This is a genomic window from Sporosarcina luteola, assembly GCF_023715585.1.
Lineage (GTDB): Bacteria > Bacillota > Bacilli > Bacillales_A > Planococcaceae > Sporosarcina > Sporosarcina luteola_D.
The window spans coordinates 287,554-342,913 of record NZ_JAMBOK010000002.1 but is presented as its reverse complement, the minus strand read 5'-3'; the positions used below and the strand labels follow the sequence as shown (position 1 = coordinate 342,913).

General features: G+C 44.9%; 69 protein-coding genes, 5 tRNA genes and 1 riboswitch (2 of these 75 running past the window's edge). Of the genes, 13 read left to right on the top strand and 61 right to left on the bottom strand.

All coding sequences use genetic code 11. From position 1 onward, the window contains the following. The 4 genes from M3193_RS12125 to M3193_RS12110 form a co-directional block, all read right to left on the bottom strand. Positions 1–387, bottom strand: the 5' portion of a protein-coding gene (locus M3193_RS12125) for a hypothetical protein (RefSeq protein ID WP_251627990.1). Its footprint begins 210 nt before the window's first position; 387 of the gene's 597 nt are visible here — the first part of the coding sequence; it begins with the start codon at positions 385–387; the stop codon falls past the left edge of the window. 325 nt (positions 388–712) lie between these two features. Next, on the bottom strand, positions 713–1,894 hold the full coding sequence (locus tag M3193_RS12120; RefSeq protein WP_251627988.1) for a MalY/PatB family protein: 1,182 nt from the start codon (positions 1,892–1,894) through the stop codon (positions 713–715). Positions 1,895–2,085: 191 nt separating this feature from the next. Next, a complete protein-coding gene (locus tag M3193_RS12115; RefSeq protein ID WP_251627986.1) occupies positions 2,086–2,514 on the bottom strand; it encodes a HEAT repeat domain-containing protein in 429 nt (142 codons plus the stop codon). A 200-nt stretch (positions 2,515–2,714) separates the two neighbouring features. Then, a complete protein-coding gene (locus M3193_RS12110; RefSeq protein WP_251627985.1) occupies positions 2,715–3,437 on the bottom strand; it encodes a MerR family transcriptional regulator in 723 nt (240 codons plus the stop codon). 150 nt (positions 3,438–3,587) lie between these two features. On the opposite strand from M3193_RS12110, the gene M3193_RS12105 reads away from it, so the two are divergent. Beyond that, the gene (locus tag M3193_RS12105) at positions 3,588–4,562 is read left to right on the top strand and encodes an MraY family glycosyltransferase (RefSeq protein WP_251627983.1); all 975 of its coding nucleotides are present in this window, start codon (positions 3,588–3,590) and stop codon (positions 4,560–4,562) included. A 64-nt stretch (positions 4,563–4,626) separates the two neighbouring features. Here M3193_RS12105 and M3193_RS12100 read toward each other — a convergent pair whose 3' ends face one another. From M3193_RS12100 to M3193_RS12085, 4 genes are all read right to left on the bottom strand, one after another. Continuing rightward, the gene (locus tag M3193_RS12100) at positions 4,627–4,812 is read right to left on the bottom strand and encodes a hypothetical protein (protein ID WP_251627981.1); all 186 of its coding nucleotides are present in this window, start codon (positions 4,810–4,812) and stop codon (positions 4,627–4,629) included. Between the two features lie 112 nt (positions 4,813–4,924). Continuing rightward, positions 4,925–5,344, bottom strand: coding sequence for a GyrI-like domain-containing protein (locus tag M3193_RS12095; protein ID WP_251627980.1), 420 nt, complete (start codon positions 5,342–5,344; stop codon positions 4,925–4,927). Positions 5,345–5,349: 5 nt separating this feature from the next. Then, positions 5,350–6,132 carry an aminoglycoside 6-adenylyltransferase gene (locus M3193_RS12090; RefSeq protein WP_251627979.1) on the bottom strand — a complete coding sequence of 261 codons (783 nt, stop codon included), beginning with the start codon at positions 6,130–6,132 and terminating at the stop codon, positions 5,350–5,352. 23 nt (positions 6,133–6,155) lie between these two features. Next, positions 6,156–7,040, bottom strand: a complete 885-nt coding sequence (locus tag M3193_RS12085; RefSeq protein WP_251627978.1) for a DMT family transporter — start codon at positions 7,038–7,040, stop codon at positions 6,156–6,158. 148 nt (positions 7,041–7,188) lie between these two features. Here M3193_RS12085 and M3193_RS12080 point away from each other — a divergent pair, with 148 nt between their 5' ends. Continuing rightward, a complete protein-coding gene (locus M3193_RS12080) occupies positions 7,189–7,938 on the top strand; it encodes a DUF3888 domain-containing protein (protein ID WP_251627976.1) in 750 nt (249 codons plus the stop codon). Between the two features lie 39 nt (positions 7,939–7,977). On the opposite strand, the gene M3193_RS12075 is transcribed toward M3193_RS12080, so the two are convergent. From M3193_RS12075 to M3193_RS12050, 6 genes are all read right to left on the bottom strand, one after another. Next, a complete protein-coding gene (locus M3193_RS12075; protein ID WP_251627975.1) occupies positions 7,978–9,435 on the bottom strand; it encodes a carbon starvation CstA family protein in 1,458 nt (485 codons plus the stop codon). Between the two features lie 253 nt (positions 9,436–9,688). Beyond that, positions 9,689–10,693, bottom strand: coding sequence for an NAD(P)H-dependent flavin oxidoreductase (locus M3193_RS12070; protein ID WP_251627973.1), 1,005 nt, complete (start codon positions 10,691–10,693; stop codon positions 9,689–9,691). Continuing rightward, positions 10,690–10,923, bottom strand: a complete 234-nt coding sequence (locus M3193_RS12065) for a hypothetical protein (protein ID WP_251627971.1) — start codon at positions 10,921–10,923, stop codon at positions 10,690–10,692. The genes M3193_RS12070 and M3193_RS12065 overlap by 4 nt, the downstream gene beginning before the upstream one ends. A gap of 24 nt (positions 10,924–10,947) precedes the next feature. Then, complete coding sequence (locus M3193_RS12060; protein ID WP_251627969.1) at positions 10,948–12,096, bottom strand: PstS family phosphate ABC transporter substrate-binding protein; 1,149 nt, start codon at positions 12,094–12,096, stop codon at positions 10,948–10,950. A 152-nt stretch (positions 12,097–12,248) separates the two neighbouring features. Then, entirely contained in the window at positions 12,249–12,443 is a 195-nt protein-coding gene (locus M3193_RS12055; RefSeq protein ID WP_251627968.1) for a YwbE family protein, read from the bottom strand. Next, positions 12,443–13,051, bottom strand: a complete 609-nt coding sequence (locus M3193_RS12050) for a methyltransferase domain-containing protein (RefSeq protein WP_251627965.1) — start codon at positions 13,049–13,051, stop codon at positions 12,443–12,445. Before M3193_RS12050 ends, M3193_RS12055 begins: the two co-directional genes overlap by 1 nt. Before the next feature lie 309 nt (positions 13,052–13,360). On the opposite strand from M3193_RS12050, the gene M3193_RS12045 reads away from it, so the two are divergent. The 4 genes from M3193_RS12045 to lepB all read left to right on the top strand — a co-directional run bounded on the left by M3193_RS12045 (position 13,361) and on the right by lepB (position 17,264). Continuing rightward, positions 13,361–13,921 (top strand): RNA polymerase sigma factor, encoded by a 561-nt coding sequence (locus M3193_RS12045; RefSeq protein ID WP_251627963.1) that lies wholly within the window; start codon positions 13,361–13,363, stop codon positions 13,919–13,921. Continuing rightward, positions 13,899–15,491 carry a DUF4179 domain-containing protein gene (locus tag M3193_RS12040; protein WP_251627961.1) on the top strand — a complete coding sequence of 531 codons (1,593 nt, stop codon included), beginning with the start codon at positions 13,899–13,901 and terminating at the stop codon, positions 15,489–15,491. The genes M3193_RS12045 and M3193_RS12040 overlap by 23 nt, the downstream gene beginning before the upstream one ends. Before the next feature lie 134 nt (positions 15,492–15,625). Then, positions 15,626–16,141, top strand: coding sequence for an RNA polymerase sigma factor (locus tag M3193_RS12035; RefSeq protein ID WP_435372046.1), 516 nt, complete (start codon positions 15,626–15,628; stop codon positions 16,139–16,141). Next, the gene (lepB, locus tag M3193_RS12030) at positions 16,122–17,264 is read left to right on the top strand and encodes a signal peptidase I (RefSeq protein ID WP_251627957.1); all 1,143 of its coding nucleotides are present in this window, start codon (positions 16,122–16,124) and stop codon (positions 17,262–17,264) included. Before M3193_RS12035 ends, lepB begins: the two co-directional genes overlap by 20 nt. A gap of 71 nt (positions 17,265–17,335) precedes the next feature. Here lepB and M3193_RS12025 read toward each other — a convergent pair whose 3' ends face one another. The 3 genes from M3193_RS12025 to M3193_RS12015 form a co-directional block, all read right to left on the bottom strand. After that, positions 17,336–17,893, bottom strand: a complete 558-nt coding sequence (locus M3193_RS12025; protein ID WP_251627955.1) for a GNAT family N-acetyltransferase — start codon at positions 17,891–17,893, stop codon at positions 17,336–17,338. Positions 17,894–17,906: 13 nt separating this feature from the next. Continuing rightward, a complete protein-coding gene (locus M3193_RS12020) occupies positions 17,907–18,563 on the bottom strand; it encodes an HAD hydrolase-like protein (RefSeq protein ID WP_251627953.1) in 657 nt (218 codons plus the stop codon). A gap of 82 nt (positions 18,564–18,645) precedes the next feature. Further along, positions 18,646–20,214, bottom strand: a complete 1,569-nt coding sequence (locus M3193_RS12015) for an amidohydrolase (protein WP_251627951.1) — start codon at positions 20,212–20,214, stop codon at positions 18,646–18,648. Positions 20,215–20,321: 107 nt separating this feature from the next. On the opposite strand from M3193_RS12015, the gene M3193_RS12010 reads away from it, so the two are divergent. From M3193_RS12010 to pstA, 5 genes are all read left to right on the top strand, one after another. Continuing rightward, positions 20,322–20,762, top strand: a complete 441-nt coding sequence (locus tag M3193_RS12010) for a YtoQ family protein (RefSeq protein WP_060205541.1) — start codon at positions 20,322–20,324, stop codon at positions 20,760–20,762. A 241-nt stretch (positions 20,763–21,003) separates the two neighbouring features. Next, positions 21,004–21,822 carry a phosphate ABC transporter ATP-binding protein PstB gene (gene pstB, locus M3193_RS12005; RefSeq protein ID WP_251627949.1) on the top strand — a complete coding sequence of 273 codons (819 nt, stop codon included), beginning with the start codon at positions 21,004–21,006 and terminating at the stop codon, positions 21,820–21,822. Between the two features lie 291 nt (positions 21,823–22,113). Next, positions 22,114–23,085, top strand: a complete 972-nt coding sequence (locus M3193_RS12000) for a PstS family phosphate ABC transporter substrate-binding protein (protein WP_251627947.1) — start codon at positions 22,114–22,116, stop codon at positions 23,083–23,085. Between the two features lie 71 nt (positions 23,086–23,156). Then, complete coding sequence (pstC, locus tag M3193_RS11995; RefSeq protein ID WP_251627945.1) at positions 23,157–24,110, top strand: phosphate ABC transporter permease subunit PstC; 954 nt, start codon at positions 23,157–23,159, stop codon at positions 24,108–24,110. Positions 24,111–24,138: 28 nt separating this feature from the next. Further along, positions 24,139–24,996, top strand: a complete 858-nt coding sequence (gene pstA / locus M3193_RS11990; protein WP_435372048.1) for a phosphate ABC transporter permease PstA — start codon at positions 24,139–24,141, stop codon at positions 24,994–24,996. 155 nt (positions 24,997–25,151) lie between these two features. Here the strand turns inward: pstA and glmM are convergent, their stop codons facing one another. The 12 genes from glmM to M3193_RS11930 form a co-directional block, all read right to left on the bottom strand. After that, the gene (gene glmM, locus M3193_RS11985; RefSeq protein WP_251627941.1) at positions 25,152–26,504 is read right to left on the bottom strand and encodes a phosphoglucosamine mutase; all 1,353 of its coding nucleotides are present in this window, start codon (positions 26,502–26,504) and stop codon (positions 25,152–25,154) included. 40 nt (positions 26,505–26,544) lie between these two features. Continuing rightward, entirely contained in the window at positions 26,545–27,828 is a 1,284-nt protein-coding gene (locus M3193_RS11980; protein WP_251627939.1) for a CdaR family protein, read from the bottom strand. Further along, positions 27,821–28,657, bottom strand: a complete 837-nt coding sequence (gene cdaA / locus M3193_RS11975; RefSeq protein ID WP_251627937.1) for a diadenylate cyclase CdaA — start codon at positions 28,655–28,657, stop codon at positions 27,821–27,823. The genes M3193_RS11980 and cdaA overlap by 8 nt, the downstream gene beginning before the upstream one ends. A 208-nt stretch (positions 28,658–28,865) precedes the next feature. Then, complete coding sequence (locus M3193_RS11970; protein WP_251627934.1) at positions 28,866–29,498, bottom strand: zf-HC2 domain-containing protein; 633 nt, start codon at positions 29,496–29,498, stop codon at positions 28,866–28,868. Between the two features lie 13 nt (positions 29,499–29,511). Continuing rightward, positions 29,512–30,075, bottom strand: coding sequence for an RNA polymerase sigma factor SigW (gene sigW, locus M3193_RS11965; protein WP_251627932.1), 564 nt, complete (start codon positions 30,073–30,075; stop codon positions 29,512–29,514). A gap of 194 nt (positions 30,076–30,269) precedes the next feature. Next, the gene (gene rocF, locus M3193_RS11960; protein WP_251627930.1) at positions 30,270–31,175 is read right to left on the bottom strand and encodes an arginase; all 906 of its coding nucleotides are present in this window, start codon (positions 31,173–31,175) and stop codon (positions 30,270–30,272) included. A gap of 70 nt (positions 31,176–31,245) precedes the next feature. After that, positions 31,246–33,015: a putative bifunctional diguanylate cyclase/phosphodiesterase gene (locus M3193_RS11955; protein ID WP_251627929.1), complete on the bottom strand. Its 1,770-nt coding sequence runs from the start codon at positions 33,013–33,015 to the stop codon at positions 31,246–31,248. A 430-nt stretch (positions 33,016–33,445) separates the two neighbouring features. Continuing rightward, positions 33,446–33,520 (bottom strand) — tRNA-Gln (locus tag M3193_RS11950). A 42-nt stretch (positions 33,521–33,562) separates the two neighbouring features. Then, a tRNA-Tyr gene (locus tag M3193_RS11945) sits at positions 33,563–33,647 on the bottom strand. 34 nt (positions 33,648–33,681) lie between these two features. Then, positions 33,682–33,756, bottom strand: a tRNA-Glu gene (locus M3193_RS11940). Between the two features lie 155 nt (positions 33,757–33,911). Then, positions 33,912–33,987 (bottom strand) — tRNA-Thr (locus M3193_RS11935). A gap of 7 nt (positions 33,988–33,994) precedes the next feature. Further along, a tRNA-Asn gene (locus M3193_RS11930) sits at positions 33,995–34,069 on the bottom strand. 171 nt (positions 34,070–34,240) lie between these two features. Here M3193_RS11930 and M3193_RS11925 point away from each other — a divergent pair. Continuing rightward, positions 34,241–34,906: a hypothetical protein gene (locus M3193_RS11925; protein ID WP_251627928.1), complete on the top strand. Its 666-nt coding sequence runs from the start codon at positions 34,241–34,243 to the stop codon at positions 34,904–34,906. Positions 34,907–35,165: 259 nt separating this feature from the next. Here the strand turns inward: M3193_RS11925 and M3193_RS11920 are convergent, their stop codons facing one another. Beyond that, positions 35,166–35,843: a KinB-signaling pathway activation protein gene (locus M3193_RS11920; protein ID WP_251627926.1), complete on the bottom strand. Its 678-nt coding sequence runs from the start codon at positions 35,841–35,843 to the stop codon at positions 35,166–35,168. Positions 35,844–35,985: 142 nt separating this feature from the next. On the opposite strand from M3193_RS11920, the gene gerD reads away from it, so the two are divergent. Continuing rightward, positions 35,986–36,624 carry a spore germination lipoprotein GerD gene (gene gerD, locus M3193_RS11915; RefSeq protein WP_353056403.1) on the top strand — a complete coding sequence of 213 codons (639 nt, stop codon included), beginning with the start codon at positions 35,986–35,988 and terminating at the stop codon, positions 36,622–36,624. 107 nt (positions 36,625–36,731) lie between these two features. Here gerD and M3193_RS11910 read toward each other — a convergent pair whose 3' ends face one another. From M3193_RS11910 to rpmC, 31 genes are all read right to left on the bottom strand, one after another. Next, positions 36,732–37,790: an Mrp/NBP35 family ATP-binding protein gene (locus M3193_RS11910; RefSeq protein ID WP_251627924.1), complete on the bottom strand. Its 1,059-nt coding sequence runs from the start codon at positions 37,788–37,790 to the stop codon at positions 36,732–36,734. 78 nt (positions 37,791–37,868) lie between these two features. Beyond that, a complete protein-coding gene (locus tag M3193_RS11905; protein ID WP_251627922.1) occupies positions 37,869–38,582 on the bottom strand; it encodes an N-acetylmuramoyl-L-alanine amidase in 714 nt (237 codons plus the stop codon). Between the two features lie 408 nt (positions 38,583–38,990). Beyond that, positions 38,991–39,287, bottom strand: coding sequence for a rhodanese-like domain-containing protein (locus tag M3193_RS11900; protein ID WP_251627920.1), 297 nt, complete (start codon positions 39,285–39,287; stop codon positions 38,991–38,993). 158 nt (positions 39,288–39,445) lie between these two features. Further along, positions 39,446–40,660 carry a NupC/NupG family nucleoside CNT transporter gene (locus M3193_RS11895; protein ID WP_251627918.1) on the bottom strand — a complete coding sequence of 405 codons (1,215 nt, stop codon included), beginning with the start codon at positions 40,658–40,660 and terminating at the stop codon, positions 39,446–39,448. A 225-nt stretch (positions 40,661–40,885) separates the two neighbouring features. Next, positions 40,886–40,987, bottom strand: a riboswitch (purine riboswitch). A 228-nt stretch (positions 40,988–41,215) separates the two neighbouring features. Next, positions 41,216–41,608, bottom strand: coding sequence for a 30S ribosomal protein S9 (rpsI, locus tag M3193_RS11890; protein WP_251627916.1), 393 nt, complete (start codon positions 41,606–41,608; stop codon positions 41,216–41,218). A gap of 19 nt (positions 41,609–41,627) precedes the next feature. Continuing rightward, positions 41,628–42,065: a 50S ribosomal protein L13 gene (gene rplM, locus M3193_RS11885; RefSeq protein ID WP_251627914.1), complete on the bottom strand. Its 438-nt coding sequence runs from the start codon at positions 42,063–42,065 to the stop codon at positions 41,628–41,630. A 173-nt stretch (positions 42,066–42,238) separates the two neighbouring features. Next, the gene (gene truA / locus M3193_RS11880; protein WP_251627912.1) at positions 42,239–42,979 is read right to left on the bottom strand and encodes a tRNA pseudouridine(38-40) synthase TruA; all 741 of its coding nucleotides are present in this window, start codon (positions 42,977–42,979) and stop codon (positions 42,239–42,241) included. A gap of 1 nt (position 42,980) precedes the next feature. Next, positions 42,981–43,784: an energy-coupling factor transporter transmembrane component T family protein gene (locus tag M3193_RS11875; RefSeq protein WP_251627911.1), complete on the bottom strand. Its 804-nt coding sequence runs from the start codon at positions 43,782–43,784 to the stop codon at positions 42,981–42,983. Next, positions 43,784–44,653 (bottom strand): energy-coupling factor ABC transporter ATP-binding protein, encoded by an 870-nt coding sequence (locus M3193_RS11870; protein WP_251627909.1) that lies wholly within the window; start codon positions 44,651–44,653, stop codon positions 43,784–43,786. Before M3193_RS11870 ends, M3193_RS11875 begins: the two co-directional genes overlap by 1 nt. Further along, positions 44,629–45,474, bottom strand: coding sequence for an energy-coupling factor ABC transporter ATP-binding protein (locus tag M3193_RS11865; protein ID WP_251627907.1), 846 nt, complete (start codon positions 45,472–45,474; stop codon positions 44,629–44,631). The genes M3193_RS11870 and M3193_RS11865 overlap by 25 nt, the downstream gene beginning before the upstream one ends. A gap of 328 nt (positions 45,475–45,802) precedes the next feature. Beyond that, the gene (gene rplQ, locus M3193_RS11860; RefSeq protein WP_251627905.1) at positions 45,803–46,183 is read right to left on the bottom strand and encodes a 50S ribosomal protein L17; all 381 of its coding nucleotides are present in this window, start codon (positions 46,181–46,183) and stop codon (positions 45,803–45,805) included. Positions 46,184–46,211: 28 nt separating this feature from the next. Beyond that, positions 46,212–47,156, bottom strand: coding sequence for a DNA-directed RNA polymerase subunit alpha (locus M3193_RS11855; RefSeq protein ID WP_251627903.1), 945 nt, complete (start codon positions 47,154–47,156; stop codon positions 46,212–46,214). A gap of 136 nt (positions 47,157–47,292) precedes the next feature. Continuing rightward, positions 47,293–47,682, bottom strand: a complete 390-nt coding sequence (gene rpsK, locus M3193_RS11850) for a 30S ribosomal protein S11 (RefSeq protein WP_009499031.1) — start codon at positions 47,680–47,682, stop codon at positions 47,293–47,295. 25 nt (positions 47,683–47,707) lie between these two features. Continuing rightward, on the bottom strand, positions 47,708–48,073 hold the full coding sequence (rpsM, locus tag M3193_RS11845) for a 30S ribosomal protein S13 (RefSeq protein ID WP_251627901.1): 366 nt from the start codon (positions 48,071–48,073) through the stop codon (positions 47,708–47,710). A gap of 24 nt (positions 48,074–48,097) precedes the next feature. Beyond that, positions 48,098–48,211 (bottom strand): 50S ribosomal protein L36, encoded by a 114-nt coding sequence (gene rpmJ / locus M3193_RS11840; protein WP_076758849.1) that lies wholly within the window; start codon positions 48,209–48,211, stop codon positions 48,098–48,100. 39 nt (positions 48,212–48,250) lie between these two features. After that, positions 48,251–48,469, bottom strand: a complete 219-nt coding sequence (gene infA, locus M3193_RS11835; RefSeq protein ID WP_060203457.1) for a translation initiation factor IF-1 — start codon at positions 48,467–48,469, stop codon at positions 48,251–48,253. Beyond that, positions 48,469–48,900 carry a hypothetical protein gene (locus M3193_RS11830; RefSeq protein ID WP_251627899.1) on the bottom strand — a complete coding sequence of 144 codons (432 nt, stop codon included), beginning with the start codon at positions 48,898–48,900 and terminating at the stop codon, positions 48,469–48,471. The genes infA and M3193_RS11830 overlap by 1 nt, the downstream gene beginning before the upstream one ends. Continuing rightward, positions 48,897–49,550, bottom strand: coding sequence for an adenylate kinase (locus tag M3193_RS11825; RefSeq protein ID WP_251627897.1), 654 nt, complete (start codon positions 49,548–49,550; stop codon positions 48,897–48,899). The genes M3193_RS11830 and M3193_RS11825 overlap by 4 nt, the downstream gene beginning before the upstream one ends. Positions 49,551–49,613: 63 nt before the next feature. After that, entirely contained in the window at positions 49,614–50,906 is a 1,293-nt protein-coding gene (gene secY, locus M3193_RS11820) for a preprotein translocase subunit SecY (protein ID WP_251627896.1), read from the bottom strand. Further along, a complete protein-coding gene (gene rplO, locus M3193_RS11815; protein ID WP_251627893.1) occupies positions 50,906–51,346 on the bottom strand; it encodes a 50S ribosomal protein L15 in 441 nt (146 codons plus the stop codon). Before rplO ends, secY begins: the two co-directional genes overlap by 1 nt. A gap of 33 nt (positions 51,347–51,379) precedes the next feature. Next, positions 51,380–51,562 carry a 50S ribosomal protein L30 gene (gene rpmD / locus M3193_RS11810; protein WP_224654333.1) on the bottom strand — a complete coding sequence of 61 codons (183 nt, stop codon included), beginning with the start codon at positions 51,560–51,562 and terminating at the stop codon, positions 51,380–51,382. Positions 51,563–51,575: 13 nt separating this feature from the next. Then, on the bottom strand, positions 51,576–52,076 hold the full coding sequence (gene rpsE, locus M3193_RS11805; RefSeq protein WP_060203444.1) for a 30S ribosomal protein S5: 501 nt from the start codon (positions 52,074–52,076) through the stop codon (positions 51,576–51,578). Positions 52,077–52,098: 22 nt separating this feature from the next. Continuing rightward, on the bottom strand, positions 52,099–52,461 hold the full coding sequence (rplR, locus tag M3193_RS11800) for a 50S ribosomal protein L18 (RefSeq protein WP_251627892.1): 363 nt from the start codon (positions 52,459–52,461) through the stop codon (positions 52,099–52,101). A 34-nt stretch (positions 52,462–52,495) separates the two neighbouring features. Beyond that, on the bottom strand, positions 52,496–53,035 hold the full coding sequence (rplF, locus tag M3193_RS11795; protein ID WP_251627890.1) for a 50S ribosomal protein L6: 540 nt from the start codon (positions 53,033–53,035) through the stop codon (positions 52,496–52,498). A gap of 30 nt (positions 53,036–53,065) precedes the next feature. After that, a complete protein-coding gene (gene rpsH / locus M3193_RS11790) occupies positions 53,066–53,464 on the bottom strand; it encodes a 30S ribosomal protein S8 (RefSeq protein WP_060203437.1) in 399 nt (132 codons plus the stop codon). A gap of 29 nt (positions 53,465–53,493) precedes the next feature. Then, positions 53,494–53,679, bottom strand: a complete 186-nt coding sequence (locus tag M3193_RS11785) for a type Z 30S ribosomal protein S14 (RefSeq protein WP_230498276.1) — start codon at positions 53,677–53,679, stop codon at positions 53,494–53,496. A 19-nt stretch (positions 53,680–53,698) separates the two neighbouring features. After that, positions 53,699–54,238: a 50S ribosomal protein L5 gene (gene rplE / locus M3193_RS11780; protein ID WP_251627888.1), complete on the bottom strand. Its 540-nt coding sequence runs from the start codon at positions 54,236–54,238 to the stop codon at positions 53,699–53,701. 26 nt (positions 54,239–54,264) lie between these two features. Continuing rightward, positions 54,265–54,576 (bottom strand): 50S ribosomal protein L24, encoded by a 312-nt coding sequence (gene rplX / locus M3193_RS11775; protein WP_251627886.1) that lies wholly within the window; start codon positions 54,574–54,576, stop codon positions 54,265–54,267. Between the two features lie 35 nt (positions 54,577–54,611). After that, positions 54,612–54,980 (bottom strand): 50S ribosomal protein L14, encoded by a 369-nt coding sequence (gene rplN / locus M3193_RS11770; RefSeq protein ID WP_060203431.1) that lies wholly within the window; start codon positions 54,978–54,980, stop codon positions 54,612–54,614. 39 nt (positions 54,981–55,019) lie between these two features. Further along, positions 55,020–55,283 carry a 30S ribosomal protein S17 gene (gene rpsQ / locus M3193_RS11765; RefSeq protein ID WP_251627883.1) on the bottom strand — a complete coding sequence of 88 codons (264 nt, stop codon included), beginning with the start codon at positions 55,281–55,283 and terminating at the stop codon, positions 55,020–55,022. 17 nt (positions 55,284–55,300) lie between these two features. Then, on the bottom strand, positions 55,301–55,360 hold the 3' portion of the coding sequence (gene rpmC / locus M3193_RS11760) for a 50S ribosomal protein L29 (protein ID WP_009499049.1). It continues 141 nt past the right edge of the window; 60 of the gene's 201 nt are visible here — the last part of the coding sequence; the start codon falls outside the window, past its right edge; the stop codon is at positions 55,301–55,303.

The window sequence follows — 55,360 nt, the reverse complement described above, 5'->3', positions numbered from 1 at the left end:
GAATTGCGAACAGAAAAACGCCCTCTTCCGTCGAATTTCTTTATTCAGCGCCACGCCAAACAAACCGATAAAGTTGTATTTATAAGCCCTTTGATTCAACTCAAATTGAACGATTTTCTGACGGATCCGCATATACGCTTCCGTAGAAACTTCGCAACGGTATACAGCGCAGTCGGCCTCCTGAAAAATGCCTTCCGCAACATTTTCACGAACAAACCCACCGAGGAATGGATTGTATTGCTGCTTTCGACCGAAACTATAGATTTCGGTTAATTGCTCGTCGAATGCTATGGATGCATGATTCAAATCTTTACGTGTATACATGCCAATCGCCTTTGACAACAATGTTCCCGTGTCTGTAAGTACGATATAGATTGTTTTTCCCATTATCCCAACCCCTAACTCATCTCTCTACAAGTATGTACATTTTTTTGGGGAACCTAAACCGTCTGCAGGTGGAAACCTTCTAAGCCCTAAGTTGTAGACAAGAGTAGGGGTTCGGACAGCTCAAGCGTTTATCTATATATGATATTATACGTGTTACCTATACGTAGAGTTTCACTTTCCCAAGATTTTTCAATCCCGCAGGAAAGCAAGTGATGGCATGGTTGTCATGGAAGGAACAATTGCTCATCTATCGATGGTTGTCCTATTATACTATGAATCACTTGGAATTTCTTCCTTTTCTTAAAAATAAAATAGACAGCACCTTTCACTTCCCGAGATTCGACAAAATATTTTCAACGGCAAGCTCGACGAATCGTGGCTCAGTCGCCATATTCAATCGGATAAAACCTTTTCCTTCTGGGCCAAACCATTCCCCGAAATCGACAGCAATTCGACACCGGTCTTGGATAAATTCCTTTGTTTTCTCGGGATCTATTACATTCCGTAAATCAAGCCAGATCAAATAAGTGCCTTCTAATGGAGAGATGATAATATCCGGTGCGACTTCATGTAGATGTCGTTTCACATGTTCGTAATTATGCTTGATGACTGCTAATAATCCATCCAGCCACTCTTGTCCATGCCGATAAGCAGCTTCTGCAGCTGTCAATCCAAGGATGTTCACTTCAGTTTGATTTACCGTTTTCACATAGTTATCAAATTGGGTGCGCAGCTGTTCATCCTCGATAATGATTTGGGAAAATAAGAGCCCGGCCAGATTAAATGTTTTGGACGGGGCAGTTACGGTAATGAGCTGATCTGCGAATTCACCATTGCCTACAATTGCGGAAGGGATATGCTTATACCCTTCCATAGTAAGGTCTTGGTGAATTTCGTCCGAAACGACAAGAACGCCGTGTCTTTTGCAAATTGAGAGGACCTTCACTAATTCTTCTTCTGTCCATACACGTCCGACAGGATTATGCGGAGAGCATTGGATGAATAGTTTTACATCATTGGCGACGATGCTTTCCTCAAATGCATCAAAGTCAATATGATAAACTCCTTTATCATTCACAAGCTCGCATGTCACCAATTTACGGTCGGTGTCTTTCACGGCGTTATGGAATGGGTAGTAGACAGGCGTTAAAATCATGACAGCTTCGCGAGGTTTGGTATATGCATTGATAAACCAATAAAGTGCTGTGACGACTCCAGTAGAAAAGCGCAACCATTCCTTTTTCACTTCGTAGCCATGATGCTGTTTCTCCCAATTGATAAATGCTTCATAGAAAGAATCGGGTACGAATGAATAACCAAACACACCATGGGCAATCCGTTTTTGCAATGCATCCAATACTGCTTCGGGGGCCTTGAACTCCATATCTGCAACCCATGCGGCAATCAGATCAGGGTCACCGAAACGCTCATCCAATGCATCCCATTTCAATGAATTCGTTCCTTTTCGCTCGACGGCATACCGCTCGCAAAATTCCGCGACGTCCATTTGTCATCACTCCCGTTTTCTTATTTATTCAACAATACGCCAACTAGCTTAAGTCGTCTATATGGATTTTTATTTTAGTAACAAATAAATCAGGAAATTCTAACGAGATGAACCGTACGGTAGGATAAGAAAAAGCCATTCCCTCCACATGCGGAGAGAATGACTTTCCTTCTAAATCGCCAAACTACTGATTATAGTTTTGCCCAACGTTCCTCTATCCAGTTCATAAATTGTGCACCTTTATCGCCTTCATACGCATCAAAGACATCTAAACGCATACGTTTTAGCTTATCTGCAAAGTCTGCCACTGAATGGTCCTTCGGCAAGCTCTTTTTCACCCGTAGGAATATTTTGTCTGTGTCTTTGATAATATCAAAACGTGCCGGTAGTGGCTTCTCTACGTCCTCGCCAAACGCCACTAGTGCTTCATAGGCTGCTAATTGCACCTTGTAGACAGTATCATGCTGCATACGATTTTTTAATAAATCTATAATCTTGTCATGTTGATAAGCCGATAACAATTCGACTGCATTTAAACGCTCTCGCCAGCTCGACGTATAATTGGCCTGTTTTTTTACTGTTTCATACTGATCAGGTAATGCTGTATCAAACTGTTTCAAGTAATCGCACCTCTTTTTTCAACTAGAGGAAAAATGAATTCTTCTTCTGCTTCCTCATTATACGTTGTCTGGGTGAAAATAGCGATGAATCGTTGGTAAGGATATATATTTAAAAATGGAAACTAACTACATTACTGTGAACCATTGCGTTTTTCTCTCCTTCAACAGAACCTGTGGGAAAAATCCTCATATTATTATCATCAGTTTCTATCGGCAAAAATCTTCATCGCATCCCGCATATAAACAGCCAAACCGTCCCCGAATTTGTCAATGTTCTTTGTAAATCGTTCATCCGCGACATACATTTCACCAAGTCCGGCGAATGCTTCCAATGAGTAGTCACCAATTTTATTCAAAAACGTGTACCACTCGCCAATAGCTACTTGAGCTTCCGCTGAAGCCGGATCCGTATGGCGAAGTTCTGCGAGGTTGTAATAAATTCGGTTCATGTCCTCCTGAGTTTCCTTGCCGAATTTGGCGACATTCTTGTTCGCTTTATCGACCTCCTCATCCCCCCACCGATCCCTTGCTTCCTGCTCATACGGATTCGAACTGAAATCGAATCCTTTAAATTTCTCTTCGTTCGTCATCGTCATTTCTCCTCTCTCTGATCGGAGCGTCTTGTCGATCGTCTCAATCATCGTTCCCAGTTGCTTTCGCTTCGCCATTAACATGTCACGCTGCAGCTCGAATGCCTCCAACCGGTTGAACGATGGACTATCCAATAGCTCCTTGATCTTCTTCAAAGGGAAGCCGACTTCGCGAAAGAATAGGATCTGCTGGAGGGTCGTCAGATTTTCATCTGAATAAACCCGATAGCCCGCCTCCGTCACATTGTCCGGAACAAGCAAACCGATTTCATCGTAATGATGGAGCGTGCGCACACTCACGCCGGTCAAATCCGCCACTTCCTTCACTCTCATAACTCCGCCTCCCTTCACTATTGACTATAGAGTATGACGTAACGTGAGAGTCAACACATTCGAAAAAAAGATACATCGGAGAAGCTATTAAAATCGGTCACCAATCGACAAGATTAGTAAAATTCTGTATAATAATAGATAAATATTATTATGGTGGTGAGAAAAATCTTTTACATATTGGCGTTTATAGCATCATTCCTTATTGTATATGCTTTAATCCCTCCGTTACGGAGGCTCGCTTTCCATCTTGATTTTGTAGACAAGCCCCAGGAAAACGTCGAACGTAAATTACACCGTAAACCGATCCCATTGACGGCGAGTTATGCACTCTTTATTGGCTTTTTTTCCGTCTATCTTCTTTTTACTAGAGAGTTTACTTGGGAAACCGGGGCCCTTTTTGGAGCAGGAGTATTGCTGTTAACCATTGGAACGATTGACGACTGGTTCAAAACAAAGGGGAAGGACTTCCCGGCCTTACCGAAATTCGTCGTGCAAGTATCCGCCGCGATTCTAGTTTTTGCGTCGGGTATAACATTCAATGGTTTTGTAAACCCGCTATCGGGTGAATATGTCACCCTTCCATTAATTCTACAGTTCATACTAACAATTTTATGGATATTCGGGGTGACGACGGTAATCAATTTCTCGGATGGCATGGATGGCCTTGCGGGAGGGCTTGTCGCGATATCTGCTGTCACGCTTTTTATTGTTGCGGTTGCCAAAGGTCAGCCGAATTCCGCGATGATGGCCATTGTTCTAGTAGGCATTACAGCCTCCTATTTACGCTTTAATAAGCCCCCGGCCAAGATTTTCATGGGGGATGCGGGTGCAAGCTTCCTTGGTTTTTTGCTTGCGGTTATCGCCTTGGATGGGGCCTTTAAACAAGCGACCGTTCTCTCATTGTTCATTCCAATTTTGGCTTTGGGAGTTCCAATCTTTGATAATCTCTTTGTCATAGCCAAACGTTATATGCAAGGCAAGTCGATTTACCAAGCAGACGCTAGCCAAATACACTATCGGCTGCTGCGTGCTGGACTGAAACCAAAACAGGTGCTAGCCTTTTTGTTTTTAGCTAGTGCATGTCTATGCCTTTCTTCAATTATTTTGTTACTTATACAAATTTAATTATCTATTCCCCCCACCATAACCTGGTGGTTTTTTATTTGTTCACCTTGTATACATTCAGTATTTATTTCTTCATGAATCCGCCTTGCAATTCCTTTTCAATCTCTTCGTCGCTAATTGTAACAACTTCTTTTTCTTTCACATTGAAATGCTCTGTAATCAATTTTAATTGATTACTAATCTTTAATAGACAATAAACCACGTTCACCAATAGCAAGATGATGACAATTAGAAATATCGTGATCAACATGTAATCACCCTCTCTCCTTTAACTGCTTACTTCTATTTACGTTACGCAAACCATTTAGATTCACAATTTGAGATGTGAATAAAAAAAGACCCGGCAAAAGCCAGATCCTGCCTTACTCAATCGCCACCCAAACTTCCGTCTCAAATCCCGTAGAACTTATAGGATGGATATAGCGCTCAAACCCATAACTATGTCTACGTTTCACATCTGGATTGCGCAACAACGCATTAAAAGCGGCCGGAATTGCCTCCACACCCCCATCGACCTTTGCGACAATAAATTTACCGCTTGGAATCAACAATTCCTTCGTATCCGTAAACCCTTCTGCCAACTCCGAGTTAATACCCGCCAAATAATGAAACTTGCCGTTGCCCATTCCTAATGTAATCCCGAAGGACTCTTCAGGCTGAGCACCCTTTTCTTTAATAATACGGTTTAACTCATCCCACAGCTTTGGAATATCCGCTACAGGCCCATTCATTTCATATCCTCTTACTGTGAACTCCTCCACTTGTTCAATACGTGTCTCCATTTTCTTCACCCCTTTGGTAAATGTAAAAGCTGATGTAATTCATTATCCATCGTGATACTGGAGCTTTGATCAACTACTTCAGTAAATAGTTCCTTCAGCTTCTTTGATGAAGACTTCAATTTTTCAACTGTGATTTCATCTTGGTAAGTTGAAAGATACTCCTCAATAAACGAAGGGTCCAACGTGTCATACGCTTTAAATTGGTGTAGCTTCTTGTTTTCGTTCATGGCTTGTACCAGTAAGACATAATCTCTCATATTTTCAAGCATCTTCAGAGCATAAATGAGATTATTTCTCTTCAACTCTTTGTCCAAACTTAAAGCACAATAAGCGAATTCAAAAACTATATCGATATTCACATTGTATTTGATTGGCTTATTTTGAAAGACTTCATTTTCAGCATTCATCTTTTCGGATACGAATCCGGTTTTATCTACAATCACTTTCCACAAAGGCGACTTCACATTCAATAATTCACTCGGAAGAATGGACACATTAAACTCCAATGAATTTTCCATGAATGCGATAAGCAAATAAATATCCCTGCTAAACTGCTTCTCTTTTATATAGATGGGATTAAACTCTCTGAGTATCTGATGCACAACACTTTTTGTGCTTTCAACATCTTCAGCTTTAGAAGTCGAAACCATTACATCAATATCGGAATATTCATCCTTATATCCGATCGTCCCGGAGCCTAACTGAATAACTCCTTCGACTAAATTGGAGGACTCTAATTTCTCAACCGTTTTTATAAAAAACTCGTTTCTTTCATCAGAACTATACATACCTCCACCCCTTCATTTTTGTTTTACTCCACTCGTGCCGGGTTACTTCTTTTCACCAAAAAGTTTAACTTTGTTTCCGATAATATAATCGCAGCTAGTATCAAAATCGCACCGATTCCCATCTTAAGCGTAAGGATTTCACTTAATAGAATGACGGAAAAGACCATTCCCCATAATGATTCCGTCGAAAGGATAATTGCAGCCTTCGTTTCTGTAATGAATTTCTGCGATACGGTCTGCAATAAAAACGCAATTGTCGTCGAGAAAATGCCTAAATAGAGTAAAGACGTTAACCCTTCAGGCTGCGTGGTGAATTCCGTTTCACCTCTTAGAAGTACAACAACCAAACCTATAAAAGTCGCTGTCGCCATTTGGACAATCGTCAACGCAATCGGATCTTCCTTTTTTACAAACTGGGACGTGTAGAAAATGTGGAACGCAAAACCGATTGCACAGCAAAACGAGAGAAAATCTCCGATGTTGAGCCCTGCTGACCATTGGAGTGACAGAACCGCCACGCCGAACATCGCGAGAAAAGCTCCGATGAGTTCAAATACATCCAATTTCCTTCTATAAATCGCCAGCCCGATAAACGGCACAATGACTACATTAACCGCTGTCAAAAACGCATTTTTAGAAGGGGTTGTAAATTGTAAGCCGACCGTTTGCAGTGCGAATGCAATGTACAAGAAAATTCCTAAAATAGACCCTTTAATCAAAGCGCTTTTAGAAATGAACTTCAATTTTTTATAAAAAACAGCACATAATAGAACAGCGCCAATCAGGAATCTTCCCGCCAAAATCTGATAAGGTGTGTAAGAATCCAATGCAACTGCACTCCCGACAAACCCACTTCCCCAAATGATCGCTGTCAAAAGCAATCCGATTTCACCATAATATTTCCGCATAACATCCTCCGGTATCCACGTAATCAAATAATTTATTTCATTATAACGCAACAACCCTCGTTCCAAGGCACTTTTTTCAAAGTTCATACATGTATTGATTCATCGACACAGGCAAACCTAAGGACAAAACGGTTAGGAGGTTTCCTTATTGAAAATTCCACATATACTAGTTCCGTTTCTCCTGATTTCGATGCTGCTTCAACCTCTTATGACCAAAGCCGAACAGCCCGGCATTGACCAACAATCCGTCCAAGACGCCTTGCTTGCAACCCTTCAGCCCTATATCTCGGAAGGGATCATTCAATATTACGGCTACGATAAATCATACGGATTGTACGACGCTAAAATATCGGACATCAAGCGAGAGGAGAATGGAGGATTTTCATTTACAGTCGTAGTTCAGGTAAGTACGTTTGAGACAGCAGAAAACCCGCCTTACGGAAAAGAGACATTACAGTTTGGAATCAGTCCGAAAGGCGTAAAATTGCTCGATTTTGCACATGAAGGCGATGAAGAGGAAAAAAAATTGCACCAGTTTTACAAGGAAGCGCTCATCGACATTAAAAAGTCTTTTCATTTAAATTTACTTCCGTATGAAAGGTATGATTACAACCAATTACGGTATAAGGCTGAAAAACATAACGATTTCAACTCCCTCGCACATATCGCAGAAGAAATTGTCATCAACATTCTCAGCACGGAAATTCAACCGCCTTACAAAAATGTGATCAACCCGGTAACTTTCGTTAAAGGCAATGAAGGCTTCATTTTGTTTAAGACAGCCGATGGAACCAATTTCTATTATAAGGTCCTGAAGGAGAATGGCATTTGGAAAGTCGTCGACCAGGACAGTGAAAAAGGCAAGAAGATGGAGTACGACTTGCTTTGGTATATGTAAAAAGAGGCAGCCTTGGCCGCCTCTTTTTCAGAGTTACAATCAGTTTGTTGTTGCACTATTCCAATGCGAAATGTCTTCTTCCAGTGGAATTTGTGCAGCTCTTGCCCGAACCGCCGCGAAGAAGAATAGCACGACGAGGAAGATGGAAATGACTGTTGCCCCGATATATGCCACATTCATCGGCAACCCGAAGCCGATTGTCGCGTTCAAAATATACGTCATTGTCGCCATCAGCATGAACGTTCCCGGAATGAGTGCAACCCAGTAGTTCTTCCGCGCAATGAACAGATACATCGCACCTACGAATAACGCGATGACAGCTGTCGATTGGTTCGCCCATGAGAAGTAGCGCCAAAGGATATTAAAGTCGACTTGCGTCAAGGCAATAGAAATGATGAACATCGGTGCAGCAATCCAAAGACGGCTCGCAATCTTCACTTGCGGCAATTTGAAATAGTCCGCAATGATCATACGGGCACTACGGAATGCCGTATCGCCGGATGTGATCGGAAGGATGATGACGCCTAGGATTGCAAGCGTTCCACCTACTGCGCCCAACATCATCGTCGAAGCTTCGCTGACAATCAATGCAGGACCGCCTGCAGCCAACATCTCATTCAAGCCGCCATACCCATTGAACAGCGCCATTCCTGCTGCTGCCCAGATCATCGCGATAATCGCTTCTGCAATCATCATACCGTAGAAAATCTTACGGCCTTGACCTTCTTTTTGCGTCGTACGTGAGATGATCGGTGATTGTGTTGCATGGAAACCAGACAATGCACCACATGAAATTGTTAAGAATAATAGCGGGAAAATCGCTAATTTGTCTGGATGCATATTCGCGAATGTCAGCTCGGGAATTTGTACTCCTTTGATGAGCATCATTCCGCCAACCCCGACAGCACTGATGATTAAAAGTGCTCCGAAAACCGGATAGAAACGGCCGATGATCTTATCAATCGGCAATAGTGTCGCAAGAATATAATAGGCGAAAATAAGCGCAACGATGATACCCATCGCCATCCAACCGTTCATCAAGTTGTACAGCAATCCAGCCGGCGCGGAAACGAATACCGTTCCAACAAGCACCAATAAGAGAATCGCAAAAGCATTTACGATATGTTTCATGAATTTCCCCAAAAACTTACCTGCAAGCTCAGGCAAATGCGCCCCGCGGTTACGGATGGAGATCATCCCCGTCAAATAGTCATGGACAGCACCTGCAAAAATTGCGCCAATTACAATCCAAATGAATGCAATCGGACCATAAAGCGCCCCCATGATCGGACCGAATATCGGACCAACCCCCGCAATGTTCAACAGCTGGATCAATGAGTTTTTCTTTGTGCTCATCGGCACATAGTCCACGCCATCACCGCTCGTATACGCAGGTGTCGCACGGTCTTCCTTCACCCCAAACATCTTCTCGATGAATTTGCCATACGTGAAATAACCGACAATCAATAAGACGATACCAAATAAGAACGTAATCATTTCTTTTCCCCTTTCTCCCATTTGGGAGTGATCTCTTTTAGCCCGTTAGTGAAGCCTTTAGTAAATAGACTATTCAAAAGACGGTTGCAACATGAGTAACGTGGGCCTTCCCTATCGGCCTGCAAGGTTTGTACATTAGTATACTTCATTTCAAGATAAATTTAAATATTATTTTCAGTTTCTTTCAAATATTGCAGAGAAAACACAAAAAATCACGCCACGCCCCTAGACACTTCTTTTCACCCTTCTCTATTCAAATGAACTTCCCTATGATCTCCTCTACCGTTCCCTCCGTTGTTTCATGGACGCTCTCCCCTGCCCAAAGTGACATGAACTCCGGTTTCCCAAGCTTTGCCGCTTCGCTTCGGATTTTCTTCGTCAAGTCGTTTTGGTATGGATAAGGAGCAATCGGGACGCTTGCCGTCAATTCTATGAACTCGTTTCGGATGCCTCTTGCCTGTTTTCCAGAGAACGCTTTTGTAAGCACTGTACGATTGTCGACGGCCGCCAAAACGGCTTCTTTGTAGAGCGGATGAGCACCGCTTTCATCTGCTGCTAACAATGCGGTGCCGATTTGGACGGCTGCTGCTCCGCGGGAGAGTTGAAGTTCGAGATGCTCCTTGTTAGCGATTCCACCAGCTGCAATGACTGGAATGCTGACAGCCTTCACAATTGAAGGAAGTAGCTCTTCTAGGGGTACAAGCTGTTCGCCGATGAATGAACCGCGATGTCCTCCCGCTTCCGCGCCTTGTGCCACAACTGCGTCCATTCCGATTTGTTCTGCTAGGACGGCTTCTTCGACTGTCGTTGCCGTTCCAATCAGGTAGATGTCATGCTCCTTCAATTTCCGGACAACTGTTTTTTCGGGCAAACCGAAAGTAAAGGAGCATACAGCGACCCTCTCATCGATCAGGACATCTACCTGCTCGTCAAATGAAGGCTCGGAAAGCGGCGCCTCCCCATAAGGTATGCCGAGCTTTTTGCAGATCGGCTCCAATGCCAAATACGCTTGGCGCAGCTGCTCTTGGTCCATGTCCACATGTTCCGGTATGAATAGGTTGACTGCGAACGGCTTATCGGTGAGCTTTTTGACTTCGCGAATGAAATCCCGGGTAGCTTCCGCGGATAAATAGCCTGCACCGATGGATCCCAATACTCCCGCTTTCGCCGCAGCCGCCACGAATTTGGGCGTCGTGACACCTGCCATTGGGGCTTGGGTGATTGGATGTTTAATCTCAAACGTTTCTGTAAAGGTCATGAGTGCACTCTCCTTCTTTCATGCCGATAAAACAAATACTTGATCACTAAGGGAACAACTGAGAACAGCGCCACTAGTTTCAATGCATTGTTTGCGCCGAAAAAATAATATGCAATCGGTAAAGAAGTGAAAAAGCTAATGAGCAATGACGTTTTAGACTTGGTTAATAGGCCGAATAAGAATGAAAGAACCGATATGATCAATGAAGCTTGCCAAAGGGCGACGATCATATCATGCACCCCCTTCCTGTTTAGTCACTTCCCGACTGGAACATATCCCGTCTTCTCGATAATTTCCTGCCCTTCATCCGACAGAACCCACTCTATGAACGCTTCTACATTCGGGTTTTCGCTTCCTGCCGTCACTGCGTAAAATTCATTCGTAATCGGATACTCCCCGGACCTGATTGTATCTATGGTCGGTTCAACGCCGTTCACACCAAGAAGCCGGATTCTATTGTTTTTCACCATCTTCGTCGAGTAGTACCTGAATGTGTAGCCGATTGCGTTTTTATGATTTTTATAGTCGGACACTTCGCCGATAACCGTGCCCATGAGTGACATGACATCCTCTGTCGGCGGCTTCATAATTGGCGTAAGACCCATGAAGTTTCGCAGCGCAGTTTGACTGCCACTATTTTCGGGTCGTTGGAATGCACGGATTTCATTGTCTTTCCCACCGACATCTTTCCAATTCGTAATCTTCCCTGAGTAAATCCCTTTGATTTCATCCTCAGTCAAGCTTTCCACCGGGTTCTTGGAATTGACGAAAAAGACGAATGCCTCCTTCCCGATCGGCGTCAGCTTCAGCTCCTTGCCAGCATTTTCCGCTTGGTTCAGCTGCGTTGTAGACGGCCCCAACACGAAAATGATATCCACTTTTCCGTCAATCAAGTTCGTATAGGCAGCTTCAGTCCGATTCGACATTACTTCGCTGTTATAAGGCTGGTACTCTTTTTCAGGATAAATGGCTTGTGCGAATGCCGCGTAAATTGGATAAAGCGCTGTAGCCCCATCGATGATCGGCAAGTCGTCCTCGATGTGCAAAGTTGCAGGCTCATCTAAAGATACAGCCTTTGTTCTCTTTTCAAACGGCTGGTATGCAGCTAATTCAACTTGTCCATCGGTAATAACTGGCCGTGTTTTATCATAGACGGCCGGTATCGTGAACAGAAGCGACACAGCGATGAGAGCCCCCGCGCCGAGCCAGAACTGTTTCTTATATTTGAACAATTCAAAGCGCGCCATGACAAGCATTGCACCGAATGATATGTAAGCTGCAATGACGAGCGGCACAAAAAAACCTTTATTTGAAATATATAATAAAAACGCTGCGAATCCCGCAAATGGAAATACTAACGCCCATATGAATAAAACTGATAACATGCTCCAGACAGTTTGCATGATGTCTCCCCCTTTTGGCAACTCTTCCTTTCAAACAGTATACAATATTTTGTCAATAATTGGTTGAAGTAAGGGAATAAAAAAATACCGAATGGAGTAATCCATCCGGCCAATGTTAGATGTATTCAATTTCGCACTGAATTTTTACGCATTCACCCTAATATATCGCTCACCCTGCCGACTTGTCCGTCCTCGAGCCGTACTTTGATGCCATGCGGATGGAAGCTCGAGTTTGTCAATAAATCCTTGACGACCCCTTCCGTTTTCACGCCTGTGCGCTGGTCCTTTTTCAGGATGACTGCGACCTTAATTCCTGGCTTCACATCACTTCGATTACGTCCGTCCATTAGTTCGCTTCCTCCCTCTTTTGAAAAATGCTTTGTACAACATGGGCCGTTCCTGTATGAAGCTGCCCTTCTTCACGGTTTACTTCCCCGACGTGGAAATGTTTGATGAAATATCCATCGAACTTTTGCAAAATGCCCGCTGGATCCGCAAGCATCGCCGCATCTCGCGGTCCGCCTGTACCGTACCGAAGTTGCTCTTTCGTATATAATTCGCTGACATAAAAGCCACCTACTTTCAGCGCTTTCTGAACGCCTGCTGCCGTCCGATTCATGACATCCGCGGGGAAATGGCCGAAAATGTGGACGATCGCATCCCACTGCTCCTCTTCCCAAACAACTTCCGCCAAGTCACGAAGCTCCGTCTTAACGGCAACCCCTTTTTCATTCGCCAATTGGTTTGTCTTATCGAGCCCGGCCTGCGCATAGTCCCATGCAGTCACATCAAATCCGAGGGATGCTAAGTAGACAGCATTGCGCCCCTCACCTTCTGCGATGCAAAGCACTTTTCCTTTCGGCAACATGCGCGCAGCTTCCACGACAAACTGATTCGGCTCTTTTCCGTATATATACTCTTCTGTAGAAAATCGCTCATGCCAAAAATTCGTCATCAGCTATCCGTTCCTTTCACGATGATTTCCCTAAGTTTATCATATTGTGTCGTCTGTATATCTGTCTGCATCCCCCCACGCACTCGTTATCACCGACTTTTGCGGGTTTATCACCGACTCTCTAAATTTTATCACCGATTCTCGGCACTTTATCACCGATTCTATGGTGTTTACCACCGACTTTCCCCACTTTACCACCGACTCGCGTTGAAAGTTTTGGAAAAAATGAAATTTTCCAGTGAGTAAACCCGTTATACTATATGAAACACCAAACGACATGCGCATGTCCGTTTCAGTTAGGAGGTCACTATGGAACAAGAGCAGCTGTGGATACAGCAAGTGTTGGCAGGCGATAAACAAGCCTACGCACACATTATTAACAAATATAAAAACCAATTATATGCGACCATTCTGCGGATGACGAAAAACCCGCAAGATGCCCAGGACCTCGTTCAAGATGCATTTATCAAAGTGTATCGGAATCTTGATAAATACAATACGGACGGGTCTTTCTCCAGCTGGCTATACCGGGTGGCGATCAATCATTGCATGGATGAATTCCGTAAAAAACGGTACTCCACCGTTGAAATCGACGAAACAAAAGTGGTCAATAGAGAGCATCCAGAAGTTGTGTTCTTGAAAAAAGAGAAAAGCCGGCAGTTGGAACGTCTGATTTCCACATTGCCTGAAGATGAGCGACTGATCATTCTTCTCCGTTATATAAATGAAGTTAGTTATAAAGAAATTAGTGAATTGATGGACGTCCCTCTATCAACAGTGCGTAATAAACTGCATCGTGCAAAGAAAAAGATGAGGGAAACCGTAAAACAAGGAGGAGGAATTTTTCATGAACTGTCCAACGGCGGATAAACTTTCGCAATTCGTAGATCAGCTGCTACCTGAACACGAAATGGCTGAAATTAAAACGCACTTACAGTCATGCACTTCTTGTGGAGTAGTTGTGAATGCCTTTCAAGAGGAACAGCGCTTCATTGAGGAAACGTTGCAAACTCCGACCTTGCCTGATAATTTTACTGATCTCGTCTTAGATCAGCTAGAGCCATATGAAAAACCGGAAAAACAGCGTCGGACGAAGATTTGGAAACAAGCCGCCTTAACTGCTGCAGGCATCGTTTTAGCTGTTGGGATCGGCGCGACTGTAAATCCGGCCTTTGCTCAATTTATCGGTGGTCTGTTCTCTTCCGACCAAGTCGATATAGGGTTGAATAAAGCTGCAGAGGCTGGGCTTACACAACAGGTTGATTTACAAGTTGAAGATCAGGGACTGACGCTTGTTGTGGAAGAAGTCATTGCCGATACGTCAAGGGTCTCACTCTCCTACAAAGTGCTAAATGAAAAGGGAATTCCACAAGATACTCAATTGAACTATTTGCATTACCGCAATAAAATTACAGCCATTGATCAAAACGGCAACGAAGTGAAAGGATTTGGAACAAGCTGGCGTAAAGGGAGTGACTATGGTTACGTAGAGTTCAATCTTCACGATCAAGGAAATTCTATAGAAAAACTTATGATTCAATTCAATCTTGTCGAACTGAATGGAGTAAAGGGCAATTGGCAGTTACAGGTCCCTGTCGATCTGCATGAAAATCATAGGCTTACAAAATTGGTCGATTTAAAGGATGCATCCGCCGTCCATCACGGTGTGGAAATCAATTTGAAGAAACTGCAAATCGCCCCCTCTTCTTTTGGATTATTTTTCGAGACCTCACTTACAGAAGAGGAAAAAACAAAGTATGAAAGGGCCATGCGCGCGTTTGAGGATAAGCATGGCAAAGATAAAATGGATTCGCTTGTCCCCAGGAACACTTCAGGAATAGCCTATCATATTAAAAATGCAGAGGACGAAGTGATTTATTCAACGAGCCACTCACTTGTTTCAGGGACAACTGGCATGTTGCGATGGATAGGCGAAGAGATGGATAAATTTGGCCATACTACTTGGACCCATTTATTCATCCCTAAGAATGAAAATCAACTGACCTTTGTTTTGGAGGGTGTCTATAAAAAAGAAACTACAGACCTTTCCTTGACAATCAAACCGAAAGAGATTACTAAACATCCCTTAACGCTAGACTATAAAGGAAATCATTTAAAGGTCACAAGTGTGAGAAAGCCAGAGTCCGGACAAGAAAAATCCGTCATCATCAATTTGGAGGGTAGAATCAACACACTTAACTCAGAGTTGGGCAACTGGATAGCCGTAGACGACAAAGGAAATAGCTACACTGCCAATTTCAATCTCAACGGCTCCTACACTGAGGGTCAATTGGACAAAAACGGACGCAAGGCAAGATTAGCTCTGGAATTAGAAGGTTTGACAGAAGTGCCCGAAGAATTGACGCTATACCTCGTTTCGATGTCATTCTATTACCCTGTTGAAAAGGAATGGCAAGTTCCGTTGCTTGGCGAACACTAAACAATCGTGTAGAGACCGCATTCACACATCTTCAAAAGTGTGGATGCGGTCTTTCGTATGAACAAGTAGTATAAGAATTATGGAAGATTCGTTACCGATATTAAGAGAATGCGTCTAAGTAAGTAATAAGTGAGGTGAACGATTTGTCGAGTGAAGCATGGTTTGATGAATATTATGATGCCGTCTATAGTTACATTCTTATGCTAGTGAAGGATTCCCATACAGCAGAAGATTTGTCCCAAGAGACATTTATGAAGGTTATTCGGAGTGAGAAGCAATTCAACGGTGACTCTCTTGTAAAGACATGGATTTTTCGCATCGCCTACACAACGACGATGAGTTATTTTAGAAAGAAGAATCCGATTACGTATTACTTTGATCTGCATAACACTAAGCACGAACGTTCATCGGAGGAAATTGTCCTTCTTAATGCACAACAGAAGCAATTTTACGAAGCGCTTAACCAGCTAAAGCCAACTTACCAACAAGTGATCATTCTACGGAAGATCCAAGGGTTCTCCACAAAAGAAACGTCGACCATCCTGAATTGGTCGGAAGGAAAAGTGAAGATGAGCCTGTCGAGGGCGCTTGCGGCATTCAAAGAGGAATTAGAGAAAGGTGGTTTTACGAATGAGACACTTATCAGATGAAGACATAGTGCAAGAGTTGGAGAAGCTTGGCCAAGAGTTTATACCGACTCCCATGCAAAGGGAAAAAGCACGCCAGCAACTCTTCCAACCAACCCGGCAACGAAAGGCGTTTCGCATGAATTCGTTGCTACCATCCATCGTTTCACTTATTGTTCTTCTCTCAGTCGGCATTGGTTTTTATGTCAGCATTGGCGAATCAGGCGCAACGAATGTAACAGCCTCATGGGAGGGGGTCTGGTTGGATCAAACAAGCATAACAAGTCCAACTAGATATGTGTTCAAATTCGAAAAGGACTCATTCACAATTGAAGATCGGTTTACCAGTTTTGTGTATAACCCAGAGATGGACAAAGAAAAAGCACTCCGAGGATATAAAATTAAAGAACCATCGTTAGTGCCTGGAGAGTATTCCAACTATACCGTTAAGCGAAAAGGTGATTTGTATACAATTACAGCGGATGAGTTCACTTATACTTTAAAACAATTCGGTCCGCGAAGATTTGCTGGAGAGGACGGCATTGAATATTCAACTCAGACATATTTGGATCAAATAGAAGTTATCACGGATGATGTGACGCCGGAACGATTGGAAATCGCCCAACAAAATGACCATACATTTTTGATTGAATGGGGATCCGATTCCATGGATAGAGGAAATCATGATTTCAATACACTTGAACATGGGAAACTTGTCGTTTCAACTGATTTCGATGAGCTTCAGCGGGGGCAACCGGTTTACTATCATACGCCGTCTTCCGTCATCGCCAAGAATGCCGCAGTCCCTGAAATGTATATCGGAAGAGTCGTCGGATTGCCAGGTGAAACGGTCGAAATCAAAGGCGGCCAAGTGTATATTGACGGAAAAATGCTCGACACGTTTTATGGCAAAGCAACTAGGCGCGGCGCGGGCGAGGAGGAGTATTTCAATACGGTACCGAGCAGTGCATATAGGGATGAACAAGGGATTAGGGATTACTTCAATATGGATATGGCAGCTGTAACTGTTGAGGAAAATACAGTGTTCATTCTCGTTGATCAATGGTGGCGAGGATACGATAGCCGAGAGTACGGTCCTTTGCCGATTGGAGAGATTGAAGGGATTATTACAGGGACTGCGGAGTAATAAGATAGTTCATTAGACAAATAAAAAATACAGAGCAGAATGGCTGAAGAGCCCTATCTGCTCTGTTTTGATTAACCAGTTTTTCTACCCAACCAACTGTCCCTGGTCAATTTCATATTAATCGAATCAATCCATTCGCCTTCAAACTCCAGATCCTTTTTATCGACACTCACCTGGACAAAGCCCAACTTCTCATAAACATGCTTAGCCCTTGGGTTGAAGTCAAAAACACTTAATGTCAGTTCGTTAAGTGTCGTTGTTCGAAATATGTAATCAATGATAAGCTGAGTAGCTTCCGTTCCTAATCCCCGATTCCTTCCCCTCGGGCCGATTAGAATCCTGAAATTCATACTATGATTCTTTTCATCGTATAGATTGACCACTGCCTCACCAACAAAGATGCCCTGAGATGAGTCAACGACCGCCAGATCCAATCGATCCGTTTGTTCATTCCTTGTTTCGTACCAATTACGAGTAAAATCCCAGTCGATTTCTGTTGTGCTTCCTGTCAATTTAAGTACTTCGGGGTCCTGTAAACAGTCCTCTATGAAAGGGAAGTCCTCTTCCTTAAAAGGTCTGAGGATAACTTTCTCCCCTTCTATCAGCGGTTTATTACGTAGATCTATCATTTCGTTCACACTCCTAACTGTCCTCACTTATGATCTTTTTTAACTCAAGTAAGTCGTCAATTACGACATCCGCCTGAGGAAGTTCTTCTTCCCTTGCAAAATCGAAGTTGCAGCCAATAGATAGTAAACCGTTATCTTTCGCTGCGTTTATATCCGATAATCGATCACCTACTACCGCTCCGTTTGTAATGCCATACTTTTGTACAATACTCCGGACTAAGTGCGATTTATTCATGGAGTCAATTTGCTCGATACTAAAAGTCTCTGTCACCCATCGATCCAAACGATAATAGCTCACTATGGCTTCGAGGTAATCAATTAACCCATTGCTTGCTATGTAGATTGAGCATCGGTTCTCTTTTAAGTAACTGAAGAGATCCTCGACACCGGGGTATAAAGCTCCGTTTCCATCTCTTATATTTTCAAGTAATCTTTCAAGAAAATATCCATCCGTTAGTTCCCTTTCTTCCTTAGAATGAGTGGGCATTAATGTTTCCCATACGTTCGGTAAAGGAACTCCCATAATTTCACGATATTTCTCAATCGGTGTAGCACCGTTCCATTTATCCATTGACCGTAAATGTTCAAACGTATCATCGAGCGCTAATCCCAGGATTCTATCTGTTTGAAAAAGTGTGCCATCCATATCGAATATAAGTGACTGTACCATATTCAATCTCCTATCCAACCAATACTGAAAAGAAGATAACGGACACGTAACATCCTGTTATCTTCCTCCAACTACATTTTTATCAGTTCCGATACATGATATCTCCTGCAACTACCGTCATAACGACAGCAGCATCTAGGATTTCCTCTTCACTTACCTCAAACAAGTCCTTATCCAAGACCGTGAAGTCTGCATCAAATCCAATGCCAAGTTTCCCGCGCGAATCTGCCTTGCCAATTGTCGCCGCGCTGCCTGATGTGAATAAACTGACCGCCTCAAACGTGCTCAGCTTTTCTTTCGGCAAATACCCTTCGTGGGTCTCTCCCGGTTTTCTTCGTGTAACCGCCGCGTAGATGCCTAGCAACGGGTCGACCTCTTCAATCGGCGCATCCGATCCTCCTCCGCAAATGAATCCTTCGTCGATTAATCGCTTCCACGCATATGCCCAGTCAAGGCGATCCTCCCCTAGACGTTCCATCACCCAAGGGAAATCGGATGAGACGAAAACGGGCTGTATGTCCAAGACAATCGGAAGTTTCTTCATCCGCTCCACTAAGTCATCACGCAATACATTCACATGGATGAGACGGTCGCGTTTCCCTTCAGGAACGGGATGCTTTTCGATTGCGTCCAACCCTTTTTCAACGGCTCCGTCACCGATCATATGCATTGCTACCGCCTGACCATATTTCCGGGCAGTCGCCACATGTTCGTGGATCTCCTCATCGGTCAACACAGCTGTTCCGAAAGTGGATGGATCATTCGCATAAGGTTCACTTAACAAAGCTGTACTTCCTCCAAGCGATCCATCAATGAAAAACTTCATTTCTCCCGGGTCGATCCACGGTTCATCATATACCGCTTTGTCTTCCATCAGTTGCGTAAAAACTGTCGACCTCCGCAATAAATGGGCACGGAATTTTTTCTTTTCACCAATGACATTCCGGAATGCCTGCAATGGATTGCGATAATCTCCGTAATACCCGAGGTCATCCGTCACCGCGCCGGTAAGTCCGAGTGACAAAAGATCGTCGACCGATTTCTCCAGCGCCTTCGTCAGCATCTCCTCCGTCGGCGCAGGAATGAGCTGCAGGACGCGATCCATCGGGCCTTCTTTCAATACTCCCGTCGGTTCCCCGTTTTCATCCCGCTCAATGACGCCATCATCAGGATCCGGCGTATCTTTCGTAATGCCGGCAAGCTCCAACGCTTTCGAGTTGACGATTGCCGCATGCCTGCACGTCCGCTTTAAATACATTGGAGAATTCGTTACCTTGTCCAGTTCGTGGCGCGTGAAAATCTTTTTATCCGCAAAATTGTTTTCATTCCATCCTTCGGCAATGAACCACTCATCCTCTGTTAAATCAGGATAGCTGTTCATGAGCATGTCCATCATTTCATCGGCCGACTTCGCCTTTGACAGATCCAGGCTGAGTAGCTTCTGACCGTGCCCAATCATATGCATATGATTGTCGATGAATCCAGGATAGAGCACCGCCCCTCTTAGGTCGATTTCATCTTCGGCTTTATCCTTTAATTCCTCATAAGTACCCATCGCGATGATCTTTCCGTATTCCGTGAGAAGCGCCTCGACGGTTTCGTTTTCCATGTCCATCGTATATAATTTACCGTTATGCCAAATCGTTTTCATCAAGTCTCCCCCTTTTCTTTCCTTAATTCTAAACTTTCGTGCAACGTTGGGCAATCTAATTCGGATGAATGTTATAATGGGGGTATCATTTATAGGAGGGATCTTTAATGAGATTGACAGTATATCTTGCAGGCGAAATCCATACATCTTGGCGTGAAGAGGTGAAACGGAAAGTCGCGGCCTTGAACTTGCCGATTGATTTCGTCGGTCCGATGGAAGACCACGATCGCTCGGATAATATCGGTGAGGAGATTTTAGGCAAGCAGCCGGATGCGATTTTCAAGGATGCCGCTGCTTCCAGCTTCAACAACTTGCGGACTGAACTTCTAATGAAGAAAGCAGATCTTGTCATCGCCCTTTTCGGCGAGCAGTACAAGCAATGGAATACGGCGATGGACGCGAGTGCCGCGGTTGCATACGGCAAGCCGCTTATCCTCATCCGTTCCGAGCAGCATCACCATCCTTTGAAGGAACTTTCCCGTAAGGCGCATGCTACGGTCGAGACAGTGGACCAAGCCGTGAAGGCATTGCACTATATTTTCGAATGAATGAAAAGGCTATCCGAATGTGGATGGCCTTTTTATATGGGGATATTTTTGCGTTTTATCACCGAAATGGGCGGGTTTACCACCGAATCTCGACACTTTACCACCGACTCGGCAAATTTTGCACAGTCTCCAGGTAGAACGCGTCACTTCTCTTTACATAACCTTAACAGCACCTTTATACTCCCTCAATAATCCTCCCGTACACTAAACGTAAGCCTCAAACCAACTAGGAGGATTTCAAATGACATTACTTCTTGACCGTATAAAGGAAAAACCATTATCAGTTTTACGAAACGAAAGTTGGCATAAGCCGATCTATGAAACAAACAGCTTGAATCTATGGTATGGCACTTCGCATGCATTGAAGAACATCGATCTTTCTATTAATGAACGAGAAGTGACCGCAATCATCGGTCCATCGGGATGCGGGAAATCGACGTTCCTCAAAACATTAAATCGAATGGTGGAAACGGCAGCTGATGTCTCCATCTCAGGCAATGTCACTTTTAACGGGAATAATATTTTAGGCAAGGCGATGCCTGTCGAAATCCTTCGTTCAAAAGTCGGCATGGTGTTCCAAAAGCCGAACCCCTTCCCGAAATCGATTTATGAAAACGTGGCGTTCGGACCAAAAGTGCACGGCATCCGCAATAAGACGATGCTCGACATGATTGTGGAAGAAAGCTTAAAGAAAGCCGCGTTATGGGATGAAGTGAAAGACCGGCTTCATAAAAGCGCGTACAGTCTTTCCGGCGGCCAGCAACAACGGCTATGTATCGCCCGTTGCCTTGCCATCGACCCAGAAGTGATTTTGATGGATGAACCAACTTCCGCCTTAGATCCTGTATCAACTCATAAAATTGAAGAATTGATCAGCACCATCAAAAATGATGTCACGATTGCCATCGTCACACACAATATGCAGCAAGCAGCTCGGATTTCCGATCGCACTGCATTCTTCCTGAATGGCGAAGTGATTGAGGAAGACCGGACGACTACAATCTTTAACAACCCATCAGATACATTAACAGACGACTATATTAACGGCCGATTCGGCTGATACAAAAGCGAAGGACGCCTGCTTAGCCCCGACAAGCGCTGGAGGTCTTGAAACAAAAGGCGATTTTTGCCTTTTGCTACAAGACCGAAGCGACTCGAGGGGCTGGCGTCCGCAGCTAGATGAACCTTGAACCCCGCTCAACACAAGAGCGGGGTTTTATTTATTAATAAAAATTAATTTACATTACATTTACAAATTAACAACACTCACTTAACAATGAGCCGTTATGATTTAGTTGTGAAGGAGATTCCTTCATCCAAAGTAGAACTTAAACCAGGGGAGGATTTATCAATGAAGTTCAACAAGTATCTTTTATTCATGATCATCGCTACTTTTGCAGTTGTTCTTGCGGCATGCGGCAAGGACGGCGATCCCGGGGAATCGGACAAAAACAAAGCATCCGCGCAAGGAGCAGAACTGGAAGGCAGTGTCGCCATTGACGGTTCCGGAACCGTGTACCCGCTTATGGCTCGCCTTGCAGAAGAGTATATGGTGAACGAACAAGAGAACGTATCCGTTGAAGTGAGCCGTGCAGGTACCAGCGCAGGGTTCAAGAAATTCCTCGTTGAAAACGGAACGGACTTCAATAATGCTTCCCGCCAAATCAAAGATGAAGAGGCAGCAGAAGCAGATAAGCTCGGCATCGAAGTAAAAGAATTAAAGGTTGCCTTGGATGGCCTTACTTTCGTCATCAATAAAGAAAATGATTGGGCAACTGAAATGACGCCTGAACAATTGGTCAGCATCTTCCTAGCTGATAGTCCTGTCGAAAAATGGTCTGACATCAATCCCGACTGGCCGGATGAAAAGATCAATGCAATGGGGCCGAATGAAAACCACGGAACATATGAATTTTTCTATGAAAGCATTTTAGATAAGCAAGACATGGATAGCTCAGTCAACTTGCAGCAGGAATACTCGACACTTGTGAACCTTGTTTCAAAGGACAAGAACGGAATCGCGTTCTTCGGATACGGCTACTACGTCAATAACCAAGACAAGATGAATGCCGTTGCTGTCGATTTCGGAAACGGTCCTGTCGAGCCAGCGTTAGATACGATCGCTGAGGATGGTGCTTATGCGGACTTCACACGCCCGGTCTTCACATACTTGAATGTGAATCAGGCAAAAGAAAACCCGCAAGTTAAAGATTTCGCAATGTATGTCATGAACAATATTAATAAATTTGCAGGTGAAACAGGCTTTGCGCCGATTCCGGAATCGGAAGTGAAAGAAAACGTCAGTTTCCTAGATGGCCTGTAAAAGTAGATTGGAAGGATGGGGGCTGTTATAGCCTTCATCCTCTTGCATCTTAATGGAAGGGGTATCTTTTAATGATAAATCACGAACTACCTAAGTCAGAAAAAGTGAATATCCGAGACATGATCGACCAAAACCAACGAGGCAATTCAATCAGAAGAAGGATTGAACGGCTCATACCCAGCTTCCTCGCCATAATCGCCTCATTGTCCGTCCTGACGACAATTGGCATCATTTGGACATTGTTATCTGAAACAGTGGAGTTCTTCAAACGTGTGCCGTTCCTCGATTTCTATACTGGCACCGTCTTGAAGCCGTTGAGTCAGAATCCCGAATTCGGGGTGCTTCCATTATTGATGGGTACCGTCACTTCCTCTTTGATTGCGATGGCAGTAGCCGCGCCAATTGGGCTAATGGCCGCCATCTACTTGAGCGAATATGCGTCCCCTAAAGTGAGGAAAGTCGTCAAGCCGGTGCTTGAGTTGCTGGCAGGTGTACCGACAATCGTCTATGGGTTTTTCGCCTTCACTTTTGTAACGCCGCTATTACGTGAATTCATTCCGAGTCTCCAAGCGACGAATATCCTTAGCCCCGGCTTAGTCATGGGTGTCATGATCATCCCGATGATCGCCTCCCTATCCGAAGATGCAATGAGTTCCGTTCCGAACTCGATGCGTGAAGGGGCATCCGGATTAGGTGCAACGAAGCTCGAAGTTACTTGTAAAGTTGTTATTCCTGCAGCCCTTTCCGGCATCATCGCTTCGTTTGTGCTCGGAATATCACGTGCCATCGGGGAAACGATGATTGTGACGATTGCGAGCGGCAGCACGAAAAACTTTACTTTTGATCTAACCCAGTCGATGCAGACGATGACCGCTTACATCGTCGAAGTGACAGGCGGAGACGCCGCTTCCGGATCGACAGTCTATTACAGCTTGTATGCAGTCGCGATGACCCTATTCGTTTTCACACTCGTGATGAACCTTATTGCAAGGGCTGTTTCCAAAAAGTTCAGGGAGGAATATTAAGATGAATCAACTTAGTGAAAAACAACATATGCGGCGGACGAAGCGTCGTTTATTCCTGAGCCGGTTTTCGAAGTCCATCTTTATGCTGTCTGCGTTTTTCGGACTGTTCTTCCTGGCAGTTTTGCTCGTCAAAGTTGTTACGGAAGGCATCGGTTCGGTCAACTTCGATTTCTTGACCGGTAAATTATCAACGCAACCTGAGCGTGCCGGCATCATGGGAGCGATCCTCGGAACGTTTTGGCTTATGCTTGTCGTTGCTCCCGTTACGATGTTTGTAGGCGTCGGCACGGCGATTTACTTGGAGATGTATGCGAAAAAAGGTCGCCTGGTCAGCTTCATTCAGACGAATATTTCCAATCTGGCGGGCGTCCCTTCCATTGTGTACGGAATCCTCGGTTTAACTGTTTTTGTACGGGTGCTAGACCTCGGAAACATCGTCCTTGCTGGAGGGTTGACGATGTCCCTATTGATTTTGCCGATTGTCATCGTTGCAAGTCAGGAAGCAATCCGTTCCATTCCCTTCTTTTTAAGTGAAGCTGCATATGGGCTAGGCGCGACGAAATGGCAAACGATTCAACGAATTATCCTGCCGGCAGCCCTTCCCGGAATTTTGACTGGAGCCATTCTATCCTTATCCAGGGCCATCGGCGAAACCGCGCCGCTCGTCGTCATCGGCATTCCCGCATTGCTGATCCCATTCCCAGGAAGCATCATGGACCGCTTCACAGTATTGCCGATGCAAATCTATTACTGGACGTTGGATGCTTCGCTAGTCGCGGAATATGCCAATTTGGCCGCCGCCACAATCATTGTCCTGCTAGTAGCATTGTTCATTTTGAACTCAACAGCGATCATCATCCGGAATAAATTCCAACGTGTATTCTAACTATGTATTTCCATCGCATCCAATTGAGGATGCGGTTTTTTATTCATTTCATAACCCGCTTGAACCGCCTAATGCAACACCGTAACCGCCTGATAACAGCTCCAATAAAAAAGGATGAAGGAAATTGTAGTAATTTCCTTCATCCTTTACATTGCTTATTCGTCTATGCCCATTTCCTCGCGAACCACGTCTGCAATGCGGTTGACGAAGCGTTCGCAGTCGTCGTGATCCGGTGACTCGACCATTACGCGGACGAGAGGTTCAGTTCCTGATGGACGGACGAGGACTCTGCCGTTGCCAGCCATTTCCTCTTCTACATCCTTTATCACCGCGGCGACTTTTGCATTTTCGGTCACTTTGTTTTTATCCGTCACTCGGACGTTGACAAGTTCCTGCGGATAAATTGTCATCTCGCTTGCAAGATCTGATAGTTTACGGCCAGTTCGCTTCATGATGTTGACAAGCTGCAAGGCAGTCAACAGACCGTCACCTGTCGTATTGTAATCGAGGAAGATGATGTGGCCGGATTGCTCTCCGCCGAGATTGTAATTACCTTTTCGCATCTCTTCGACGACATATCGGTCACCTACGGCTGTTTTGACGCTCATCATGCCGTGCCGCTCCAATGCTTTATAGAAGCCGAGGTTGCTCATGATCGTTGAAACGATCGTGTCGGACTTTAGGCGGCCTTTCGCTTGTAGATGGCGGCCGATGATGAACATGATTTGGTCCCCATCAATGACACGCCCGAGTTCATCAACGGCAATTAGACGGTCTCCATCCCCATCAAAAGCAAGTCCGATATCTGCACCTTTTTCGATCACGAGCTGGCTGAGTCCTTCGGGATGTGTCGAGCCGACTCCTTCATTAATGTTCAAGCCGTTCGGAGATGCGCCTATTGTCGTCAAATCTGCATCAAGGTCGGCAAAGACATGCGTAGCTAGTGAAGAAGTCGCACCGTGTGCACAGTCTAGGGCGACATGAAGGTCTGTGAATTCCTCATCGACCGTCTGTTTCAAGTACTGGATATATTTATGGCCGCCTTCAAAGTAATCCGTAACAGTGCCGACATCAGCACCTACCGGACGTGGCAGGCTATCTGTCTCTTCGTGTAAGAGGGATTCAATTTCCTCTTCCTGCTCATCTGTCAATTTGAAACCATCGGCCCCGAAAAATTTGATGCCATTATCTCCAAATGGGTTGTGGGATGCTGAAATCATGACACCCGCCTGGGCATTCATGACGCGCGTCAAATAGGCGACACCCGGTGTACTGATGATTCCTAGCTTCATCACTTCAACTCCCACCGATAACAAACCTGCTATTAAAGCATTTTCCAGCATATGGCCGGATATGCGGGTATCCCGTCCAACAAGCACCTGGGATGTCTCCTGGGAAGCTTTCGTTAACACATGTCCGCCAATCCGGCCTAGTTTAAATGCAAGCTCCGGCGTTAATTCTTTATTTGCTATCCCACGGACGCCATCCGTTCCGAAATACTTTGTCATAATCCATACTCCCTTTCAATGCTCTTAATCAGCTTCTTTATTATGCAAGCTTAATTTCCAATGTGACTTCATTCTCTGAAAGCTTCCAGGCAATATTATCAGGGCCTACTACAGTAAGAGGATATGAATGCTCCCCTTCCTGATCGGTCCCGGAAGCATCTACGCTAATATTGAAATCTGAACTGTCGAGTGCATTAATGACTTCCTCTTTAGCGGTCACCGTCACATCGACAACTCCATTTGGCGGCTTCAAAAAAGTGCTGCTATATTTCTCATCCAGACCTAACACTGTGACAGGGATATTTTTAAATTCTTTTGTTACGTCCTTCTCCACGTCAGTTGTCGGTTTCATGGATACATCAGGCGGTGGCTCCTCTCCCTCTGCGACCGACACGCTGATGCTTACTTTAATCTTCTCCTCCGAGAGCTTGGACACTCCCTTAGGCTTAGGAAGGCTAATTTCAACGTTTCCTGATGCCTTCACTTTCGAGATATCCACATCCACCCGCAGGCTGTCAATGGTCTCAAGGGTTTTCTGAGGACCGAACAGAGTTACCGTTTTCGTATCTGTGAAAACAGAGTCGATGACGATATTCTCGCCTGGCTCGCCTTTTTGCCTTAGGACGACCGGGACCTCTTTACTATTTTCTCGCACTTCCACTTTGACCGTCACTTCTTCGGGCGCAATCGTGACATCCAATTTATTCAGGTCGCGGTCGAGAACCCTTACACGTGCTCTCTGTTCAAATGATTTATTGATGCCAGAATCTCCGGTTGCGGAAACCTTCACAAAGCTGATTGCATCCACGACGCTTTTCGCGCCAGTCACTTCAATGGTGGAAGGCTCGACTTCCTTTTTCACAGCATAATAACCTTCCGCAAGCAACCGCTCATTAAATTCAGGCTCAACTGGGAACGTTTTTGATACTTTCTCTTCAATGACAACGTCCACAGTCGCCGGATCCAATCTTACGTCCAGCTTATCCGATAGGTTTTCAGCTTGTATCTTGACCGTATGTCTCCCCATCTCCAGTCTCCGTAAATCGACCTTCAATGTGAAATCCTTCAACAGTTTTGCCGACTGGACGAGGCTTGAAGGCCCGTCGATTACCATATTGACTGTCTTAGGGACTCCGGTTACGACGAAATTTTCATTATCAATTAGCACTTCCACAGGTACATCGTGAATGGTACCCTGTGAATCACCGATTGTGGAGTTCGTCTTTTTTTCATTCTCCGACTGGACGGAAAAGAATAGGATGATGGCGAGCGCCAATGCTGTGAAACGGAGAAACCATGGACGATCCATTAACTTATCAACCATTTTTTTGTTTCCCCCATTTCCAGAATGGAGTAGAAGACATTTCGGTTTCTGCCCCAAACCATACTTGCCGCAGCTGTTTTTCAAAATCCTCCATCGATAGATTCCGGTTAATGTCGCCGTTAGTTGTGATACTGACGGCACCCGTCTCTTCGGATACGACAATTGTAATGGCATCGGTCACTTCACTGATGCCAAGCGCCGCCCTGTGCCGGGTTCCGAGCTCCTTTGAAATGAAAGGATTTTCCGAGAGCGGCAAATAGCAGCCCGCAGCCGCAATGCGATTCTTTTGCAAAATGACGGCCCCGTCATGCAACGGCGTATTCGGGATGAATATATTGATGAGTAATTCAGACGTGACATCTGAGTTCAACGGCGTTCCTGTTTCAATATATTCACTTAGGCCGGTCTCCCGTTCAATCGAAATAAGCGCTCCGATCCGCCGTTTTGCCATATAGCTCACCGACTTGGTAAACGCTTCAATCATGCGGTCACGTTCCTCTTCTTCCTGCAATTGCGACCTTGCAAATAAGCGCCCTCTGCCAAGCTGCTCCAAAGCGCGGCGTATCTCGGGTTGGAAAAGGATAATAATGGCAAGAAAACCGAACATCAACACTTGATCCAGCATCCACTTCAATGTATCAAGACCAAAGTATTCAGTAAGAATCCGGGCAAATAAAATGACGAAAATCCCTTTTAACAGCTGTACAGCTTTCGTGCCTTTTATGATGGTGATTAATTTATAGAAAACAAACCAAACGAGAAGCACATCCACTATATTTTTCAGTATTTCAACCGGACTTGAGTTTGTTATCATATCCCAACCTGGCATGCGCTTCCCTCACCTTCATTGCAAATTCTATACCTCAGTATATCATACAGCCTAGTTTCAATGCTCTTGAAAACAAATTAGACTGGTTACTAATGGGAACGTTTTCAGCCTAGTTTTGTTTCCTACCAAGGAAAGCTTTTCGCGAGCAGCATTCATTGTGATGAAAAAAACGACTGCGCTCCCCGTTGCCGGGAAGGCAGTCGCTTGACTATTCTTCCTGTTGCTCGCCATCCGAAGAAGGGATGATGTCCTTGATGGTAGACTTGATTTTATACCATAGCCAGTCGAAGGCCTGATCAATTTCTTCGCTTTTCCCTGTTACGACTGCTGTCGAAGCCATATATTTGGAACCATGAATAACTGTTACATTGCCATCCACTTCCCCTTCGATACGGAGATTTCCATTTTTGACGACAATATCACCTTTCACAACTTCACCGGCGGGAACTACTACCGTTTCCCCTTCAACGACAAGATTCGGCTGTTTCGTGAAAGAGAACTGCTGGTTGTTGCTATAGCTTGAAAAGAGCGTAGCGCTCATTAATAGTAAAAATAGTGCAGCCGCAGCCACGAGTGGGTGCCTGCGTAATAGGCGCTGAAAGCCTGCTTGCGATTTTTCTTTTGGGAGACGTGCCATGACGCCTGAGACAAATCCTTCCGGTGCTTGAACTGGAGCTGTATCCTTCAAGAATAAAGCTGCCATTTTCAGTTCATCCATCATTTCCCTGCAATGTTCACATTCAACAAGATGCTTTTGCAGCACTTGCTCTTCTTCACGGCTAATGTCTCCGTCTAAATACGCGTGCATTAAATGGATCACTGATTCCTGACACGTATTCATACATGATTCCCTCCTACATAGTACCCATCTGCTTCCGTAATGCTTCCCGTCCACGGTGAACCCGGGTCTTCACGGTTCCAAGTGGTAACTCTAAAATATCACTGATGTCCTGCAACGGCAATTCTTCCATATAGCGTAGGATAATGACGGTACGGTATTTTTCGGGAAGCCGCCCAATTTCATATTGGACACGTTGCTGCGCTTCCATACGCTCTACCTCTTCCTCCGGCAAGTCGCCGGATGCCGCAATCTGCGAGTACATGTTCAGGCCGTCAGTTCCGGGCACTGTTGCATCAAGATAATAGTCCGGCTTCTTTTTTCGAATTCTATCGATGCATAAGTTTGTTGCTATCCGAAATAACCAAGTAGAGAACTTCCGCTTTTGATCGTACGTATGGATATTTACATAGGCACGTACAAACGCCTCCTGGGCTATATCTTCCGCTTCTTGGGGATTGCCGAGCATTCGATAACAAACATGATACAGCCGATGTTGAAACATGGTGACTATTTCCTCGAATGCATCCTGATCGCCTTTGATCACTTGATTTATTCTTTTATTGACCAATTCATCCAATGACTTTCATCCTCCGCTCTATGCGGCTGTTCCTTCTATACGTTCGAAGGGTCCAACTGGTTTCATTTTTACTCCATGTTTTTTATTTTACCAAAGATTGATAAATTTTTCCGTTCTTTTAGGAAATTCTTTTACAAAAATCAATTACGGCTAAACAAGCAAAACCGCCTGGATGAAAACCCAGGCGGCCATTCTCAGAGTAATTTTTCCCCTAACAAGGATCCCATCAATCCGACTGCGACATCAGCAGTTTTGTTTCTTTCATCGAGTATTGGATTTACTTCGACAAATTCAGCTGACGTGATTATGCCTGCATCCTCAAGCATCTCCATTGCGAGATGGCTTTCACGATAGCTTATCCCGCCCGCCACCGGTGTTCCGACTCCAGGTGTGTAAAGTGGATCGAGCCCATCCAGATCCAATGATAGGTGAACCCCGTCAACGTTCTTTTTCTGCAAGTAAGCAATCGCTTCTTTCATGACCGAAGTCATTCCATCCCGGTCAATTTCGTGCATTGTAAACACTTTGATGCCTAGATCTTTAATAAGCTCACGTTCCCCCGGATCGACTGAACGTGCACCGATGATGACTATATTTTCGGGCTTCACTTTCTGCCCTTCCCGGTAAGTATTCACTAGTCTCTCATGTCCCAGTCCCATCAGGACCGCAAGCGGCATCCCGTGGATATTGCCTGACGGCGATGTTTCTGGCGTATTCATGTCAACATGTGCGTCATACCAGATGACGCCTAAGTTTTTGTATTTCGATGTCAAACCTGCTATTGTCCCGATGGCAATGCTATGGTCGCCTCCGAGTACGAGAGGAAAGTTTCCTTTCTCTACGACCATAGCTACTCGGTTCGCAAGTTCACCAGTCGCTTGGACAACTTCCTCTAAGTTTTTCAACTTTGCAATTTCCTGATCTTTTCGTTCAACTGCGCTTACTTGTACATCTCCCTCATCCTGCAGCGTGTGCCCGATCGCTTCCAATCTGTTTACCACGCTGGCATATCGAATTGCGCTTGGTCCCATGTCCACGCCTCTACGGCTTTGTCCGTAATCTAGCGGAACGCCTATTAATGATATTTTCATTTTTTTCATAGTTGTCAGCCCCCCATCCATATTGTAATTCTTCTACCGGAATGGCTCAACCTGACAAGTTTTTGGATATTTATTCATTTTCTCCGGATTTCAAAAACAGGAGTTCACAATCAGCTGGAGACAGGGGCTTGCTGAAGAAATACCCTTGGCCTTCCCTACAACCTAATTTATGTAGAATATTCGCTTGCTCTTCTGTCTCGATCCCTTCAGCAATGACATTGAGACCCGCAGTGTCAGCCAATGTTATAATTGCCTTGACAATCGCCCTGCTATTTTCATTCACCTCGATGTCCTTTACAAATGACATATCGATTTTTACTGTATCTGCAGGCAGTTCCTTTATATAGCTGAACGTGCTATACCCGGTTCCAAAATCGTCGATCGAGACATGCATGCCTAAATCCCTGATCCGTTCAATAGCATCCCGCATCTCAGACCGATCCGCGAAGGAACTCTCAGTCAGCTCAATTTCAATAAGTTCCGGTTCAACTTTCTCTTCGAATAAAATTCGTTTGATCGACTCGACGATATCCGGATCTTCCAGTTGGACGGTCGACATATTCACTGCCAAACGAAAAGCCATATACCCTTGACGCTTCCATTGTACCGCCTGCTTGCAAGCTTCACGCAAAACCCATTCGCCCAATGGTAAGATGATTTTCGTCTCCTCGGCTAAAGGGATGAATTTATTCGGCGGAATCCGACCGAGATCCGGGTGATCCCAGCGAACCAATGCCTCAATCCCTGATAATTTTCCACGCGACAAATTCATTTTCGGTTGATATTCCAACGTGAAATGTCCCATTTGAACACTTTTACGCAATTCATGTTCCAATAAAATGCGTTCCAACGTTTTGGTAGCTGTCCCCGGCTCGTAAACTCGATAGTTTCGGCCGCCACGCTCCTTAACATAATGAAGAGCCTTTTCCGCCTTCATAATTAGCTCTGACGCCGTTTTCGCGTGCTTCGGAAACAGGGCAATCCCACTGCTTGTGGAGATGGTGCACGTTTCATCGTTAATGCTGATTGGACTTTCCAAACAAGCCTTTATTTTCTCCATCAACTGCTTTGCTTTTTCTTCATTACTCGCCTCTGTTAACGTAAATGCAAATTCGTCACCCGATATTCTACCGATGATATCATCGGAACAAAGTACTTTCTTCAACCGCTTCGCGACAATCGACAGTACATAATCGCCGGTTTCCTGTCCGAAGGAATCATTCACGTTGCGCAATCGGTCGATGTTCAAGTAAACAACCCCTAGTCTCCACCCGAATTTTTCATTAATAACCGCACGCAACTCCTTGCCGAATGAATTGCGATTAAGCAAAGAAGTTAGTTGATCGTTATACGCCAGGTCACGGTTTTCTTCGACAATCTTTCGATAATTTTCGGCGTCCTTGCGAATCTTCTCCTCCATGAGCTTTCTTTTCGTAATATTATAACGGATGGAAATATACCTGTTCGGAATTCCTCGTTCATTCAAAAACGGGACAATCTTCGTATCCACCCAGTAGAAACTGCCATCCTTCGCACGGTTGCAAATTTCTCCGTGCCAGATCTTTCCACTGCCGATCGTCGACCACATGTTTTTAAAAAACTCTTTCGAATGATAGCCGGAATTGACAATTGAGTGTGTCGCTCCGATCAGCTCTTCCGCTTCGTATTTTGATATATTGGTAAACAATTCATTGACATAGGTTATTTTCCCCGTGCGATCGGTCATCGCAATGATGACTGATTGGTCGAGAGCAAATGCTATATCTGCAAGTATTTTCTCCACTTCCTGCTGATTGTTCTCGCCCGTTATTTTCCGCATCTTGTCATAATAATCATGCATGAGATACAAATCCTTTCTGCTGAAGCAGTTCCTAGATGAGGTTCGTTCTGGTAGAGTTCTCGTTTACGGCAGAATAGTTCTCGTTCTCCCGCAAAGAGTTCTCGTTTCTTTCAGTTGTCTCTACTATACAATAGCTGTCTGTGATACTCTTTACATCTGTATGGGATTGACCCGCTTTATGAATATTTATTGAAAGTAGGGGGATTTTTGGCAATAAAAAAAATCCTATCAATGGATGGATTTGAGTGGGTTGTATGTGGATTGTGGTTGTTGATTAGTAAGGGAATTATTGATGGTGCTTGATGTATTAAAACCGATTTGCTCGCAATTCTTTTTTATGTGGAATGCTTTGGGTATTAAAACCTTGTGCTCGCAATTACCTTACGGCATTGCTCGCAAAACTTTTTTATCGCGAAGCGCTAAAAAAGTTTGGCTGGGGTAGCTGGATTCGAACCAACGAATGACGGAGTCAAAGTCCGTTGCCTTACCGCTTGGCTATACCCCAATGATATATCGTGACAAGCTGCTTCCCAGATGTATGTATAAATGGTGGTGGGGGACGGATTCGAACCGCCGAACCCTGAGGGAGCGGATTTACAGTCCGCCGCGTTTAGCCACTTCGCTACCCCACCGAGTTAAAATAATTTATTAAGATAAAAATAAAAATGGTGACCCCTACGGGATTCGAACCCGTGTTACCGCCGTGAAAGGGCGGTGTCTTAACCGCTTGACCAAGGGGCCATACTATAATAATAAATATCTCTTGCTGAATCGCACAAATGCTATAGTAACAAATTCGCAGTCAGAGTGCAAGCCTTTTTTAAAAATCTCTACTCAGAAAGCAGGCGGACATAAAAAAAGTGTCTTGCCTATGAAACAGAATTCTAAGTTTCAACTGGAGCTTCCAACCGGATTCGAACCGGTGACCTCTTCCTTACCATGGAAGCACTCTACCTACTGAGCTATGGAAGCATAAAAATGGCTCCGCAGGTAGGACTCGAACCTACGACCGATCGGTTAACAGCCGATTGCTCTACCACTGAGCTACTGCGGAATCGTAATTAATTTTCCCAACGACATTATTTAGTTTAACTGATAGCCTGGGGAAAATCAACTTTAATTTCATTACCCCGTAACGACTTTCTTATATTAGCATGTTCCAATCATATTGGTCAAGCCTCTATCATAAAGTACCCTATAGATTTCGTTTCAAAGGGGATGTAACTTGAGAGCAAAACTATTTCTTCTAATTATCGTATGTTGTGCTGCTGCAATGTTTTTCCCAAGCATGCCCGGATCGGATTCGTTGAAGTCTGTTTTTCGATTGACGGACGAGCCGCATGAAGTGATCGTCAGAGGAATGTCGGGATCTGCGATGACCATTAATATTTCATTCGGAGATGAGGAAGTGGAGCAGCTGATCCATGAATTAAAGGCTCCCTACCCATTGCTTCTTCTTGATATGGATTGGGCCGGGCGCTTTCCTGAAATCGTACAATTGATCAAGAAACGTAATATCCCTACCGGCTTATTGGGACATGCCGGGATTGAGTATGAACAGAATACACCTCTCCTGATAGCACAGCTAGAAAGATACGAGAAAATTTTCGGCTCCAAGCCACTATGGTTCAGAACGTCCGATGAGCAGTTCCCTCATTCGCTGCGGGCCGCTCTTTGGGACACGGAAGTGAACGCCCTTGGTTCGTCTGTCCGCTGGTATACAGGAGAGCCGCCACCGGTCATCGAAGGTGAAATCATTTCGATTCCGCATTATCGCGAGGAAAGGATTACGGTAACCGACTTCAAAAAGCTGGCTGAAACGCGCCAGAACAAATCATTGGAAGATGTCCTGTTCAATATGTCCATCAAAACGAAAAAAATTCCGAAATAACAAAAGCGCAGGGCGCCTGCCTAGAGGCAAAGCCGTCACGAAGAACGGCTTTTGCGACCACAAGCGCAGCGTTGGGAGCAATGTTTTCTGCGACCCTAAGGGAGCAATGTTTTCTGCGACCCTAAGGGAGCAATGTTTTCTGCGACCCTAAGGGAGCAATGTTTTCTGCGACCCTAAGGGAGCAGGTGTTTTGAGGCTATTATTCTGTAGACGTAGACAAAAGCGCGGTTCCCCATTAAGTGAGGAACTGCGCTTTTCATCATTTCGCTTTTGCAGTTTCCGCCGTTTTACGCGCTTGTTTACGTGCATCAAGCCTCGCTTTGTCCTCATCGGATTGGCGGTTATACTTCGGCAGCATGAGAAGCTGATAGGCATTGACCGCAAGAAGCGGGAATAATAAAATCGTCACCCATGAATCAATATTGCCCGACCGGACCATTAAAGCCGGCAGCCATTCAAGTGTCGTAATGACAATCATGAAAAACAATGCGGATATGAGTGTGTGCTTCTTCGTCAATTTCGCTTTGAAATAGGCAGTGACGATGGAGACAGCCAATAAGGAAAATAACAAAGTCAAATATAGAATGGTCCGCCCTGTTTCCCCTGCCGTTAATTTGAATCTGAAAAACACGAGATCAAAGATGACGACCGCAATGATCAGCAGCTGTACCCAGTTCCATAATGTCAATGTCTTAAATAAGTTCACGCCGAATTGATGCACAGTCAAATAGGCGAAAAAACCCATCTGCGCAACGACACTCATCGTAAACCCGAGAAAGATCATCCATAATAAAGCGCTAAGAAATTCTATATATTCTCCCGCAGACAAATATTGCGAAAAGAATTCCCAACGGACGATCAATCCTAGGATGCCCGTGACAACTCCTCCAATTATCAATGCAGTAAAAAAGAATTTAACCCAATTTCGTATGGTCACGATACTGTTCCCCCATTTTAAATTGCTCTCAATAGTGTATCAGCGTTTTGCCAAAAAATCTATTTCCTCGGATGCCTAATGCATATTCCTCTTCATATTGTGAACAATAATTGAAAATGCTATCGGAAGGGAAATTGATCTCATGATGAAAAAATGGGTTCATTTACTTGTACTTGCCGTACTTCTCTCGGGCTGCAGCATGCAACAGCAAGGGCCGAATTACGATGAAATGAAGAAGATGATGACGGACGCTTTGCAAACGGATGATGGAAAAAAAGCTGTCCGTAAAATGCTGTCCGATCCTGAATTCAGGGAATTGATGGTGCTTGAGCAGCAGGAAGTGAAGAAATCTATCGAGGATACGTTATTGTCGAAAAAAGGCGAGGAGTTTTGGAAGCAAGCATTTGAAGATCCGAAATTCACCGAAAAAATCGCGAAAAGCATGAAAGATCAGCAGCAGGATATCATGTCCAAGTTAATTAACGACTCTTCATTTCAAAAGGAAATGGTGGAGTTTTTCGGCCAGCCAGATATGCAAAAGCAAATGGAAACCATATTGCAATCGACGGATATGAAAAAACAGATGGAGAAATCCATTGAGGAAACAATTAACAGTCCATTACTGAAGGCTAAATGGCAGGAGCTGATCCTGAAAGCTGGTGAAGTAGCGCCAACTGAGAAGGGCGGCGGCGGCGGTGACTCCGGTGGAGGTGCTGGGGGTGCTGGCGGTGGCGGCGGAGGCAACAGTGGAGGCGGCGGTAGCGGTGGAGGCGGAAAATAACGTTAGCCCAAGACTTACTCCCACTATACATGCGGAAACTCAACGGAGGCTAAAAAAACGAACAGTCAGTGGGGGTAAATTGGGTCCCACTGATTGTTCGTTTTACTTTATTTTTGCGTTTTATCGATAACTGCCTTTGCAATTTCGGTGTACGTTTGGCCAATCGGATGATGCTCAGCATAAACGGAAGGCGCGAAATCTGTCTCATTCCAATCGGGCTGCCCAAGCGGGATTTGGCCTAGAAGCTCGGTGCGTAATTCCTCCGCTAACCGTGTGCCTCCCCCTTGTCCGAATACATATTCCTTTTCGTTAGACAGCTTCGATTCAAACCATGCCATGTTTTCGATGACGCCAAGCAGCGTATGATCCGTTTGGAGCGCCATCGCACCTGCACGTGCCGCCACGAATGCAGCAGTTGGATGTGGCGTTGTCACAACGATTTCTTTTGAGGAAGGAATCATTTGATGGACATCAAGCGCAACGTCACCTGTTCCAGGCGGCAAATCAAGGATGAGGTAATCCAGAGGACCCCAGTCCACATCGCGGAAGAACTGATCCAGCACTTTCCCGAGCATCGGTCCGCGCCATACGACCGGAGCGTTATCCTCGACAAAGAACCCCATGGAAATCACTTTCACTCCGAAACGCTCCACAGGAATGATCCGATCTTCACGGATCACCGGCAACTCGGTAATGCCCATCATGTCCGGCACACTGAATCCGTAAATATCCGCATCGATCAAACCGACCTTTTTTCCGAGACGAGCGAGCGCAACCGCCAAGTTCACGGATACGGTCGATTTACCGACGCCGCCTTTCCCGGATGCAATCGATATGAATTCAATATCATTCAACGGAGACAGCAAGTCCTGGGCTTCCGCCTCCGTCGCAGTGCCACGGAATTTCTCAAGTGTCTCGGGCGGAAGTTCTTCAAATCGAATACCGACTGAATCCGCCCCAGCAGCTTTTATCACTTCGACCACTTTCATCTGCAAGTTCATTTGTTCCGCCGTGTTGACTTTAGCGATGGCCAATTTTACACTGACATGCTTCTTCTCCGGTTTAACCGATACGCTGATAATCCCATCAGTTTCCGCAAGTGTTTTATGTAAAAACGGATCCTTCAACTCGCCTACTACGTCACGGACAATTTGTTCGTTTATCAATATGGCCACTCCTTAGAGATTTATTCATTCTTCCCTAAGTATACCATATTGAACCTTCTACAAAGTCGGAATTGATATTCACTGTTTTTCCGATAACTGAAATTGAATAATCCCTTCAACAATTGCATCTGCCACTTTCCCACGGTAAGCGGGATCCGTCAACAATGCCCGTTCCTCAGGATTTGAGATGAAGCCGGTTTCTATGAGGACAGAAGGCATTGGAACTTTCTTCAATAAATAAACCCCTTTGATCGCCAAGGCTTCACGCTCGGTATTTTTTAAATTCGTAACGAAAGATCCTTGAATCGATTTAGCCAATAGCTCGCCTCCGGGATGTCCTTCCGCATGATAAAACACTTGGGACCCCCGCCATCTTTGTTCCGGAATTGCATTGACGTGCACACTGAGGAAGATATCGGGATCCTCTTCGATGGCGATATTTTCACGCAACTTCAAATCAGCCAGCTTCCTTTGCCGAATCGTCCCGAACTTCTCAGTTGGTGCATGCTCCGCAATCGCATCTCCTTCTTTCTCACGCGTCATGACAACCATGGCACCCTTCTTTTCAAGCCTCTTCTTCAACTCATGTGCAATGCTTAATGTAATATCCCTCTCTACCACTTCCCCAACTGACGCCCCGCCATCCAACCCCCCGTGCCCTGGATCAATGACAATCTTCATTCCCCCCAGCTGTTCAGGCATGAAAAACCCCCTGTCCGAGGCATTCACACCGTAGAGCACGACAAGAAGGGAGCTTGCAAATAATAACCCGATGATAAGCCATCGTTTCAATCTCACACCGCCTTTTTCCTTCACTATACGCAGACCTTCACGAAGATATGAATGCTTGTATTAGCAAAAGCGAAAGCCGTAACGAAGAACGGCTTTTGCGAGCAATGTTTTCCTGCGACCCTAAGGGAGCATAAGCGCAGCGTTGCGAGCACATCTTAGCTTTTGCCGCTACGCAGAACGGCTTTTGCAAGCAATGTTTTCCTGCGACCCTAAGGGAGCATAAGCGAAGCGTTGCGAGCAGAGGTTCTTGCCACAAAGCACCTTCGACTAATGAGCCGAGCAAATCGAACTGCGAAGGGTTCGATTTGCTGTATTTCTGCGGTTTCTGCAGAAATTAAGGGCCTAATAGCACACGGAGTTTAGACGCGGACAAAAAAAGAAGCCGTATAGGCTCCCTTTTTGCATTGCTTATTCAACATTTCCTTGCCAGTCTAACATGCCGCCGACCATATTTGTCGCGTCATATCCTTGCGCCTCTAAAAACTCTGCTGCTCTTCCGCTACGACCGCCTGATCGGCAAATGATCACATACGGTGTTGTTTGATCGAGTTCTTCCAGACGGTCTGGAACTTCCCCCAACGGAATATGGATTACACCGGGAATCATCCCTTGTGCTACTTCATCCTCTTCCCTTACATCGATCATATGAAGAGTTTCACCATTCTCAAGCTTCTTCTGCAGTTCTGCTGTCGTTATTTCTTTCATGCCTAAAACCTCCTCGTATTCACTTATTTCATCTTAACTACGAGCGCAGCGTACCGTCCAGCACTTTGATTGTCAATTGCCCAAACAAAAAGGACTGCCATAAAATTGACAGTCCTCTTAATGAATTTCAAGCAGAAAAAGTCATATCCAAGCTTTGGTTAAATTAACATCCCCGCAATGGCCGCACTCGTCAGATTGGCAAGTGTCGCTGCGATGACTGCTCGGAATCCCATCTCCGCAATGTCTTGTCTTCTCGAAGGAGCGATTCCTCCTAAACCGCCAATGAGCATTGCCAACGATGAAAGATTGGCAAAGCCGCATAGCGCAAAACTGATCACGGCAACGCTCTTAGGTGATAAGTTAGCTATTTCAGGTGCGAAAGAAGTGTAGGCAACGAATTCATTCAGGATGAATTTTTGGCCAATAAAGGAACCGGCTTGCATTGCTTCCTCCCAAGGGACACCAATGAGGAATGCAATTGGGAAGAATAGATAACCTAATATTTTATCTAGGGATAACGATTCAAATCCAAAGAACCCGCCAACTGCTCCAGTGATCAAGTTAATCAAATAGATGATAGAGATAAACGCGATCAACATTGCACCAACACCAACCGCTATTTTTACTCCATCCATCGCCCCACGGGATGCCGCGTCGATGACGTTTCTGGATTCAGTGTCTTTCACCATTCGAACATCTTCAGCTGTGCTTATTTCTACCGTTTGAGGAACGATAATCTTCGCAAATAATAATCCCGCCGGAGCCCCCATGAAAGCTGCCGACAACAAATATTCGATTGGGACACCTAACATGGCGTAACCGCCTAATACGGCTCCAGATACGCACGCCAAGCCCCCTGTCATTACTGCAAACAACTCTGATTTTGTCATTTTTTCGATATAAGGTCTAATGACTAATGGAGCTTCTGTCGGACCAAGAAAAATATTGGCGGCAGCCGACATCGATTCAGTCTCACTTGTCTTAAGGGCTTTCGCCAATAGTCCTCCAAGCATTTTCGTCAAAAATTGCATAATTCCTAAGTAATAAAGCACCCCTATTAAGGACGAAAAGAAAATGATAATAGGCAGCACATTAAATGCAAAGGTGAATCCTGCACCCTCTGCCCCCAGAACCCCTCCAAACAAAAATTGAATTCCTTCATTGGATGAGTCAATTACCTTTTGGACAATCCCTGAAACGAATTGCAAAATGTCTCTTCCGAACTCCCATTTCAACACCATAAAACCAAAAATAATTTGGATGGCCAAAGCGCCAAAAATAGTTCTCGGATTAATGGATTTACGAGCTGTCGATAAGGCCCATGCAATTGCTAATATACCGATGATGCCGCAAATCCCCCAGATGTATTGCATAGTATCTCTCCTGTCAATGATAATTTAAATGAATACTGATTTATTGAATCCCGAAATCCGCAGTTTATTATAAAATTGTTTGATTCGATATCGCTTAGTCTCCCGTTATTAGCGGGAAGATATTCACATGCCTTAGCAAGCATTTCAATTGCATAAAAACACAAAAAAACCGGATAGTATACTCTACCCAGTTTGCCATACACGAAAAATAACGGAAATACATCATTTCCAGTCATTCGCTCATGTAGTCCGGTAGTTTACGGTTACCATGTAGAAACGCTCGAGCCATATTCTCGAGCCTATACATTCACTATTCAAATGTTTTTTAATGCATGATTTTTGAAGCTGTTTTTTACTTTTCTATTTATAGCATAAAAACTGTAAGTCGGTCAACGGAAACACGAATGTTATTTTATTTTGATAACTCATTCTTCGTGTTTGCACTTTCAAAGTAATGAAAATTCTTTTAAATTCCAATACATACGGCTTAATTCTAAAATCACTAAACAAAAAACCCTTTCCACATAAGTGAAAAGAGTCTTGAAGTATTGATAATTAACGTTTTGAGAACTGAGGTGCACGACGCGCGCCTTTAAGACCGTATTTTTTACGTTCTTTCATGCGGGAGTCACGAGTAAGCAATCCTGCAGATTTCAAAGTTCCGCGGAAGTCAGGGTCTACAGTAAGTAGAGCGCGTGCTACGCCGTGGCGGATTGCGCCTGCTTGACCTGTGTAACCGCCGCCGTGGACGTTTACATGGATGTCATAGCTGCCAAGTGTTTCAGTAGCTACAAGTGGTTGTTTGATCACTTCACGAAGTGTTTCGAATGGTACGTAGTCTTCTACGTCACGGTTGTTGACGACAATTTTACCTTCGCCAGGTACGAGACGTACACGAGCTACTGAACTTTTACGACGGCCAGTGCCGATATATTGTACTTGTGCCAAAAGTGTTTCCTCCTCTTAATTATCCGCGAAGCTCATATGCTTCTGGTTTTTGTGCCGTATGTGGATGTTCCGGTCCAGCATAGACATGAAGTTTTTTGAATGTTTGACGACCAAGTGGGCCTTTTGGAAGCATCCCTTTAATCGCAAGTTCCAACATTTTAGTTGGATAGTTCGTACGCATTTCAAGCGCAGTACGTTGTTTAAGATTACCAGTATAGCCAGAGTGGCGATAGTAGATTTTATCTTTTAATTTATTCCCAGTCAATTGGATCTTCTCAGCGTTGATGATGATTACGTGATCGCCAGTGTCAACGTGTGGTGTGAACGTAGGTTTGTTTTTGCCGCGCAAAATTGATGCAACCTCAGAAGCTAGACGACCAAGCGTCTGTCCTTCAGCGTCGACAACGAGCCATTTACGCTCTACTTCGTGACCTTTAGCCATGAATGTTGTACGCATGTATTGTTTCCTCCTAAAAATATCAAATCTGTTCCGTTTTCTCTATCCCTAAACACAAATAAACTTTCCGGGGCTTATTGTGGGGTTATTGAAATACCATTTATCATCTTATATTGAATACGTTCATAAGTCAAGCGTTTTATTAGAAAACGCCAGGAAAAGTTGACATGGGTCTAGTACGTGACATTCATCAAGTATAAACCGTGTGCTGGCGCTGTTTTCCCAGCCTTTTTCCGGTCCTTCGACTCAAGGATTTCCTTCATGTCCTGAGGCTCGTTCCAACCGATCCCAACCGCAAAAAGCATGCCGGCAATTGTCCGTACCATGTTGTACAGAAAACCGTCGCCTTCAATCGTCATGATCAGCTCTTCGCCTTGTTGCTCAACAGTCAGTTCCCTGACCGTGCGTACTCTGTTCGAGGTCGCAGTCTTGGAGGAACAGAAACTCGTGAAATCATGCGTACCGATAATGTACTTGGCAGCCTCGCGCATCCTAGTGACATCCGGCCGCCACTTTCCCAAATGGACTGCATAATTGCGTTCAAAGGGACTTTGCACTTCACTTGACGACCATTTAAACATATACGTTTTACCCGTTGCGGAATAGCGCGCATGGAAATCCTCATCGACGAATTCCGTTTTGACGACCCGCACATCTTTCGGCAATAAAACATTCATTGCCATCTGCCAGCGATCAAGCGGCAGCTCCAAAGGCGTGTCGAAATGGATCACCTGGCCCCATGCGTGCACACCTGCATCTGTCCTTCCGCTCGCGACCGAGTAGATGGAGTTATCTTTATGAAGCTTCACAAGCGCCTTGTCGATGACAGACTGCACGGTCCGCATATTCGGTTGGAACTGGTATCCGGCGTAGTCTGTACCGTCATAAGCTACTGTAGCCTTAACACGTCTCATATCAGTTCCCTCCCCTCAGCCAAATCAGGGCGGCGACTAATAAGAGGAAAAGAATGATGACCAGCGTATCACGCAACTGCCAATCCAATTGACGATACCTTGTCCGGCCCTCTCCTCCGCGGTACCCCCTCACTTCCATTGCAATCGCGAGGTCCTCCGCCCGTTTGAACGCGCTGACGAAAAGAGGGACTAAAAGCGGAACGACCGCCCGGATCCTTTCTTTGACAGTCCCGCTCGTCAAATCAGATCCGCGTGCGAGCTGTGCTTTTAATATCTTATCAGTTTCATCCATCAATGTCGGGATGAAGCGAAGGGAAATCGACATCATTAATGCAAGCTCGTGGACAGGCAATTTAATGCGCTTCAAAGGATTCAACAGCGTCTCCATTCCGTCTGTGATAGAAATGGGGGATGTCGTCAACGTCAAAATGGTTGTCATCAAGACAAGTACGAGGAAACGGATGGAAATATAAATCCCTTGCCTGACGCCTTCTTCGTAAATCTTGAGAAACTTCCAATCAATCAGCAACGCGCCTTCCTTCGTGAAAATGAAGTGCATAAGCAATGTGAAAATGATAAGGAACAGAATCGGCTTCAACCCGTTGAAGAGGAAATAGAGTCTTATTCGTGCAATGAAAATGACAAGCAATGTGAAAACCAATAGCAAAGCGTACGTCGCCGTATTGTCAGCTAAAAAGACCGCTATGATGAACAAGAAGACGAACAGCAGCTTCGATCTCGGATCCAGCCGGTGGACGAATGAATTTCCCGGCACGTATCGGCCGAAAATCATTTTTTCCAGCATTATCGCTCACCTTCTTCCTTCAGAGCTTCTGCAATTGTCTCAGCAAGTTGCTCTTCCGTCAGTGCCAGTGTTCCAAATTGCTTTCCGAACAGCTTCTCCACATTATGCTGAAACGCCACAGAACGCGGCAAGCCGAGCCGGAAAGATTTTAGTCGATCAGCATCCCCGAACACTTCCTCAGGGGTTCCGGCCATCACAGAGCGTCCCTCATGCATGACAAGGACCTGATCCGCATATCTTGCGGCATCCTCCATGCTGTGAGTGACGAGGATGGTCGTCAAGCCTTCCTCTTTATGCAATTTAGTAAACAGCTCCATGATCTCTTTACGTCCGCGCGGATCGAGGCCGGCAGTCGGTTCATCCAAGATGAGGACTGACGGCTTGAATGCAAGGACGCCCGCAATTGCCACACGACGCATCTGCCCACCCGATAAATCGAACGGCGACTTCTGTGCAACATCTTCAGGCAATCCCAACAGCCGAATCAATTCATGAGCTCGCTGTTTCGCTTCCTCTTCAGGTATTCCGAAATTCAGCGGGCCGAACATGATGTCTTTTTCCACGGTCTCCTCAAAGAGCTGATGTTCAGGAAATTGGAACACGATGCCGACGTGCCGACGGATCTTTTTCAGCTCTTTCGCCTTTGTGTCAGCAGTGATACTTACATCTCCGACGCGCACGACTCCTTCAGTCGGTTTCAAGAGACCGTTCAAATGGAGAAGCAACGTTGATTTGCCTGAACCTGTATGTCCGATGACCGCCGTATACGATCCTGTCCGTATTGAAGCATTCACCTCGTAAAGTGCCCGTTTTTCAAAAGGCGTGCCTTTTGCATACGAATAGCCTACTTGTTGAAGTGAGATGTCCATAATTCATTCACCAACTCTTCTTCCGTCATATGTTCCCCTTGTATCCCGATTCCCGCCTGGCGCAATAAGCGCGACAATCTTGCAGCGAAAGGCAGATCCAGCCCGATTGATTCCAGCTTATCGCCATGAGCAAAAATCTCCTCCGGCTTGCCTGTCAACATCAACTTCCCATCATTCATCACGATGACCCTATCAGCCAATAGCACTTCTTCCAGATCATGAGTAATGGAAATAACCGTGAGCCCAGTTTTCCGCTTAAGTTCGTCGACGACTTGAATCACTTCATCCCGTCCTTGCGGATCAAGCATCGAAGTCGCCTCATCCAAAATAAGCAGTCTAGGCCGCATGGCAAGCGCTCCGGCAATTGCCACACGCTGTTTTTGTCCGCCGGATAGATGGTGAGGCTCATGATCCAGAAATCCTTCCATGTTCACTTGTGCAAGGGATTCATGGACACGCGGCACCATCTCCTCGAAAGGGATGCCATTGTTCTCCAAAGCGAATGCAACATCATCCTGAACAGTTGAGCCGACGAACTGATTATCCGGATTTTGAAAGACGATTCCGATGTCCGAACGTATTTCCCATAGGTTGTCCTCGTTCAGCTCCTCAAGAAAGACCTTCACTTTGCCTTCCTCGGGAAATAAAAGACCAATCATCAGCTTCGCCAACGTTGATTTGCCTGATCCGTTATGGCCGACAATAGCAATCCATTCACCGTCATTCACAGTGAAATTGACATCGTCAACCGCCCTCCGCATTCCGCCATCTTCCGACTCGTATGAATAGGACACGTGATCTAACGACAAAATTTCCTTCACATCTTTCACCTCCGGCATTTTTTGGATTATGTATGAAACAACTGAATTCTACAATTTTTTCTATGAATAAATAAAAAAAGCGCGCACCTCATCCGAAGAAATGCGCTCCATTCTATTCTGATGCCGGGTGCTCAATCCGGATCAGCGGATGAGATGCGTAGAGCTAGACCGATCGGCCGAACCGTCGATCGTAACACTCAGCTTTTAATATTGTCGTATAAATCATTTAGATAAGAAAAGGGCGTGGCTGTGCGTATGGCCAGACACACCCTTGGTAGTTCATATTCCAGCTCCGGATGGCAGCTAAACGCCATCCTCCGCTTTATAATTAAACTAGCTCAATAACAACAACAGGTGCTCCGTCTCCACGACGAGGTCCCATTTTCATGATACGCGTATAACCGCCTTGGCGATCTGCGTAACGTGGTGCAACGTTATCGAATAGCTTTTGAATTGCATAGATTTCTTTCTCATTGCCTTCTTCATCAGCAGTTGTTACCAACTCACGACGAATGAATTGTGCTGCTTGACGACGTGCATGCAAGTCACCGCGTTTACCAAGCGTGATCATCTTTTCAACGACTGAACGTAATTCTTTCGCACGCGCTTCTGTCGTTTGGATGCGCTCATGCACGATTAGGTCTGTCGCCAAGTCGCGAAGCATTGCTTTACGTTGTGAACTTGTACGTCCAAGTTTTCTGTAACCCATAGAAGTTTCCCTCCTTCAATCTAGTTGATTAATCTTCCGAGCGTAACCCGAGGTTCAACTCGTCCAATTTCGCCTTCACTTCTTCAAGTGATTTACGGCCAAGGTTGCGCACTTTCATCATTTCGTCCTCGGACTTGTTAGCAAGCTCAAGTACAGTATTGATGCCTGCACGTTTCAGGCAGTTGTATGAACGGACAGATAGATCAAGCTCTTCGATAGTCATCTCAAGGACTTTCTCTTTCTGGTCTTCTTCTTTTTCCACCATGATTTCTGCAGTTTGTGCTTCGTCAGTCATGCCGACAAAAATATTCAGATGCTCCGTCAGGATTTTTGCTCCGAGCGAAACAGCTTCTTTTGGACCAATGCTGCCATCTGTCCAAATGTCAAACGTCAACTTATCAAAGTTAGTGCTTTGACCTACACGAGTATTCTCTACTTGGAAATTGACGCGTGAAACTGGAGTGTAAATAGAGTCGATCGGAATAACACCAATCGCAAGATCCTCACGTTTGTTTTGATCGGAAGGTGCATACCCTCGGCCCCGAACAGCATACATCCGCATACGCAAATGACCATTCTTGCCCAGTGTAGCGATTTGAAGATCCGGATTCAGCACTTCAACATCACTGTCATGGGTGATATCCGCTGCAGTGACCGTTCCCTCGCCTTTTACATCTATTTCAATCACTTTCTCATCATCCGAATAGATTTTGAGAGCAAGTTTCTTCACATTCAAAATAATTGTTGCAACGTCTTCGACGACACCTTCAATTGTAGAGAATTCATGAAGAACTCCATCGATCTGGATAGATGTCACGGCAGCTCCTGGCAATGAGGAAAGAAGCACGCGGCGCAAGGAATTCCCTAAAGTGTTTCCGTATCCACGCTCCAATGGTTCAATAATAAATTTACCGAACTTGGAATCTTCGCTGATCATAACTGTTTCAATCTTCGGTTTTTCAATCTCGATCATTCATTTACCCTCCTTCAAAACGTCTAGTATATAGGCCGTTCCATATTGAAATCGATTATCAAAAGAAATCAAAATGCAATCACACAATTCAGTTTTACCAAAAATTGTGCTTTTCAATCAAATGGAGAACAAACCATTATACACGACGACGTTTCGGTGGGCGGCATCCGTTATGCGGAACCGGTGTTACGTCTCTGATTGCAGTTACTTCAAGACCTGCAGCTTGTAGTGAACGGATTGCCGCTTCACGACCAGCACCTGGTCCTTTAACAGTAACCTCCAAAGACTTTAAGCCATGCTCCATAGCAGTTTTGGCAGCAGTTTCAGCAGCCATTTGTGCAGCAAACGGAGTTGATTTACGGGATCCTCTGAATCCTAGTGCACCAGCACTGGACCAAGAAAGAGCATTCCCATGACTATCAGTGATCGTTACGATTGTATTGTTGAACGTCGAACGGATATGTGCAATACCAGTTTCAATATTCTTTTTCACACGACGTTTACGAGTTTGTTGTTTACGTGCCATGTCTACGAAAAACCTCCTTTACCTATTATTTCTTCTTGTTAGCTACAGTCCGTTTAGGACCTTTACGTGTACGTGCGTTGTTTTTCGTGTTTTGTCCACGAACAGGTAATCCACGACGGTGACGGATTCCACGGAAGCTACCGATTTCCATCAAACGTTTGATGTTAAGGGAAGTTTCACGACGAAGGTCCCCCTCAACTTTCAAAGCGTCGATTTGCTCACGGATTTTATCAAGTTCAGCATCAGTAAGATCACGAACTCTTGTTTCTTCAGAAACGCCAGCTCCAGCTAGGACCTTCTGTGCAGTTGTTTTCCCAATTCCAAAAATGTATGTCAATGAAATGACTACGCGCTTATCGCGCGGTACGTCTACACCAGCAATACGTGCCATATAGATTGTGCACCTCCCTTTGTATTAGCCTTGTCTTTGTTTATGTTTTGGATTTTCACAGATTACCATTACTCGGCCGCGTCTGCGAATAACTTTACATTTTTCGCAGATCGGTTTTACAGATGGCCTTACTTTCATCTTACCCAACCTCCTTCAATATTCCGGAGTTGCAAAAGTTTATTTAAAACGGTATGTGATACGACCGCGTGTTAAATCATAAGGTGAGAGTTCCATCGTCACTTTGTCGCCAGGCAGGATACGGATAAAGTGCATGCGGATCTTGCCTGAAACATGTGCAAGAATCGTATGACCGTTTTCCAATTCCACCTTGAACATCGCGTTCGGCAACGTTTCGACTACGGTACCTTCAACTTCAATTACGTCGTCCTTCGCCATCAATCCTGTCTCCCTTCTATATCCAATAAAGGTCTTAACCATCGAGCGGCAGCAGTCGCCTTCAAAGCTTCCTTCAACATATGTCCGGATTGCATGAGTGATGTTCGAAAGACGTCTGTCACACTTCGTTTCCCGTAAGTCAGTCCCCGACTCTTGTTGTGGAAAATCGCGTCGGAAAAGACACAAACGACAGGATTGCCGTTGGTGCGTTCCATTCTTGCCACATGGTTCCGGACACCTTTTACATTATACCCACCTCGGCGGATATTTGCATTTACAAAGTCCCGAAACAGTGCCGCCAATGGATAATCACCAGTTCCTATACCGGGCACCATATGCTTTTGCAGCTCGTTAATCATACGATCTTTCCGTGCAACAGTGTGATGCTGCCCGCAATATGGCGTGCATGAATTGCGTCCGGAAAGGATCACTGGCCACTCTCTTGTAAGATAGCGTCCAGATCATCGAAGACATCATTGATGTCTTTTTGTCCATCTATGTTTGTCAGCACGCCTTTGTCGTTATAATACGCCAATAGTGGTGCTGTTTGATTCATATTTACTTCCAGACGGTTTGTTACGGTTTCCGGATTGTCGTCCGCCCGCTGATAAAGTTCTCCGCCATCCTTATCGCATTTGCCTTCAACCTTTGGCGGGTTGAATTGCAAATGGTAGGATGTGCCGCAAACTTTACATATTCTGCGACCGGTCAATCTTGCGACAAGTTCATCTTTTTCCACTTTAATGTTGAGGACATGCTCAATTTTCCTGTCCATCTCCGCAAGCAGTGCATCCAATGCCTCTGCCTGAGGAACTGTACGCGGAAAGCCATCAAGCAGGAATCCGTTATCGCAATCCGATTTGCTTAGTCGTTCACGTACAATGCCAATTGTCACTTCATCAGGGACAAGAGCACCTTGGTCCATGAACGATTTTGCTTTGACTCCAAGTTCCGTGCCTTCTGCAATTGCAGCACGGAACATATCGCCTGTAGAAATATGAGGGATTTCGTACTTTTCGACAATTTTATCTGCTTGCGTACCTTTACCGGCACCCGGCAGACCCATTAATACGATATTCATACGTCTTGCCCTCCGTAATTATTCAAAACAGGTGTTCACCAAGGGTCCCACCTATTCGGAATATTATTTCATGAACCCCTTGTAATGCCGTTTCACAAGTTGTGATTCAAGCTGTTTCATCGTTTCAAGTGCAACCCCGACGACGATGAGCAAGCTAGTTCCTCCGATTTGAGCGGACTGTGGAAGGTTCGCCAAATTGATGAAGAAGATCGGCATGACTGCTATTGTGGCAAGGAAAAGCGAGCCGACAAATGTCAGTCTGTACAGAGTGCTCGTTAAATAGTTTTGTGTGTTTTGTCCTGGACGGATGCCCGGGATATAGGCGCCTTGCTTTTTTAGGTTATCTGCCATATTTTCCGGATTCACCTGGATGAATGCGTAGAAATATGTGAAAGCAAGGATCAGTGCCACATAAATGATCATCCCGACCGGTTGATTGTAGTCAAACGTCCGTGTAATGAATTTTGTAACACTATTATCGCCGAAAAATGAACTCAATTGCTGAGGAGTGATGAAAAACGCCACAGCGAAGATTACCGGAATAACACCTGCAGCATTCAATTTCAACGGTAAATGCGTTTGTTGTCCGGCCGTCGTCTGTTGACGACCTGTCATACGTTTTGCATACTGAATCGGAATTTTACGAAGCGCTTCTTGTACATAAACGACTCCGACGATGATCGCAATGATAACGATCAACAATAAAACCATCATTGCAAGACGAATGAACAACGCGTCTCCCGCATCTTGAATTTGTGTTGCATAGAGTTGGTTCACTGCGTTCGGAATAGCTGCAACGATCCCTGCGAAGATGATAATGGAAATACCATTACCGACTCCTTTTGCAGTGATCTGCTCACCAAGCCAAAGCAGGAATGAAGTACCGGCAGTCAAAACAATCGCGATCATCACATATGTGGAGATCCCATCACCAAGAATAAGCGTGCCGCCAAACATTTGGTTAAAGCCGAATGACATAGCGATCGCTTGAATAAAGGCGAGGACGACTGTGAAATATCTTGTAAACTGTGCAAGCTTCCGTCTTCCGACATCCCCTTGCTTCGCCCATTCAGTGAATTTCGGAACAACATCCATCTGCAATAATTGCACGATGATGGAAGCGGTGATGTACGGCATGATTCCCATTGCAAAAATGGAGAACTGCGCTAGTGCGCCACCGCCGAATATGTTAAGAAATCCAATGAATTGGTTGTTTGATTGTTGCAAAGCTGTCGCATCAACGTTCGGGACCGGCACAAACGCGCCGAGTCTGAATACGATGAGCACTACTAGTGTGAAAATGATTTTAGACCGAATATCTCTAACGCGCATAAAGTTGGAGATTGTCTGAAACATTAAATCACCTCTGCTTGCCCGCCCGCTTTCTCGATGGCTTCTTTAGCAGAAGCAGAGAATTTATGAGCTTTGACAGTAATCTTTTTTTCAAGAGTCCCATTTCCAAGAATCTTAATTCCTGATTTTTCATTGCTCACGATTCCAGTTTCAATTAGCAATTCAGGCGAAACTTCGGTACCTTCGTCAAAACGGTTCAGTACGTCCAAATTCACGATTGCATATTCTTTACGATTGATGTTCGTAAATCCACGCTTCGGAAGTCGTTGGAAAAGTGGAATTTGTCCACCCTCGAATCCAAGACGGACACCGCCGCCGGAGCGAGCGTTTTGTCCTTTATGACCTTTACCGGAAGTTTTACCTGTACCGGAACCGATTCCACGACCAATGCGTTTACGTGCTTTACGTGCGCCTTCAGCTGGCTTCATATCGTGTAATTTCATCTTATCGGCACCTCCTTATATCGAAAATGTGCATTATTGTTCTTTAACAGTGACTAAGTGGCTAACCTTGCTGATCATGCCACGGATTGCTACGTTGTCTTGATGTTCAACTGTCTGATTCAACTTACGCAGACCGAGAGCTTCAACTGTTTTACGTTGTGCTGGCTTAGCGCCGATTACACTTTTCGTAAGGGTGATTTCAAGTTTGTTCGCCATTGTGTTTCCCCCCTTAACCTAACAGTTCTTCTACGGATTTGCCGCGCAATTTGGCAACCTCTTCAGCGCGTTTCAAATTCTTCAATCCTTCAATTGTTGCACGTACCATGTTGATCGGCGTGCTTGATCCCAAGGATTTCGAAAGGATATCCGTGATTCCTGCAAGTTCAAGTACCGCACGGACAGGTCCTCCGGCGATTACTCCTGTACCAGGTGCTGCCGGTTTGATAAGGATTTGACCTGCACCGAAACGTCCAATAATTTCGTGTGGAGTCGTTCCTTTAACCATTGGCACTTCGATCAAGTTCTTCTTCGCATCTTCGATTGCTTTACGGATAGCATCAGGAACCTCTTGCGCTTTCCCTGTTCCAAAACCGACGCGGCCGTTTTTATCGCCGACAACGACAAGTGCTGTGAAGCGGAAACGACGTCCACCCTTTACCACTTTCGCTACGCGGTTGATCGTTACTACGCGTTCTTCGAATTCACTTCTATTCTGATCATTACGACGCATGAAATATGTCCCTCCTTCTTAATTAAAATTCAAGTCCATTTTCGCGTGCTGCGTCTGCAAGAGCTTTCACACGGCCGTGGAATAGGTATCCGCCACGGTCGAAAACAACCGATTTGACATCCTTTTCTACGGCTTTCTTCGCGATCATCTCGCCGACTTTAGCTGCTGCTTCAGCATTCGCCTTAGAGTCCATATCGAACCCTTTATCCATAGTGGAAGCACTAGCAATCGTAACGCCATTCATATCGTCGATTAGTTGTGCATAGATATGTTTGTTTGAACGATAAACATTCAAGCGTGGACGCGCTGGAGTTCCGCTGATTTTCGTACGCACACGTGCGTGACGTTTTTTGCGGACAGCGTTCTTATCTTGTTTCGTGATCATCGTGGTCACTCCTTCCGAATGCCTTTACGCGGCATTATTTACCTGTTTTTCCTTCTTTACGACGGATTTGTTCGCCTTCGTACTTAATACCTTTACCTTTATACGGTTCAGGTGGACGTACTTTGCGAATGTTAGACGCCAAAGCACCTACACGCTCTTTGTTAATACCGCGAACGATGATTTTCGTGTTAGCAGGTACTTCAACTGATACTCCTTCTTCCGGCGTGAATTCAACCGGGTGGGAGTAACCTACGTTCAATACAAGCTTTGTGCCTTGAAGCTGTGCACGGTAACCAACCCCGACAAGTTCAAGTGTACGTTCGAAACCTTTTGATACACCAGTTACCATATTGTCCAGAAGGGAACGAGTAGTTCCGTGGATGGAACGGTGTTCTTTCGATTCAGATGGGCGAGTCAAAGTGATGACGTTGCCTTCCTGTTCGATTTTAATATCAGTATTAAATGTATTTGTAAGTTCGCCTTTCGGGCCTTTAACAGTGACTACGTTGTTATCAGAGATAGTAACTGTCACGTTTTCAGGTACCTCGATCGGACGTTTACCAATTCGGGACATCCTATTGCACCTCCATTCAATTGTTACAGATTACCAAACGTAAGCTACGACTTCTCCGCCTACTTGTTTCGCGCGTGCTTCCTTATCAGTAAGGAGACCGTTCGAAGTGGACACAAGGGCGATACCAAGGCCATTCAAAACTTTAGGAACTTCATTTGTTTTAGCATAAACACGAAGACCAGGTTTTGAGATACGTTTCAGACCAGTGATAACACGCTCGTTGTTTTGACCATATTTAAGGAAAATGCGGATAATGCCTTGTTTGCTATCTTCCACATATTCAACATCGCGGACGAAACCTTCACGTTTCAAGATTTCAGCGATTTCTCTTTTCATATTTGAAGCAGGTACCTCAAGCTTCTCGTGACGAACCATGTTCGCGTTACGGATGCGTGTAAGCATATCTGCGATAGGATCACTCATTGTCATTCCATTAACCTCCTTCCCAAGTTAGGGGATTACCAACTAGCTTTTTTGACGCCAGGAATTTGTCCCTTATATGCGAGTTCTCGGAAACAAATACGGCAAAGTTTAAATTTACGATATACGGAGTGCGGACGACCACAGCGCTCGCAACGTGTATATTCTTGAACCTTGAACTTTTGCGTACGTTTCTGTTTAACGATCATTGATTTCTTAGCCACGTTTTCGCCTCCCTCTAGTTTACTTTTGGAACGGCATGCCGAACTGCGTTAGCAACTCGCGTGCTTCTTCATCAGAGTTAGCAGTCGTAACGATGACGATATCCATTCCTCGTACTTTAGATACTTTATCGTAGTCGATTTCAGGGAAAATTAGCTGTTCTTTCACACCAAGTGTGTAGTTGCCGCGACCGTCGAATGCTTTTTTCGAAACGCCTCGGAAGTCACGAACACGTGGAAGTGAAACTGAGATCAGCTTGTCCAGGAATTCATACATACGTTCACCGCGCAATGTAACTTTCGCTCCAATCGGCATTCCTTCACGAAGACGGAATCCAGCGATTGATTTTTTCGCTTTTGTTACAACTGGTTTTTGACCGGAAATGATCGTTAGATCTTCTACTGCCGCGTCAAGCGCTTTAGTGTTTTGAACAGCATCACCAACACCCATGTTGATGACGATTTTCTCTACTTTTGGTACTTGCATTACTGAAGTATATTCAAACTTGCTCATAAGAGCAGGTGTGACTTCTTTCGAAAACTTCTCTTTTAATCGGCTCATCAGTTGGACCTCCTTTCATCCATTACTCATTTGTCCAGTGCTTCACCGGATTTTTTAGCAATTCGAATCTTTTTGCCATCTACAATTTTATATCCTACGCGAGTAGGCTCACCTGTTTTAGGATCGATTGGCATGACGTTGGATACATGGATAGCTGCCTCTTGGCTGACGATTCCGCCTTGAGGATTTGCTTGGTTCGGCTTTGTATGTTTCTTAACAATATTGACGCCTTCTACAAGCACGCGATCCTTCTTAGGGAAAGCGGCTAAGATTACTCCGGTCTTACCTTTGTCTTTTCCGGTGATGACCATAACTTTATCGCCTTTTTTAACGTGCATTTCATCGCACCTCCTTGATTGGCACTGTCATGTGATTAAAGAACTTCTGGAGCTAGTGAAATAATTTTCATGAAGTTGCTGTCGCGCAATTCGCGTGCAACCGGTCCGAAAATACGTGTTCCACGTGGGCTCTTGTCATCACGGATGATAACACATGCGTTTTCGTCGAACGTAATGTAGGAGCCATCTTTACGACGTACTCCGCTTTTCGTGCGGACGATAACAGCTTTGACAACGTCGCCTTTCTTGACAACGCCACCTGGTGTTGCTTTTTTCACTGTTACAACAACGATGTCCCCGATATTAGCAGTTTTACGGCCTGTTCCACCAAGTACTTTAATTGTTAGAACTTCACGTGCACCTGAGTTATCGGCAACTTTCATACGGCTTTCTTGTTGAATCATTGAGGCTACCTCCTCTCGGAATTTACTTTCCGAACGATATTAGATGATGACCGCTTTTTCGACAATCTCGATGAGGCGGAAACGCTTTGTAGCTGAAAGTGGACGAGTTTCCATAATGCGAACTACATCGCCGATTTTCGCTTCATTCAGTTCGTCATGGGCCTTGAATTTCTTCGAGTACTTTACACGTTTTCCGTATAAAGAATGTTTTTTATGTGTCTCTACCATTACGGTAACCGTTTTATCCATTTTGTCGGATACTACACGGCCTGTATATACTTTGCGCTGGTTACGCTCAGTCATGGCTGCAACCTCCTTCATCAGTTATTTGCACTGATCTCTCTTTGACGTATTACAGTTTTCATGCGCGCAATCGATTT

What these genes read in the sequence shown, in the direction of transcription:
- rpmD (WP_224654333.1), bottom strand. Translation starts at nt 51,562, where the DNA reads ATGGCGAACAAACTTGAAATCACCCTTACGAAAAGTGTAATCGGCGCT.
- rpmJ (WP_076758849.1), bottom strand. Translation starts at nt 48,211, where the DNA reads ATGAAAGTAAGGCCATCTGTAAAACCGATCTGCGAAAAATGTAAAGTT.
- M3193_RS11875 (WP_251627911.1), bottom strand. Translation starts at nt 43,784, where the DNA reads ATGCTGGAAAAAATGATTTTCGGCCGATACGTGCCGGGAAATTCATTC.
- infA (WP_060203457.1), bottom strand. Translation starts at nt 48,469, where the DNA reads ATGGCGAAGGACGACGTAATTGAAGTTGAAGGTACCGTAGTCGAAACG.
- M3193_RS12000 (WP_251627947.1), top strand. Translation starts at nt 22,114, where the DNA reads ATGAAGTTCAACAAGTATCTTTTATTCATGATCATCGCTACTTTTGCA.
- M3193_RS12105 (WP_251627983.1), top strand. Translation starts at nt 3,588, where the DNA reads ATGGTGGTGAGAAAAATCTTTTACATATTGGCGTTTATAGCATCATTC.
- M3193_RS11955 (WP_251627929.1), bottom strand. Translation starts at nt 33,015, where the DNA reads ATGCATGATTATTATGACAAGATGCGGAAAATAACGGGCGAGAACAAT.
- M3193_RS12075 (WP_251627975.1), bottom strand. Translation starts at nt 9,435, where the DNA reads ATGATTACGTTCTTATTTGGTATCGTCTTATTGATTGTCGGTTATTTC.
- M3193_RS12015 (WP_251627951.1), bottom strand. Translation starts at nt 20,214, where the DNA reads ATGAAAACGATTTGGCATAACGGTAAATTATATACGATGGACATGGAA.
- rpsH (WP_060203437.1), bottom strand. Translation starts at nt 53,464, where the DNA reads ATGACAATGAGTGATCCTATCGCAGATATGCTTACACGCATCCGTAAC.
- M3193_RS11980 (WP_251627939.1), bottom strand. Translation starts at nt 27,828, where the DNA reads ATGGTTGATAAGTTAATGGATCGTCCATGGTTTCTCCGTTTCACAGCA.
- rplN (WP_060203431.1), bottom strand. Translation starts at nt 54,980, where the DNA reads ATGATTCAACAAGAAAGCCGTATGAAAGTTGCCGATAACTCAGGTGCA.
- gerD (WP_353056403.1), top strand. Translation starts at nt 35,986, where the DNA reads ATGATGAAAAAATGGGTTCATTTACTTGTACTTGCCGTACTTCTCTCG.
- M3193_RS11895 (WP_251627918.1), bottom strand. Translation starts at nt 40,660, where the DNA reads ATGCAATACATCTGGGGGATTTGCGGCATCATCGGTATATTAGCAATT.
- M3193_RS12045 (WP_251627963.1), top strand. Translation starts at nt 13,361, where the DNA reads ATGGAACAAGAGCAGCTGTGGATACAGCAAGTGTTGGCAGGCGATAAA.
- rpsM (WP_251627901.1), bottom strand. Translation starts at nt 48,073, where the DNA reads ATGGCACGTATTGCTGGTGTAGACGTACCGCGCGATAAGCGCGTAGTC.
- M3193_RS12120 (WP_251627988.1), bottom strand. Translation starts at nt 1,894, where the DNA reads ATGGACGTCGCGGAATTTTGCGAGCGGTATGCCGTCGAGCGAAAAGGA.
- M3193_RS11855 (WP_251627903.1), bottom strand. Translation starts at nt 47,156, where the DNA reads ATGATCGAGATTGAAAAACCGAAGATTGAAACAGTTATGATCAGCGAA.
- M3193_RS12100 (WP_251627981.1), bottom strand. Translation starts at nt 4,812, where the DNA reads ATGTTGATCACGATATTTCTAATTGTCATCATCTTGCTATTGGTGAAC.
- glmM (WP_251627941.1), bottom strand. Translation starts at nt 26,504, where the DNA reads ATGACAAAGTATTTCGGAACGGATGGCGTCCGTGGGATAGCAAATAAA.
- M3193_RS11825 (WP_251627897.1), bottom strand. Translation starts at nt 49,550, where the DNA reads ATGAATATCGTATTAATGGGTCTGCCGGGTGCCGGTAAAGGTACGCAA.
- rplO (WP_251627893.1), bottom strand. Translation starts at nt 51,346, where the DNA reads ATGAAATTACACGATATGAAGCCAGCTGAAGGCGCACGTAAAGCACGT.
- M3193_RS12090 (WP_251627979.1), bottom strand. Translation starts at nt 6,132, where the DNA reads ATGTATAGTTCTGATGAAAGAAACGAGTTTTTTATAAAAACGGTTGAG.
- rplR (WP_251627892.1), bottom strand. Translation starts at nt 52,461, where the DNA reads ATGATCACGAAACAAGATAAGAACGCTGTCCGCAAAAAACGTCACGCA.
- M3193_RS12085 (WP_251627978.1), bottom strand. Translation starts at nt 7,040, where the DNA reads ATGCGGAAATATTATGGTGAAATCGGATTGCTTTTGACAGCGATCATT.
- M3193_RS12110 (WP_251627985.1), bottom strand. Translation starts at nt 3,437, where the DNA reads ATGAGAGTGAAGGAAGTGGCGGATTTGACCGGCGTGAGTGTGCGCACG.
- M3193_RS12020 (WP_251627953.1), bottom strand. Translation starts at nt 18,563, where the DNA reads ATGGTACAGTCACTTATATTCGATATGGATGGCACACTTTTTCAAACA.
- pstA (WP_435372048.1), top strand. Translation starts at nt 24,139, where the DNA reads ATGCGGCGGACGAAGCGTCGTTTATTCCTGAGCCGGTTTTCGAAGTCC.
- M3193_RS11870 (WP_251627909.1), bottom strand. Translation starts at nt 44,653, where the DNA reads ATGGACATCTCACTTCAACAAGTAGGCTATTCGTATGCAAAAGGCACG.
- M3193_RS12055 (WP_251627968.1), bottom strand. Translation starts at nt 12,443, where the DNA reads ATGGACGGACGTAATCGAAGTGATGTGAAGCCAGGAATTAAGGTCGCA.
- M3193_RS12065 (WP_251627971.1), bottom strand. Translation starts at nt 10,923, where the DNA reads ATGATCGTCGCCCTTTGGCAAGCTTCATTGATCATATCGGTTCTTTCA.
- pstB (WP_251627949.1), top strand. Translation starts at nt 21,004, where the DNA reads ATGACATTACTTCTTGACCGTATAAAGGAAAAACCATTATCAGTTTTA.
- rplM (WP_251627914.1), bottom strand. Translation starts at nt 42,065, where the DNA reads ATGCGTACAACATTCATGGCTAAAGGTCACGAAGTAGAGCGTAAATGG.
- pstC (WP_251627945.1), top strand. Translation starts at nt 23,157, where the DNA reads ATGATAAATCACGAACTACCTAAGTCAGAAAAAGTGAATATCCGAGAC.
- secY (WP_251627896.1), bottom strand. Translation starts at nt 50,906, where the DNA reads ATGTTTCAGACAATCTCCAACTTTATGCGCGTTAGAGATATTCGGTCT.
- rpsK (WP_009499031.1), bottom strand. Translation starts at nt 47,682, where the DNA reads ATGGCACGTAAACAACAAACTCGTAAACGTCGTGTGAAAAAGAATATT.
- cdaA (WP_251627937.1), bottom strand. Translation starts at nt 28,657, where the DNA reads ATGCCAGGTTGGGATATGATAACAAACTCAAGTCCGGTTGAAATACTG.
- M3193_RS12050 (WP_251627965.1), bottom strand. Translation starts at nt 13,051, where the DNA reads ATGACGAATTTTTGGCATGAGCGATTTTCTACAGAAGAGTATATATAC.
- M3193_RS12010 (WP_060205541.1), top strand. Translation starts at nt 20,322, where the DNA reads ATGAGATTGACAGTATATCTTGCAGGCGAAATCCATACATCTTGGCGT.
- rplF (WP_251627890.1), bottom strand. Translation starts at nt 53,035, where the DNA reads ATGTCCCGAATTGGTAAACGTCCGATCGAGGTACCTGAAAACGTGACA.
- truA (WP_251627912.1), bottom strand. Translation starts at nt 42,979, where the DNA reads ATGAGACGTGTTAAGGCTACAGTAGCTTATGACGGTACAGACTACGCC.
- M3193_RS12070 (WP_251627973.1), bottom strand. Translation starts at nt 10,693, where the DNA reads ATGACCTTTACAGAAACGTTTGAGATTAAACATCCAATCACCCAAGCC.
- rplE (WP_251627888.1), bottom strand. Translation starts at nt 54,238, where the DNA reads ATGAGCCGATTAAAAGAGAAGTTTTCGAAAGAAGTCACACCTGCTCTT.
- rplQ (WP_251627905.1), bottom strand. Translation starts at nt 46,183, where the DNA reads ATGGGTTACAGAAAACTTGGACGTACAAGTTCACAACGTAAAGCAATG.
- rocF (WP_251627930.1), bottom strand. Translation starts at nt 31,175, where the DNA reads ATGAAAAAAATGAAAATATCATTAATAGGCGTTCCGCTAGATTACGGA.
- rpsQ (WP_251627883.1), bottom strand. Translation starts at nt 55,283, where the DNA reads ATGACTGAGCGTAACCAGCGCAAAGTATATACAGGCCGTGTAGTATCC.
- M3193_RS11900 (WP_251627920.1), bottom strand. Translation starts at nt 39,287, where the DNA reads ATGAAAGAAATAACGACAGCAGAACTGCAGAAGAAGCTTGAGAATGGT.
- M3193_RS12095 (WP_251627980.1), bottom strand. Translation starts at nt 5,344, where the DNA reads ATGGAGACACGTATTGAACAAGTGGAGGAGTTCACAGTAAGAGGATAT.
- rpsE (WP_060203444.1), bottom strand. Translation starts at nt 52,076, where the DNA reads ATGCGTCGTAATGATCAGAATAGAAGTGAATTCGAAGAACGCGTAGTA.
- M3193_RS12060 (WP_251627969.1), bottom strand. Translation starts at nt 12,096, where the DNA reads ATGCAAACTGTCTGGAGCATGTTATCAGTTTTATTCATATGGGCGTTA.
- M3193_RS12025 (WP_251627955.1), bottom strand. Translation starts at nt 17,893, where the DNA reads ATGATAGATCTACGTAATAAACCGCTGATAGAAGGGGAGAAAGTTATC.
- M3193_RS12040 (WP_251627961.1), top strand. Translation starts at nt 13,899, where the DNA reads ATGAACTGTCCAACGGCGGATAAACTTTCGCAATTCGTAGATCAGCTG.
- rplX (WP_251627886.1), bottom strand. Translation starts at nt 54,576, where the DNA reads ATGCACGTTAAAAAAGGCGATAAAGTTATGGTCATCACCGGAAAAGAC.
- lepB (WP_251627957.1), top strand. Translation starts at nt 16,122, where the DNA reads ATGAGACACTTATCAGATGAAGACATAGTGCAAGAGTTGGAGAAGCTT.
- M3193_RS11970 (WP_251627934.1), bottom strand. Translation starts at nt 29,498, where the DNA reads ATGAATACGTGTCAGGAATCAGTGATCCATTTAATGCACGCGTATTTA.